The organism is Caballeronia sp. SBC1 (assembly GCF_011493005.1).
Classification (GTDB): Bacteria; Pseudomonadota; Gammaproteobacteria; order Burkholderiales; family Burkholderiaceae; genus Caballeronia.
In genome coordinates, this window is the sequence record NZ_CP049156.1 from 1 (window position 1) to 57,671 (window position 57,671).

Annotated in this window: 47 protein-coding genes and 1 tRNA gene (1 of these 48 running past the window's edge); 36 read left to right on the plus strand and 12 right to left on the minus strand. The window is 58.5% G+C overall.

Translation table 11 applies throughout. The annotated features are described in order from the left end of the window. The 4 genes from dnaA to gyrB all read left to right on the plus strand — a co-directional run bounded on the left by dnaA (position 1) and on the right by gyrB (position 5,844). Complete coding sequence (gene dnaA / locus SBC1_RS00005; protein WP_165986828.1) at positions 1 to 1,599, plus strand: chromosomal replication initiator protein DnaA; 1,599 nt, start codon at positions 1 to 3, stop codon at positions 1,597 to 1,599. A 94-nt stretch (positions 1,600 to 1,693) separates the two neighbouring features. Continuing rightward, positions 1,694 to 1,846, plus strand: a complete 153-nt coding sequence (locus SBC1_RS00010) for a hypothetical protein (RefSeq protein WP_165085183.1) — start codon at positions 1,694 to 1,696, stop codon at positions 1,844 to 1,846. A gap of 263 nt (positions 1,847 to 2,109) precedes the next feature. Beyond that, positions 2,110 to 3,213 carry a DNA polymerase III subunit beta gene (dnaN, locus tag SBC1_RS00015; protein ID WP_031360983.1) on the plus strand — a complete coding sequence of 368 codons (1,104 nt, stop codon included), beginning with the start codon at positions 2,110 to 2,112 and terminating at the stop codon, positions 3,211 to 3,213. 159 nt (positions 3,214 to 3,372) lie between these two features. Next, positions 3,373 to 5,844 (plus strand): DNA topoisomerase (ATP-hydrolyzing) subunit B, encoded by a 2,472-nt coding sequence (gyrB, locus tag SBC1_RS00020; protein WP_165085212.1) that lies wholly within the window; start codon positions 3,373 to 3,375, stop codon positions 5,842 to 5,844. Positions 5,845 to 6,267: 423 nt separating this feature from the next. Here gyrB and SBC1_RS00025 read toward each other — a convergent pair whose 3' ends face one another. Further along, on the minus strand, positions 6,268 to 8,040 hold the full coding sequence (locus SBC1_RS00025; protein ID WP_165986830.1) for an SWIM zinc finger domain-containing protein: 1,773 nt from the start codon (positions 8,038 to 8,040) through the stop codon (positions 6,268 to 6,270). Here SBC1_RS00025 and SBC1_RS00030 point away from each other — a divergent pair. After that, entirely contained in the window at positions 8,039 to 8,434 is a 396-nt protein-coding gene (locus SBC1_RS00030; protein WP_165085252.1) for a hypothetical protein, read from the plus strand. The two genes, SBC1_RS00025 and SBC1_RS00030, sit on opposite strands and share 2 nt — an antisense overlap. 535 nt (positions 8,435 to 8,969) lie before the next feature. After that, a complete protein-coding gene (locus SBC1_RS00035; RefSeq protein ID WP_165986832.1) occupies positions 8,970 to 10,214 on the plus strand; it encodes a tetratricopeptide repeat protein in 1,245 nt (414 codons plus the stop codon). A gap of 7 nt (positions 10,215 to 10,221) precedes the next feature. Here SBC1_RS00035 and SBC1_RS00040 read toward each other — a convergent pair whose 3' ends face one another. Both SBC1_RS00040 and sbcD read right to left on the minus strand, forming a co-directional pair. Next, positions 10,222 to 13,659 (minus strand): AAA family ATPase, encoded by a 3,438-nt coding sequence (locus tag SBC1_RS00040; protein ID WP_165986834.1) that lies wholly within the window; start codon positions 13,657 to 13,659, stop codon positions 10,222 to 10,224. Then, on the minus strand, positions 13,656 to 14,879 hold the full coding sequence (gene sbcD / locus SBC1_RS00045) for an exonuclease subunit SbcD (protein ID WP_165986836.1): 1,224 nt from the start codon (positions 14,877 to 14,879) through the stop codon (positions 13,656 to 13,658). The genes SBC1_RS00040 and sbcD overlap by 4 nt, the downstream gene beginning before the upstream one ends. A gap of 233 nt (positions 14,880 to 15,112) precedes the next feature. On the opposite strand from sbcD, the gene SBC1_RS00050 reads away from it, so the two are divergent. The 4 genes from SBC1_RS00050 (at position 15,113) to SBC1_RS00065 (ending at position 19,284) form a co-directional block, all read left to right on the plus strand. Further along, positions 15,113 to 15,310, plus strand: coding sequence for a hypothetical protein (locus SBC1_RS00050; RefSeq protein ID WP_047895277.1), 198 nt, complete (start codon positions 15,113 to 15,115; stop codon positions 15,308 to 15,310). Between the two features lie 13 nt (positions 15,311 to 15,323). Next, positions 15,324 to 16,706: an ATP-dependent RNA helicase DbpA gene (dbpA, locus tag SBC1_RS00055; RefSeq protein ID WP_031361009.1), complete on the plus strand. Its 1,383-nt coding sequence runs from the start codon at positions 15,324 to 15,326 to the stop codon at positions 16,704 to 16,706. Between the two features lie 166 nt (positions 16,707 to 16,872). After that, a complete protein-coding gene (locus SBC1_RS00060; protein WP_371826742.1) occupies positions 16,873 to 17,409 on the plus strand; it encodes a lipocalin family protein in 537 nt (178 codons plus the stop codon). A 123-nt stretch (positions 17,410 to 17,532) separates the two neighbouring features. Beyond that, a complete protein-coding gene (locus SBC1_RS00065) occupies positions 17,533 to 19,284 on the plus strand; it encodes a tetratricopeptide repeat protein (protein WP_165085274.1) in 1,752 nt (583 codons plus the stop codon). A gap of 276 nt (positions 19,285 to 19,560) precedes the next feature. Here the strand turns inward: SBC1_RS00065 and SBC1_RS00070 are convergent, their stop codons facing one another. Both SBC1_RS00070 and SBC1_RS00075 read right to left on the minus strand, forming a co-directional pair. Further along, a complete protein-coding gene (locus SBC1_RS00070; RefSeq protein ID WP_165085277.1) occupies positions 19,561 to 20,925 on the minus strand; it encodes an MFS transporter in 1,365 nt (454 codons plus the stop codon). Positions 20,926 to 21,047: 122 nt separating this feature from the next. After that, the gene (locus SBC1_RS00075; RefSeq protein ID WP_165986839.1) at positions 21,048 to 21,980 is read right to left on the minus strand and encodes a 2-hydroxyacid dehydrogenase; all 933 of its coding nucleotides are present in this window, start codon (positions 21,978 to 21,980) and stop codon (positions 21,048 to 21,050) included. 386 nt (positions 21,981 to 22,366) lie between these two features. Here SBC1_RS00075 and SBC1_RS00080 point away from each other — a divergent pair, with 386 nt between their 5' ends. From SBC1_RS00080 to SBC1_RS00165, 17 genes are all read left to right on the plus strand, one after another. Beyond that, positions 22,367 to 23,782: an undecaprenyl-phosphate glucose phosphotransferase gene (locus SBC1_RS00080; RefSeq protein ID WP_165085282.1), complete on the plus strand. Its 1,416-nt coding sequence runs from the start codon at positions 22,367 to 22,369 to the stop codon at positions 23,780 to 23,782. A 95-nt stretch (positions 23,783 to 23,877) separates the two neighbouring features. Continuing rightward, positions 23,878 to 25,233, plus strand: coding sequence for a polysaccharide biosynthesis/export family protein (locus SBC1_RS00085; protein ID WP_371826743.1), 1,356 nt, complete (start codon positions 23,878 to 23,880; stop codon positions 25,231 to 25,233). 65 nt (positions 25,234 to 25,298) lie between these two features. Next, the gene (locus tag SBC1_RS00090) at positions 25,299 to 25,670 is read left to right on the plus strand and encodes a low molecular weight phosphotyrosine protein phosphatase (protein WP_243830252.1); all 372 of its coding nucleotides are present in this window, start codon (positions 25,299 to 25,301) and stop codon (positions 25,668 to 25,670) included. 2 nt (positions 25,671 to 25,672) lie between these two features. After that, the gene (locus SBC1_RS00095; RefSeq protein ID WP_165986843.1) at positions 25,673 to 27,874 is read left to right on the plus strand and encodes a polysaccharide biosynthesis tyrosine autokinase; all 2,202 of its coding nucleotides are present in this window, start codon (positions 25,673 to 25,675) and stop codon (positions 27,872 to 27,874) included. A gap of 75 nt (positions 27,875 to 27,949) precedes the next feature. Next, positions 27,950 to 29,137, plus strand: coding sequence for a non-hydrolyzing UDP-N-acetylglucosamine 2-epimerase (gene wecB, locus SBC1_RS00100; RefSeq protein WP_165085308.1), 1,188 nt, complete (start codon positions 27,950 to 27,952; stop codon positions 29,135 to 29,137). 23 nt (positions 29,138 to 29,160) lie between these two features. Further along, positions 29,161 to 30,405: a UDP-N-acetyl-D-mannosamine dehydrogenase gene (gene wecC / locus SBC1_RS00105; protein WP_165986845.1), complete on the plus strand. Its 1,245-nt coding sequence runs from the start codon at positions 29,161 to 29,163 to the stop codon at positions 30,403 to 30,405. A 198-nt stretch (positions 30,406 to 30,603) separates the two neighbouring features. Continuing rightward, on the plus strand, positions 30,604 to 31,914 hold the full coding sequence (locus SBC1_RS00110) for a flippase (RefSeq protein WP_243830253.1): 1,311 nt from the start codon (positions 30,604 to 30,606) through the stop codon (positions 31,912 to 31,914). Positions 31,915 to 31,923: 9 nt separating this feature from the next. After that, a complete protein-coding gene (locus SBC1_RS00115; protein ID WP_165986847.1) occupies positions 31,924 to 32,751 on the plus strand; it encodes a glycosyltransferase family 25 protein in 828 nt (275 codons plus the stop codon). Further along, positions 32,744 to 33,637: an O-antigen ligase family protein gene (locus SBC1_RS00120; RefSeq protein WP_165986848.1), complete on the plus strand. Its 894-nt coding sequence runs from the start codon at positions 32,744 to 32,746 to the stop codon at positions 33,635 to 33,637. The genes SBC1_RS00115 and SBC1_RS00120 overlap by 8 nt, the downstream gene beginning before the upstream one ends. Continuing rightward, positions 33,638 to 35,190, plus strand: a protein-coding gene (locus tag SBC1_RS00125) for an IS3 family transposase (protein ID WP_243830254.1) whose coding sequence is annotated in 2 segments (ribosomal slippage) — positions 33,638 to 34,100 and positions 34,100 to 35,190 — 1,554 coding nt in all. Because the reading frame shifts where the segments join, the coding sequence is not laid out codon by codon here. It abuts the gene before it with no gap. Positions 35,191 to 35,248: 58 nt separating this feature from the next. Further along, positions 35,249 to 35,725 (plus strand): hypothetical protein, encoded by a 477-nt coding sequence (locus tag SBC1_RS00130; protein WP_165986850.1) that lies wholly within the window; start codon positions 35,249 to 35,251, stop codon positions 35,723 to 35,725. Further along, a complete protein-coding gene (locus SBC1_RS00135; RefSeq protein WP_165986852.1) occupies positions 35,718 to 36,872 on the plus strand; it encodes a glycosyltransferase family 4 protein in 1,155 nt (384 codons plus the stop codon). Before SBC1_RS00130 ends, SBC1_RS00135 begins: the two co-directional genes overlap by 8 nt. Beyond that, positions 36,869 to 37,975, plus strand: a complete 1,107-nt coding sequence (locus SBC1_RS00140) for a heparin lyase I family protein (RefSeq protein WP_243830255.1) — start codon at positions 36,869 to 36,871, stop codon at positions 37,973 to 37,975. The genes SBC1_RS00135 and SBC1_RS00140 overlap by 4 nt, the downstream gene beginning before the upstream one ends. 203 nt (positions 37,976 to 38,178) lie before the next feature. After that, positions 38,179 to 39,378, plus strand: a complete 1,200-nt coding sequence (locus tag SBC1_RS00145) for an aspartate-semialdehyde dehydrogenase (RefSeq protein WP_165986854.1) — start codon at positions 38,179 to 38,181, stop codon at positions 39,376 to 39,378. Further along, positions 39,365 to 40,123, plus strand: coding sequence for a WecB/TagA/CpsF family glycosyltransferase (locus SBC1_RS00150; RefSeq protein WP_165986856.1), 759 nt, complete (start codon positions 39,365 to 39,367; stop codon positions 40,121 to 40,123). The genes SBC1_RS00145 and SBC1_RS00150 overlap by 14 nt, the downstream gene beginning before the upstream one ends. A 584-nt stretch (positions 40,124 to 40,707) precedes the next feature. Further along, positions 40,708 to 41,028 (plus strand): DUF4148 domain-containing protein, encoded by a 321-nt coding sequence (locus tag SBC1_RS00160; protein ID WP_165986857.1) that lies wholly within the window; start codon positions 40,708 to 40,710, stop codon positions 41,026 to 41,028. 319 nt (positions 41,029 to 41,347) lie between these two features. Further along, positions 41,348 to 41,518 (plus strand): hypothetical protein, encoded by a 171-nt coding sequence (locus SBC1_RS00165; RefSeq protein ID WP_165986859.1) that lies wholly within the window; start codon positions 41,348 to 41,350, stop codon positions 41,516 to 41,518. 70 nt (positions 41,519 to 41,588) lie between these two features. Here SBC1_RS00165 and SBC1_RS00170 read toward each other — a convergent pair whose 3' ends face one another. Then, positions 41,589 to 41,879 (minus strand): hypothetical protein, encoded by a 291-nt coding sequence (locus SBC1_RS00170; RefSeq protein WP_206365982.1) that lies wholly within the window; start codon positions 41,877 to 41,879, stop codon positions 41,589 to 41,591. Between the two features lie 253 nt (positions 41,880 to 42,132). Beyond that, positions 42,133 to 42,384 carry a hypothetical protein gene (locus SBC1_RS00175; protein ID WP_165085317.1) on the minus strand — a complete coding sequence of 84 codons (252 nt, stop codon included), beginning with the start codon at positions 42,382 to 42,384 and terminating at the stop codon, positions 42,133 to 42,135. Positions 42,385 to 42,795: 411 nt separating this feature from the next. On the opposite strand from SBC1_RS00175, the gene SBC1_RS00180 reads away from it, so the two are divergent. From SBC1_RS00180 to SBC1_RS00190, 3 genes are all read left to right on the plus strand, one after another. Next, entirely contained in the window at positions 42,796 to 43,260 is a 465-nt protein-coding gene (locus SBC1_RS00180) for a MarR family winged helix-turn-helix transcriptional regulator (RefSeq protein ID WP_165986861.1), read from the plus strand. Positions 43,261 to 43,361: 101 nt separating this feature from the next. Continuing rightward, positions 43,362 to 43,925 (plus strand): isochorismatase family protein, encoded by a 564-nt coding sequence (locus SBC1_RS00185; protein WP_165986862.1) that lies wholly within the window; start codon positions 43,362 to 43,364, stop codon positions 43,923 to 43,925. A 40-nt stretch (positions 43,926 to 43,965) separates the two neighbouring features. Then, positions 43,966 to 45,231, plus strand: coding sequence for an MFS transporter (locus tag SBC1_RS00190; RefSeq protein WP_165986864.1), 1,266 nt, complete (start codon positions 43,966 to 43,968; stop codon positions 45,229 to 45,231). Positions 45,232 to 45,321: 90 nt separating this feature from the next. On the opposite strand, the gene SBC1_RS00195 is transcribed toward SBC1_RS00190, so the two are convergent. Then, positions 45,322 to 45,397: transfer RNA gene (locus SBC1_RS00195), tRNA-Lys, on the minus strand. Positions 45,398 to 45,667: 270 nt separating this feature from the next. Here SBC1_RS00195 and SBC1_RS00200 point away from each other — a divergent pair. From SBC1_RS00200 to SBC1_RS00210, 3 genes are read left to right on the plus strand one after another with little or no spacing between them, the layout of a single operon-like run. Next, the gene (locus tag SBC1_RS00200; RefSeq protein WP_165085332.1) at positions 45,668 to 46,072 is read left to right on the plus strand and encodes a PaaI family thioesterase; all 405 of its coding nucleotides are present in this window, start codon (positions 45,668 to 45,670) and stop codon (positions 46,070 to 46,072) included. Positions 46,073 to 46,092: 20 nt separating this feature from the next. Next, positions 46,093 to 46,968: a patatin-like phospholipase family protein gene (locus tag SBC1_RS00205; protein WP_165085335.1), complete on the plus strand. Its 876-nt coding sequence runs from the start codon at positions 46,093 to 46,095 to the stop codon at positions 46,966 to 46,968. Between the two features lie 16 nt (positions 46,969 to 46,984). Further along, positions 46,985 to 47,461, plus strand: coding sequence for an OsmC family protein (locus SBC1_RS00210; RefSeq protein WP_165986866.1), 477 nt, complete (start codon positions 46,985 to 46,987; stop codon positions 47,459 to 47,461). 7 nt (positions 47,462 to 47,468) lie between these two features. Here SBC1_RS00210 and SBC1_RS00215 read toward each other — a convergent pair whose 3' ends face one another. Next, entirely contained in the window at positions 47,469 to 48,482 is a 1,014-nt protein-coding gene (locus SBC1_RS00215) for a D-2-hydroxyacid dehydrogenase family protein (RefSeq protein ID WP_165092994.1), read from the minus strand. A 498-nt stretch (positions 48,483 to 48,980) separates the two neighbouring features. On the opposite strand from SBC1_RS00215, the gene SBC1_RS00220 reads away from it, so the two are divergent. Together SBC1_RS00220 and SBC1_RS00225 are read left to right on the plus strand one after the other, a co-directional pair. Next, positions 48,981 to 50,834 (plus strand): phosphoenolpyruvate carboxykinase (GTP), encoded by a 1,854-nt coding sequence (locus SBC1_RS00220; RefSeq protein WP_165085340.1) that lies wholly within the window; start codon positions 48,981 to 48,983, stop codon positions 50,832 to 50,834. A 335-nt stretch (positions 50,835 to 51,169) separates the two neighbouring features. Continuing rightward, complete coding sequence (locus SBC1_RS00225; protein WP_165085344.1) at positions 51,170 to 52,288, plus strand: LysR family transcriptional regulator; 1,119 nt, start codon at positions 51,170 to 51,172, stop codon at positions 52,286 to 52,288. Positions 52,289 to 52,418: 130 nt separating this feature from the next. Here the strand turns inward: SBC1_RS00225 and SBC1_RS00230 are convergent, their stop codons facing one another. The 3 genes from SBC1_RS00230 to dprA all read right to left on the minus strand — a co-directional run bounded on the left by SBC1_RS00230 (position 52,419) and on the right by dprA (position 57,092). After that, complete coding sequence (locus SBC1_RS00230) at positions 52,419 to 55,055, minus strand: DNA topoisomerase III (RefSeq protein ID WP_165986868.1); 2,637 nt, start codon at positions 55,053 to 55,055, stop codon at positions 52,419 to 52,421. Between the two features lie 260 nt (positions 55,056 to 55,315). Further along, positions 55,316 to 55,693, minus strand: coding sequence for a thioredoxin family protein (locus tag SBC1_RS00235; protein ID WP_165085349.1), 378 nt, complete (start codon positions 55,691 to 55,693; stop codon positions 55,316 to 55,318). Between the two features lie 85 nt (positions 55,694 to 55,778). Further along, positions 55,779 to 57,092 (minus strand): DNA-processing protein DprA, encoded by a 1,314-nt coding sequence (gene dprA, locus SBC1_RS00240; RefSeq protein WP_165085352.1) that lies wholly within the window; start codon positions 57,090 to 57,092, stop codon positions 55,779 to 55,781. A gap of 212 nt (positions 57,093 to 57,304) precedes the next feature. Between dprA and def the strand changes: the two genes are divergently transcribed. Next, positions 57,305 to 57,671 carry the 5' portion of a peptide deformylase gene (def, locus tag SBC1_RS00245; RefSeq protein ID WP_165085356.1) on the plus strand. The gene runs 137 nt beyond the window's last position, so the window shows 367 of its 504 coding nt (coding positions 1-367); its start codon is at positions 57,305 to 57,307; the stop codon falls past the right edge of the window.

Here is a 57,671-nt window from a genome sequence, read left to right on the forward strand (position 1 = left end):
ATGAACGATTTTTGGCAACACTGTTCCGCATTGCTGGAGCGCGAACTTACGCCACAGCAATACGTCACATGGATCAAACCGCTGGCCCCCGTCGACTTCGATGCCGACGCGAACACGCTGCGCATCGCTGCGCCCAATCGGTTCAAGCTCGACTGGGTGAAAAGTCAGTTTTCCGGCCGTATCGCGGATCTGGCCCGGGATTTCTGGCACGCACCCGTCGATATCCAGTTTGTTCTGGACCCAAAAGCCACCGCCCGCAAGGCGATGGGCGGCGCACCCGCGCCGTCCGCGCCGTCGGGTTCGCCCGCTGCCGCGGGCGCACCGGCGTCCCCGCCCATGCAGCGCCCGGCGCCCCACTCGGCTGAACGAAGCAACGGCGGACACGCGAACGCGAGCGCCCACATCAACGCGCTTGCGGCGGAAGCCGCGCAGCACGCGCAATCGCTGCAACATAACGACCAGGCCGACAACGGCGATCTCGACCTGCCAAGCCTCGACGCCAACGAAGCCGCTGTGGCACGCCGGACATGGCGGCCGGGCGGTACGGCGTCGAATGGGGAAAACGATTCGGCTTACGAGCGTTCGAAGCTCAATCCCGTCCTCACCTTCGACAACTTCGTGACCGGTAAAGCGAATCAGCTCGCTCGCGCAGCCGCGATCCAGGTTGCCGATAACCCCGGCATTTCGTACAACCCGCTGTTCCTGTACGGCGGCGTGGGCCTGGGCAAGACCCATCTGATTCACGCAATTGGCAACCAGCTGTTGCAGGACAAGGCTGGCGCGCGCATCCGCTATATCCATGCGGAGCAATACGTGTCGGACGTGGTGAAGGCCTACCAGCGCAAGGCTTTCGACGATTTCAAGCGTTATTACCATTCGCTCGACCTGCTGCTGATCGACGATATTCAGTTCTTCTCGGGCAAATCGCGGACGCAGGAAGAGTTTTTCTACGCGTTCGAGGCGCTGGTGGCGAACAAGGCGCAAGTGATCATCACGAGCGATACGTATCCGAAGGAGATTTCGGGTATTGATGACCGGCTGATTTCACGCTTCGACTCCGGTCTGACGGTCGCGATCGAACCGCCTGAGCTTGAAATGCGCGTGGCCATCCTGATGCGCAAGGCGCAATCGGAAGGCGTGAGTTTGTCGGAAGATGTGGCATTTTTTGTCGCGAAGCATTTGCGCTCGAACGTGCGTGAACTCGAAGGCGCGTTGCGCAAGATCCTGGCGTTCTCGCGGTTCCACGGGCGCGAGATCTCGATCGAGTTGACGAAGGAGGCGCTGAAAGACCTGCTGACGGTGCAGAACCGGCAGATTTCAGTGGAAAACATCCAGAAGACGGCGGCGGACTTCTACAACATCAAGGTCGCCGACATGTATTCCAAGAAGCGGCCCGCGAACATCGCCCGGCCGCGTCAGATCGCCATGTATCTGGCGAAGGAACTCACGCAGAAGAGTCTGCCGGAAATCGGTGAACTGTTCGGCGGCCGCGACCACACCACGGTGCTGCACGCCGTGCGGAAAATCTCGGCGGAACGCGGCACGGACGCCCAGTTGAACCACGAACTGCACGTGCTCGAGCAAACGCTGAAAGGTTGAGCGTTCTGCGCTACAACCCAGCGCGGCGCACATTCCGCACGATGCAAAAGACGCTGCAGGTGTAGGAAACGGCGGCTGTACCGGGCCGCCGCCAATGAACGGCCTCAAAACCAACGCCGAATCAGCAGGTAGTCATGCTAGCGGCGAAAAACGCGTCGAACCGCCGCCGATGATCGTGCGCACGGCCGTTTGTCGCCTGCGCCCAAAAGCGCCACAAAAAGCGTCAAAAAATGGACCTGTTTATTGACGAAATCGCCCCCATTTTTAGGGAGCGGTCAGGTTTTGAGGCACAATACGGGTTTGACCGTCCAGCGGCCCTGGGCGGCGTTTTGGCGCAAGCCTGGCACGTGTGGGCGGCAATCGCCGCAAGCGCGTGACACGAGACCGTCCGAAGGTCATCTAAGCGGTGGCAAACGCTTCTCAAAAAGCGGTGGAGAAAGCGATGACTGCAGCGGTGACAAATGTGGTGACACTCGCGGCGGACGGCCGTCACATCAACGAAGGAACTCTATGCAACTGGTCAAGACCGAACGAGATAATCTCCTAAGGCCGCTGCAAACCGTGAGCGGAATCGTCGAACGCCGTCATACGTTGCCGATCCTCGCCAATTTGCTGATCACGAAGACTGGCGCCGACGTGTCGTTCCTCTCGACCGATCTCGAACTTCAGATCACCACGCGTGCTGACTTCGGCACGGGCAGCGATCAGGTCGCCACCACGGTCGCCGCACGCAAACTGCTCGACATCCTGCGCGCCATGCCTCCGGGTGAAGTGTCGCTCGATCTCACCGACAAGAAGCTGACGGTACGCTCCGGCAAAAGCCGCTTCGCGCTTCAGACGCTTGCTGCCGATGAGTTCCCGACCGTCAACCAGGCTACAGAGTTCGGCGCGAGCCTGTCGGTTCCGCAAAAGACCTTCCGGCAATTGCTCGGCATGGTCCACTTCGCCATGGCGCAGCAGGACATCCGCTATTACCTGAACGGCATGCTGCTGGTTGTCGACGGCGACCAGTTGATGGCAGTTGCAACGGACGGCCACCGGCTCGCGTTTTCATCGATGAAAATTGAAGGATCGTTCGCGCGCCAGGAAGTGATCATCCCGCGCAAGACCATCCTCGAATTGCAGCGCCTGCTGGAAGACATTGACGATCTGCTGGTGATCGACATTGCGGCAAGCCAGGTCAAATTCACGTTCGGCCAGGTCGAACTCGTGTCGAAGCTGGTGGAAGGCAAGTTCCCCGACTTTCAGCGCGTGATCCCGAAGTCGCACAAGAACACGTTCCTGATCGGCCGCGAAGAGTTGCAGCGTTCGCTGCAACGCGCTGCCATCTTGACGTCGGACAAGTTCAAGGGCGTGCGTTGCCTGATCGAGCCGGGTCAGTTGAAGATCATGTCGACCAACGCCGACCAGGAAGAAGCACAGGAAGAGCTGGAAATCGCGTATCAAGGCGACAGCGTGGACATCGGTTTCAACGTCACGTATCTGCTCGACGTGCTCGCGAACCTGAAGATCGACATGCTGCAAGTGAGTCTTGGCGACGCGAGTTCGAGCGCCCTGATCACGATTCCCGAGAACGACGAATTCAAATATGTGGTGATGCCAATGCGCATCTGACGCGGCCAAAACTAAAAACTTTCCAAGGGGCGCATTGCCCCTTTGGCATTTTTAAGGCGTTTCGAAAAGTCTCATGCAGCGACCGCGCAGCAACCCCGCAGTGACCGCGTAGTGAACCCAGTAGCGACCCAGTAGTGACGCAGAACCGGAAAAAAACCCATGACTGAAAACCCAATTTCGCAACCCGACAACGCTTATGGCGCATCCTCCATTCAGATCCTCGAGGGTCTGGAGGCGGTCCGCAAGAGGCCGGGGATGTATATCGGCGATACGTCGGATGGCACGGGTCTGCACCACCTCGTTTTCGAAGTGCTGGACAACTCGATCGACGAAGCGCTCGCCGGACATTGCAACGACATTCACGTCACCATTCACGCTGACAACTCCATCTCCGTGACCGATAACGGCCGCGGCGTGCCGACGGGCCTGAAGCTCGACGACAAGCACGATCCGAAGCGCAGCGCCGCCGAAATCGTGATGACCGAGCTGCACGCGGGCGGCAAGTTCGACCAGAACAGCTACAAGGTGTCGGGCGGTCTGCATGGCGTGGGCGTGTCGTGCGTGAACGGCCTGTCCGAATGGCTGCGCCTCACCGTACGCCGCGACGGCAAGAAGCACTTCATGGAATTCCGCCAGGGCGTGGTGCAGAACCGCGAACTCGTGACCGAAGACGGCATTACGTATTCGCCCATGCCTGTTGTTGGCGACACCGAAAATCGCGGCACTGAAGTGCATTTCATGCCCGATATCACCATCTTCGGCAACGTGGAATTCCACTACGACATCCTCGCCAAGCGTATGCGCGAACTGTCGTTCCTGAATAACGGCGTGCGGATTCGCCTGACCGACCAGCGTGACGGCAAGGAAGACGATTTCGCGTTCATCGGCGGCGTGAAGGGCTTTGTTGAATACATCAACAAAGCGAAGCAAGTGTTGCATCCGAACGTGTTTCACGCGATTGGCGAGAAGGACAACGTCACGGTCGAAGTGGCCATGCAGTGGAACGACAGCTACAACGAAAGTGTGCTGTGCTTCACGAACAACATTCCGCAGCGGGACGGCGGCACGCACTTGACCGGCCTGCGCGCGGCCATGACGCGGGTGCTGAACAAGTACATCACGGATCACGATATCGCGAAGAAAGCGAAGATCGAGACGAGTGGCGACGACATGCGCGAAGGGTTGTCGTGCGTGTTGTCCGTGAAGGTGCCGGAGCCTAAATTCAGCTCGCAGACGAAAGACAAGCTGGTGTCGTCGGAAGTGCGTGCGCCGGTGGAAGACGTGGTCGCCAAGGCGCTCGAGGAGTTCCTGCAAGAAACGCCGAACGACGCGAAGATCATCACGAACAAGATTATCGATGCAGCGCGCGCTCGCGACGCCGCACGTAAAGCGCGTGAAATGACGCGGCGTAAAGGTGTGCTTGACGGCGTTGGTTTGCCGGGCAAGCTGGCTGATTGCCAGGAGAAGGATCCGGCGAAGTCCGAGATTTATATTGTCGAGGGTGACTCGGCTGGCGGATCGGCGAAGCAAGGGCGTGACCGGAAATTCCAGGCCATCCTGCCGCTGCGCGGCAAGGTGCTGAATGTGGAGCGCGCGCGTTTCGACAAGCTGATTTCATCGGAGCAGATTGTGACGCTCGTTACCGCGCTCGGAACGGGGCTTGGCAAGGACGATTACAACCTCGAGAAGCTGCGCTACCACCGCATCATCATCATGACCGACGCGGACGTGGACGGCGCGCACATCCGTACACTGCTGCTGACGTTCTTTTATCGGCAGATGCCGGAGATTGTGGAGCGCGGGTTTATCTATATCGCGCAACCGCCGCTGTATAAGATCAAGGCGGGTAAGGACGAGCGGTATTTGAAGGACACGCACGAGCTTAATCAGCATATGTTGAAGCTCGCATTGCAGGGTTCGGAGCTGACTGCAGCGGAAGGCGCTACGCCGATTACCGGGGATGCGCTCGGTGAATTGGCGCGCGCTTATTTGCTCGCACAGGCGGTCGTGGATCGACTCAGCCGGTTTTACGACGTCAATGCGCTTGGCGCGGTGATGGATGGCATCGAGCTGGATTTGTCGACGCAAGAATCCACCGTGGCTTCGGCTGCGGCTCTGCAGGCCGCTTTGCGCGCCGATCCGTTGAAGCCGGAAGTGACAGTCGAGCCGGCTTATGACTCGGTGCGCGAGATCCGGTCGTTGCATATCAATCGCCGGCATCACGGGAACGTGAAGGTTTCGGTTATCGATGAAGACTTCCAACTGACCGCTGATTACAAGCAACTGCAAACGACCGCGAATACCTTCAAGGGTTTGATTGGTCCGGGTGCGGTGATTAAACGCGGCGAGCGGTCGATGGCGGTTACTGACTTCAAGAGCGCGATGAAGTGGTTGATCGCGGATGCGGAGCGTAACGTGACCAAGCAGCGGTATAAGGGCTTGGGCGAAATGAACCCGTCGCAGTTGTGGGAAACAACGATGGATCCGACCGTGCGCCGTTTGTTGCGCGTTCAGATCGAAGATGCGATTGCAGCCGATGGGATCTTTACGACGCTGATGGGTGATGACGTTGAACCGCGTCGCGCGTTTATTGAATCGAACGCGTTGAGGGCGGGGAATATTGACGTTTAAGGTGTCGGCCCTCATTCGAATGGTGAAGTCCAACAATGGAAAGCTCTCGGCAAATAAGCGCAGGCAATACTATTACCTGCCCGAGAGCGTCATCGCTCGCATTGAGGAAGTGGTCAGGGAGTCTTTTCCCGAGGCTACCGGCGGTTCAGTCGACGCTGCGGACGCCGATTCCCCTTGATTCGCAGGCCAACCCGCGGCGCTTGTTGAGCGCATCCGAAAACCTGCATGTTTTTCGAGGAACAAGTGAAAATTCCCAGTATCGTGAAAATTTCACGACCCAAGAACGGATTTTTCGATGTCGGGAGAAAGAACCCGCGGCTCGGGAGGGATTTCGCGAATCACTTCGGGGGCACCACGCGGCATTGCACCGATACCGGCGGCCGCGTTGCTGGGCCATCGGCTCGACACGGCCTGAGGGCAACGTCAGGATAGCGTGGCGAGCAGCTTGATGAAGTTGCGCTTCGCGCGATATGTCGCCCGAATCCCCTCCAGTTCACTGGTGAATTCTGCACGTTCACCCAGCCTCGCCCGCAGCATGCCGATGGCCCGCACGATTTCAAGCGCCTCGTCATACCGGGCGTTGCGCGTACCGCCCTCGGCAGCGACCGGCAGCAGCCTGTGATAGAGGGCGATGGCGTCGTGCGGATGGCTCTTGCCACGGACAGCCGCCATTTTCGGCCATAGCTGTGTTGCGACCGGGCCGCCGCTAAACGTTTCCCATGCAGTGTCGTTCTCTTTTCCGGCAAGAAAAATTCTCACCAGTTCGCTCCGTGTCGAGCGCTGCCAGACGGTGCGCTTCGATTTTGAAACTGCCTCCTCTTCCCTGACCAACGCCCAGAGGTGCGTGAGCGCGTGCTCCCGTGTCTCGTCATGCCTGCCGGTAGCCGTAGCAACCTTCATCAAGGCGGGAAACGCCTCGGCCGTCGGGTGCATTTCGAACCGGCGCCAAGCGAATGCATCGGCCTTGTCGAATTCGCTGCGACGCAGATATGCGTCAATGCAGAAGTCGAGGAGGCGCTGGTCAAAGCTCTTGCCGGATTCCTTGATGCCGCGCTCAGCCCACGCAAGCCCCTCGTCCGGGCGACCGTGCTTCACACAAAGCTCCGCCACCAGCAGAAAGCGGTACGGACTCGATAGGTCCTTCGAGCGAATGCGGATGAGTGTGTCGACATCTCCGTCGAGTTCAGCCAGCGCCTCCATCGCGTGTTCGAGCTGCATGCGCGGCGAGTCGTATGACCGTCGATATTCCTTGCCAGGGGCGAGCGTGGGCAGCGCGTTCCAAGCCTTGTTGACGAGTTCGCGATAACGGCGCAAGCCGTTCTTGCCCAGCGGCTCCGCGTACGCCGGCAGGACGTGATAGAAGGTGTCCCACCTGCCTTCTGTCTGGAAGCGGAAGAGCCGCTCCGCGAGCTTCACCGGGTCGGGTCCGGTCAACGTGCAGGCATCGAGGTGAACCGCCGCCAGCTCGAGAATGGCCGGCATCACGTCTCCACTGGAGTCGTCAATCTGTTCGAGGCTCTTTTCCGCGCCGGCAATTGCCAGCTCGGACAGCTCGACCACCTGTGCGGCATGAGGTCCGGAAAGCCTCTGGCGCAGCATGTCCGCCAGCGACGTCAGGCCGTCGCCGTATGCGCCAGACTCCCGCCAGTCCATTGGGCGGGAAATACGTGTCCCCTGCCTGACGGCGGCCTTCATACCGGGCAAGTCGGAGGCCCCCGCCGCACGTGCGGCGAACAGCAGCTTGTCGCGCAGCGTCATGTCGCGCTCGACGGCATCGATCAGCAATTCCTGAAGCGCGCCCTTGTCGAGCGTCGCGACGTATTCGCGAATCAATTCCTCATCGGTCTTCCTCTTTTGGCGCCGCTTCCCAGGCGCCGCCTCTTCGGCAAGGAACACCTCTTCACCGGAATTCTCGAGCCAGGAAAGCGCAACGGCGACAGAGTGCTTGCAGAAAACCCCTTCTTCGCCCACCGGGCAGTTGCAGTCGTAAGCGAGTCCGCCATCCTCGACGGCAAGTTCGACCCGGTAACGGTGGGTGCCGTGTACGGTGGCGCGAACAGCACCGTCGCGCTCCTCCAGGCGGGAGACGACGCCATCGTGGAAATAGGCCTTGCCGCGCGCGAATGTCTTCGTGTCGGCGAGCGACTGGACTTCGGCAAGGGTAAGAGCTTCAGCGAGCTTTGCAGATTCAGACATGGAACAGGGAGTGCCATTGAGGCAATGCCGCCACGTGCGGCGAATAGTGACGATGATATTCCCTCCCTCCGAGATGGAGTTGGAAGCGTTTCAGATCATAAGAGCGATCCTTCGTCCGGTCGCGAAGCCCGGACGCGTTTTCATACGCGTCTCGGCGAGCTATTGCGCAATCTTGTTCGACGACAACAATCGCAAGCCTATCTGTCGACTACGGTTCAACAACGAAAATCGTCTCGTCGTGGGATTTTTCAACGAAAACAAAGAGGAAGAGAGAGTTCCTATTGCCAATCTGGACCAACTCTTCGACTTTGGCGATCGTCTCCAAGCGTGCGTTGGAGCTTACTTGAAGTCAGCACCGGTCAAGGAAAATGTTGGTGACGTAGCAGCCGTCTGAACGCATGTTACCTCTCTCGAACGGCTTAACGAATGACAGACAGCCAAGCTGTCAAGCCGGTTGAATGGCATTGACAGGGTATCCCGTAGAGTTGTCTGCGCCCTAGGGGAATAATCAACCGCCATCATCTTGGCGCCACAGAAAAAAATCTGCAAAACGCGGGGACGCCTGCAGATTTTCTTATCCGCCTACAGATTTTCTTACGATCCGGCCTTTTCGCTCCGATTTTCTTATGACGCGCGGAGGCTCGCGTGTCGACTGTTTCAGCATGCCCCCACTTTCGGCTGGGCCGCCAAAGCATGGTCACGTGTGCGTTCCGCTCCCAGGGACCCACGCGCGATGATTTCACGCCGTGAAATTGTGAAAAACGATCTCAAGCGTCGGCAACAGGCATCGGCCCGTTTAAAGTCCTTGGTTACCTCGGAGCAGTTCGGCGCTGCAGCACCAGCGCGCGTACGAACAATGCCCATTCGCTAATAACCGATTAGACCCCATGTCTCGACCTAATTTTCAACAAACGAAACAATCCGGCGGCATGCGCCAACCGAACGCGGCCGCCCAGGTGCGGCTCGCCAGCATCGCAGAGAATTTTCGCGCAGCTTATGCAATTGGCGACTTTCAAAGCGGTGCGAAATTCGCCGAAGAGGCGCTTCAGATCACGCCTGGCAACATGTCAATCCTGCCGGACTATGCGTTATGCCTGATGCGCACCAACGCCTTTGATCAAGCGTATCGGGTCTATATGAGCATCCATAATGCGCCGGCGAGCCAGCGCAAGCTGGCGTCGTCCACATGGCTCGATGGCTTGGTGGAAGTGTGCGGCTGGCTAGGTAAAACAGAGGAAATGCGCGAATACGGACTTCGTTCACTACGCGCTTCCGATGCGAAATGCGGTGCGAATTCGAGCGAGCCGATCCCCGACCATGCACCGCAGCCATTCAACGCCGCGAACCCGGCTGAAAACGTGATCGCTTATTCGCTGTTCGGGTCCAATCCGCGATATTGCGAGCCCGCGGTCATGAACGCACAAATGACGCGCGATGTGTTCAAAGGCTGGACCTGCCGCGTTTATCTGGACGCCAGCGTTCCCGAGCACGTTCAACGGCGACTTAAAGAGGCGGGGGCCGAAGTCGTTTTCATGGAGCCCGACGCGAGCGTTCACCCGTTGATGTGGCGCTTCCTGGTAATCGACGATTCAAGCGTCAAGCGCTTCCTCCTTCGCGACGCCGACGCGTTGTTGTCTGAGCGTGAATATGCGGCAGTACAGGAATGGGTGGAAAGTCCGTATTACTTCCACGTTATCCGCGATTACTTCACGCACACCGAATTGATTCTCGCGGGCTTATGGGGCGGATGCGCCGGCGTGCTGCATAACGCAGTTGCATCGATGCAGCAGTTTGCCGCGAAAAACGCGGATAGCGGCCGTTTTGTCGATCAGCATTATTTGCGCGAACACGTATGGTCGACGTTACGCAAAAGCGTGCTCTCTCACGACGATATCTTCGGTTTCCACGATGCCAAACCGTTCCCGCCTCACGCGCCAAACAGGTGGAATACCGACAAATTCCACGTTGGCAGCAATACGAGCGTGCAAGCTATAGGCGGTGAAAGCGAATTGCCCGATGGCGATTCACAACGCCTCATTTTCAGCTCGGCGGAGGGCAAGGTTTTGTTCGACTACGAGGTGATCGTAAAGAACGGCCAATGGCGCCTGGATATGCCGTTCTTTGTCATCGAGAAGCTAAAATCGGGCGAGATCGTGGTGCAGCGAGAGCAATAAGCGCTCGTCATGCGCCCACCACTTCCACCGTCGAAAAGCCGATTCCCACGCTTTTCGCCACTCGGATCTGCAACGGAATGCGCTCTTTGAGCGCTTCCACGTGACTGATCACACCGATCATCTTGCCGCTTGCGTTCAAAGAATCGAGCGCGTTGAGCGCAATCTCCAGCGTCTCGCCATCGAGGGTACCGAAACCTTCATCAAGGAACAGCGAGTCGATGGAAGTCTTGAAACTCACCAGATCCGATAAAGCCAGCGCCAGCGCAAGACTCACCAGGAAGCTTTCGCCGCCCGACAACGTGCGCGTGTCGCGCGCAATGTCGCCTTGCCACATATCGAGCACTTCCATTTCCAGATCGCCCGCAAGCTTGCGGTTCAACTGATAACGCCCATGCAGTTGCGTGAGTTGCCGGTTCGCGAGATAGATCAAATGATCGAGCGTCAGGCCTTGCGCAAACTTTCGATACTTCGCTCCATCGGCGGAACCGATCAGACTGCTCAAGCGTTGCCACAAGTCGTAGCGCGCGCGTTGAGCATCGATCTGTTCAAATAGCGCCTGCTTTTCCACGCGCAGCCGGTCGTCGTTCTTGAGCGTCGCGCGAAGCTCGCCTTGTTTCTCGCTCAATGTCTTCAACGCTGCAAGCAGTTCATCAACCGCGCGTTGCAACGCTTCCGCGTCTTGTTCGGTCTTCGGCTCTTTCAGCAATTCCGCACGATGATTTTCCGCGTTCGTACGCAGCGTGCGCACCGTCGTCGAAAGTTCATCGAGTTCGCGCTTCAGCGTCTGCAAGCGCTCGCGTTCTTCATGCGGCAGCAGCGCTTCGGTGAACGCTTGTTCATTCGCGAATATGCTTTTGGCTAACGCACTCGTCCATGCCGCCGATGTTTTCTCCGCGCGTTCAGTGTCTTCGGTCAGGCGTATTGTCAGCGTTCGCTGCGTGCCTTCGAGTGCGCTGGTTTTATCGCGTGCAGTTTCGTAGCGTTGTACGGCCGATGAAAGCGCTGCATCGGGATCGCTGGCCGCTGCAATAACCTCGGTCTGCAATTCGACAAAATCCGCTTCGCAAGCGGCCCATCGAATAGACCATTTTTCCGCTTCAACCGACGCCGCTTCAAGCGCCTGTCGCGTGCGATCGGCTTGCTGTGTCAGCGCGCGGTTTTTATCCGATGCCGTCTGCCACGCCTTCCATTCGGCGTCGCGGTCCGTGAGCCACGTTTGCCATGACGTCCACGAATCGTGACGCGCATAACCGACGGACGTGACCGATTCATCGAGCATCTGTTCTCGTTTAAGCAGTGCGTTTTGCAATGACTCTGCGTGATCTGCGGTTTCCTTAAGCGATTTTTCTGCAGAGCTTTGTTTCTCTTCGAGCAGTTTCAGATCGTGTTGATATTGGACTGACTTCCGCTCCGCCGCATTCGCGGCGTTCGCGTGCTGCTCGATCACCGTCTTCTGCTGATCCATCGCAGCAAGCGTTTCTTGCGCGTGCTTCAACTTGGTCGCGTGTTCGCGCGCATGAGTATCGAGCGCGTTGTGCTCGATGGCTTCCAGTTCAAGCTCGGCGCATAACTGCGTCCAACTTGCGGTGTGCGAAGCAGCGTCGCTGATCCATGTATCGATACGTTTTCCGAGTTGTTCAATCGCCACGCGCAACCCCGCGATTCCGACATCGATCGCCAAAGCGTCCTTGCGTTTGCTATCCAACGCGAGTTGTTTGTCTTTCAACGCTTGCTCGGTCGCGGAGACGTCGAGCGCTTCATACGCGCTGATCGACGGATGCTCCATCGAGCCGCACAAAGGACAGGCTTCTCCAGGCTGTAACGCCGCGCGATGACCGGCGAGATCGAGAATGCGCTGTTCCTGATGCAGTAATTTGCGTTTGTCCTCAATCTGCTCAACGAGCGTTTCAATCTCTTTGGAGAGACCATCACGTTGCTCTGGCAGAGGCTTGAACGACGCGTTTTTCTGCGTGAGTTCTTCGCGATCCAGTGCGAGTTGTTTGGTCCCGCGAGCAATCGTTTCGCCGATATGCGCAAGCTTGCCGAACAATTGATGTTGATCCTGAAGCCGCCGACAACGCGACTTTAGATCGCCTTCGTTGTCGCCGTTCAACAGCGTCAAAAGCTTTGCGCGCTGCTCGGCTTCGCCTTTGCGCGCGTAGTTGGCTGCGGTCGTTGCTTCGCGAACGGCAATACGCTGAGCATCGATCGCCTGGGCTTGCTTATCGATCGAGAGACTGACCTCGGTGTGCTTTTTGCGGCTCGCTTCAATGTCGCTCAACGTCTGCTGGCGCACCGCGAACTGCTGCTGCCACAACACAATCTGCTCGCCAAGTTTGCTTCGATGCGGATGTTCATCGAGCGCGGATTGGACGGCTTTCGTATCGGCCGAAATCTCGTTCAGCGTGCGTTGTCGAAGCTCTGCAATCCTTCCACTTGTCACCGATGCCAGACGTAGACCACGCGCGGCATCGAGCGATGCGGCCTCCCTGTCCGCCTTGGCGCTCGCTAGTTGACGAGAAGTTGCCACATGCGTGCCGCGTGCGGCGAGCATCGCAGCATGATCGGCACGCAGCTTTTCGGCAGGTTCGCTCGCGGCGAGGCGGTCGAGCAAAGGCTTCGCCTCGGCGATCTTCAAATCCGCCTGGCGCTGGTTAGCCAGTGCCGTCTCAAGCTGCACATCCGCCGCCGACAACGCGGCTCGCCAGGCCAACATCGCGCGCGTTGTATCGAGTTGCTTACCGAGCGCTGTTTCTTGTTCGCCAACCGCAATCTGTTCCTGCTGCAAGCCGCTCCGCTGTTCCTGCGTCAGCAACTGAACGCCGTCGGCGCGTGCCAGCAGCGTATCCAGCGCAAGCTTCTCGTTGCGCGTCCTCTCGAACACATTCTGCGAGATCGTGCCGTAGATATCGGTGCCGGTGAGCTCTTCCAGCAACTCGGCGCGCTCGTTCGCCTTCGCTTCAAGGAACGCGGCGAACCCGCCTTGCGCGAGCATCATGGACTTCGTGAAGCGACCGAAATCAAGCCCTGTAATCTCCTCGACTTTCTTCAGTTTATCCACGATCCGCTCGGTCATGATCGTGCCATCGAGACGCGCGAGCTCTACCTTGGGCGCTTGCAGATTGCCGTCAGTTTTGTCGCGTGCGCGACGCTGGCTCCAGAATGCCCGATACCCTTCGCCCTTCACTTCGAACTCCACTTCCGCGAGGCATTCGAACGTGTGCCGCGTCATCAGCTCGTTCGTCCCTTGCGAGATGGTGTCCATGCGCGGCGTGCGGTGATAGAGCGCAAGGCAGATTGCATCGAGCAATGTGGTCTTGCCCGCGCCGGTTGGCCCGGTGATCGCGAACAACCCGTTATCGCGAAACGGCGGTTGGCTGAAATCGATTTTCCACTCGCCCTTCAGCGAGTTCAAATTCCGCAAACGCAACGACAAGATCTTCATGCTGCATCCGCCTCGCCGATTTGCGCCACGACTTCGCGATACATCGATAAAAGCTGCAAGCGCGTTTCCTCATCGATGGTTTCGGATTGCAGGCGGCGCGCGAATACATCATCAGGCGTGAGTTCGTTCAAGGTTTCCTTGGCTTGCCGATGCAGCGTGTTCGACGCCGAAGAACGCTCGCGACGAATGCGCAGTACTTCAACCGGCAGGTTTTCAGTGATCTTCTGGATTCGCGACTGGAGATCGCTGAGGTAGTCATCGGCGGAGACCACGATTTCGAGCCACACGGTCTCGCCTTCAACGGCCTGCGACGCAGCCGCCGAAACCGCAGCCTCAAGCTCTTTCAACGATCCTTTCACCGACAACAACGGCTGGAAGCACGGCACGTCGAGCACCGTTACAGCCTTAAGGCCGTCTGCTGAAAGATCCACAAGCAGCATCTCTTTCTGCTGGCGCGCTTCGTCGAAGCTCAGCGGGATCGGCGAGCCGCTATAGCGAATGTGATCCAACCCGCCGACTTTCTGCGGCCGATGAATATGCCCTAGCGCGATGTAATCTGCCGCCGGAAACGCGCTAGTCGGAAAGGCTTCCAGCGCACCCACATAAATCTCCCGCACCGATTCACTCGCGCTCGCACCCACCGTCGTTAAATGCCCGGTCGCGATAATCGGCAAATGCGCGCCGAGTTCCACGCGCTTCTGCTCGGCCAGCGCAAAGAGTGCCTGATAATGCGCATGAATCGCGTCTTGCAGCGACTCCTGTTTGTCGCGTGCGCTCTGTCCCGCGATGCTCTGCAACACATCGCGCGGGCGGATAAACGGGATGGCACAGACGATCGCACCGGGCTTGCCGTCCCGCGTGGCGAGCACACGAACCTGTTCGTTCGGATCGTCCTGAACGGAGGGAATGACGACGGTGTTCAACGCGGTCAGCAAATTGCGCGACTCTTCCAGCACGGCGACAGAATCGTGATTGCCCGCCAGCAGCGTCAAGCCGACTCCCGCGTCGCGCAACGCCAGAATCAGCGTGTAATAGAGTTCCCGGGCGTAGCTGGGCGGAGCGCCGGTATCGAAGATATCGCCGGCTATCAGCACCGAATCCACCGCGTGCAGCCGCGTTTGCTCGACCAGCCATGCAATCAGCTTTTGATGTTCAGCCTGGCGTGAATGCCCAAGAAAGTACTGGCCAAGGTGCCAGTCCGAGGTGTGCAGGATTCGCATTGGGAGTAGGGTTGAAGGCGTTGCCGCGCATCGTTTTAGTGGCTGCCAGTTTAGCCGATGGACTCGCTCCAAGCGCCGGAACGGGCCGGCAAAGGACCGGAAAACGGCTTAAAACGAGGCAATCGCGCCGTGTACGCGTACACTTCGCCTTCTAATTGCGCGGAAACAGCGCGCGCCGGCCTCGCCGATGCCCTTTTCACGCCGCAACCCCATCAATTACGCTCAAATCAATCATGTTTATCTGCCGAAACCAGCCGTGCGGCGCCGAATGGCAACTCGCCGACGTGCTTATCAAGAATGAAGGCCAGGGCCTGATGTTCCGCTGCCCCATGTGCGGCGCGCGCAACAAGGTGCTGCGCCACGACGCGCCCGACGGCACGATCACCTATGAGCAGGACAATTCGGTCCCGCCGAAACCTGCCGCGAAATAAGTAGAACATCCTCATGACCACGCCCACCTCATTCAGCGCTCTGCCGCTTTCGCCGGCCATGCTGGCGAACCTCGAACAACTCGGTTATCTGACGATGACCCCGATCCAGGCCGCGAGTCTGCCTATCGCGCTCGCAGGCCACGATCTGATCGCGCAGGCCAAGACGGGCAGCGGTAAGACGGCCGCATTCGCGTTGCCGCTGCTGGCGAAGATCGATCCGCGGCTTTTCTCCGTTCAGGCGCTCGTGTTGTGTCCGACGCGCGAACTCGCCGACCAGGTCACGCAGGAAATCCGCCGGATCGCGCGCGCGGAAGACAACATCAAAATCCTGACGCTGTGCGGCGGCTCGCCGATGCGCCCACAGATCGCGAGCCTTGAGCATGGCTGTCACATTGCCGTGGGCACGCCGGGCCGGATCATGGATCACCTCGAGCGCGGCACTTTGCCGTTGACCGCGCTGAAAACGCTGGTCCTCGATGAAGCCGACCGCATGCTCGACATGGGTTTCTTCGACGACATCGTCGCGGTAGTCAAACAATGCCCCAAGGATCGCCAGACGCTGCTGTTTTCCGCGACGTATCCGGAAGGCATCGCGAAACTGAGCCAGCAATTTCTGCGCAAGCCGCAGGAAGTCAAGCTCACCGAGCAGCACACGAATTCGAAGATCAAGCAGCGCTTCTACGAAGTCCATGACAACGAGCGTCTCCACGCGGTCGGCCAGTTGCTGGATCACTATCAGCCGGTGAGCACGCTTGCGTTTTGCAACACGAAACAGCAATGCCGCGATTTACTCGATGTCTTGGTCGCGCAAGGTTTTAACGCCCTCGCGCTGCACGGCGAACTCGAACAACGCGAACGCGATCAGGTGCTCGTGCAGTTCGCCAATCGTAGTTGCTCCGTGCTCGTCGCGACCGACGTGGCCGCGCGCGGGCTCGATATCACGCAACTGGAAGCGGTGATCAACGTCGATGTCACGCAAGATCCCGAGATCCATGTGCATCGAATTGGCCGAACGGGCCGCGCGGATCAGGAAGGCTGGGCGCTGAGCCTCGCGAGCATGAACGAAATGGCGCGCGTGAGCTCAATCGAACAGGCGCAGAAAAAGGAAGTGGAGTGGCACAAGCTGAGCGAACTGACGCCAGCAACGCCGGGTCATCTTCAGCCGCCCATGGCCACGCTGCAGATTCTGGGCGGCCGCAAGGAAAAGATTCGTCCCGGCGACGTACTTGGCGCGCTGACCGGTGACGCCGGTTTCGAAGGCTCGCAGATCGGCAAGATCAACGTGACGGACATGGTCACGTACGTGGCGGTCGCGCGGGATATCGCGGATCAGGCGGTGAAGAAGCTGTCGGCTGGAAAGGTGAAGGGCAAGAAGGTGAAGGTACGGCGCATTTAGTTTTGAAGCGCCGGGCCTGCAATTTGCACCCATGATTCGATGAAACCAGTCAGGGCGGATATGCGTATGCATTCATATCCGCCCTTAATCGATTCCATGGTGCCCCATGTCCCGCTTTCTACGCGTTGTTGTCGCCGTTTTGTTCACGCTGCTCCTGGGCGCGTGCATGTCCTCCCCTCCAAACCCCAATCCGCGCGCGAATGTGGAGCCGAAGCTCGCATCCGTTGATTTGCCGCGTTATATGGGCCGCTGGTACATCATCGCGAACATTCCGTATTTCGCCGAAGACAAGTTCGTAGGCAGTTACGCGCAATGGAAACTTCGCGATGACGGCAAAATCGACGATTCGTATTACGCGCACAAGGGCTCATTCGACGCCCCGCTCAAGCATTATCAATTCACGGATTCCATCGTTCCCGGGACCAATAACGCCGAATGGAGCGTGCGCATTTTCTGGCCGATCTACGCGAGCCAGCAAACGCTTTATGTCGATGCGGATTATCAGTACACAATCCTCGGTTACCCAGGCAAAAAGCTAGGCTGGATTTTTGCGCGCTCGCCGGATATCAGCGACGCGAAATATCACGAACTGCTGGGCCGCCTGGACGAGATGGGTTACGACACCTCGCGATTCCGTCGCGTGCCGCAGACGCCGGCACAAATCGGCAAGCCTGGCTTTCATTCCCCCGGCGATAAAGACTGATGCCCCCGATCAGCGAAACTCATAACCTTAATCGGCGAAACAAGGGATAGGAGTAATCCGATAGCTGGACGGGAAGGCGGCGCATAGCATCGAGAGGTTATCCACTTTGATGAATACGCCGCCATGAATCAACTCGCCGAACCGCTCGCCGTCGCTTTAGATCTCCATCAGGCAGGCCATATGGCCGAAGCGGAAAGTGGTTATCGCGCGATTCTCAAAGAACATCCGGATCACGTCGACGCACTGCATTATCTCGGTGTGTTGTTGCATCAACGTGGCGACAACGAAGGCGCCGCGAAGTGGCTTGATCGTGCGCTTGGCCTTGCCCCCCATGGGTCCGCGTGCTGGAGCAATCGCGGGCTGGTGGCAGCGGCGCTAGGCGATCTTCCTCATGCCGTGGAGTGCTACGAGCGCGCCCTCGCCATCGATCCGGCATTCGCCAACGCACGCAACAACCTTGGCACAGCGCTGCAAAAGCAAGGCCGCTTCGACGAATCCATCGAACAATTGCAGACGTTACTTGCTCAAGATCCCGATTTTATCGACGCTCGTTTGAACCTCGGCTCGACACTCGCTTCCGCGAAGCGCTACGACGAAGCGTTGGCGGCATATCGCGAGACGCTTGCACGGGACCCGAGCAACTTCCACGCGCATTTCGGCGAAGGCAACGCGCTGCGCGAACTGAAGCGATTCGACGAATCGGTGGCGAGCCTGCGCCGGGCGCTTGCTTTGAAACCGGATCACTTCGAGGCGAATGTGAATCTCGGCACGACGCTCGGGCTTTGCGGGAAATTCGTGGAGGCGGAAGCGCAGTATCGGCGGGCGTTGACGTTACGCGACGATCCGCAGATTCACGTCTGCGTGGGTGCGACTATCGGCTCGCAAGGTCGTTTCGAGGAGGAGGAACCGTATTATCGGCACGCGCTGACACTCGCCCCCGATCACGCCGACGCGCTGCACAATCTCGCGTTGCTGCAGTTGCGACGTGGCAACTTCAAGGAAGGCTGGGCGCTCCACGAAGTGCGCTGGCGCTCGAGCAAGTACAAACCGATGAGCGTTCCCGGTGTGCCGGAATGGCGCGGGGAATCGCTGAAAGGCAAGACACTGCTGGTGGCGGGCGAGCAGGGTCACGGCGACATGATGCAGTTCGCACGTTATGTGACGATGCTCGAGAAAATGGGCGCCACGGTCGACATGTGGGTGCCCGAGAACATCGTGGAACTGATTCAGAGTGTGCCTGGCATGCATACGGCGCTTCACCTCGGCCCGACTCATGGATATGACTTCTGGGTGCCCTCGATGAGCGTGCCGCATCACTTGGCCGAGCGTGTCCCCGCTGTCCTCGCCGACATTCCTTATATGAGCGTAAGCGCCGAGCGGATTGGCTCGTGGCCGGAGCGTGTGAAAAAACTGGCGGGCACTCGCAGGAAGATTGGCATTGTGTGGGCGGGTAGTCCGACGTTCGGCAACGATCAGTTCCGTTCGATGCCATTCGCCGCGTGGTCACCGTTCGCGGAGGTCGCGAACACCGAGTGGTTTTCGCTGCAGAAGGGGGCCGCGCGCGACCAACTCTCGCAGCCCGGTTGCGCGTTGAGGCCTCACGATCTGACGGATGACATCCACGATTTCGCCGATACCGCCGCGCTGATCGAGCAACTCGATCTGGTGATAACCGTAGATACATCGGTTGCTCATCTGGCGGGTGCGCTTGGCAAACCCGTGTGGGTGTTCCTGCCCGCTAACTACGATTGGCGCTGGATGCTCGATCGTGACGACAGTCCGTGGTACCCACGCACGCGTTTGTTCAAGCAGACTACGCTCGGAGACTGGACTGAGCCGGTCGCGCGGGCGAAAGCGGCGCTGATGGCGGGCTGAATGGTTTGCGCTGGCCGATGGGCCTGGCGGTTAGCTGGTTCGCAATCGCTTCTGGCGGATCAAGCTTCACATGCGAGACCGCTTGATGTGGCAAAAAGAGTGGGCCTGTGCGGCTTGCATTTTGCCACGTTGCACCAGCGTCTTTGCCGGTTACCTCTCTGCAACTGTGCCGCATAGTAACGACCTCCTGCTGCTCGGCAGCCCCGCGTCGTTGCAGATTGCCGCTCCGAAAAAACACCAGCGCAGTTCTCACATCTTGCCGCATCTAATCGCGGCCTATTTCTCCGCTGTCTGCATCGTTTCGCTGGGTTTATCGCGGGTAATCAGCCGCAAGCCGCTTGCAATACTCGCCACGCCTGCGAATCCCGCACCAATCGCCAGCGCCAGCGCCGGTCCATGATGCCCCGCAATACCAAAGCTCAGCGCAACCAACGCCGCGCCGGTCGCCTGGCCGATCAGCCGGGCGGTTGCCACCACGCCGCTCGCACCGCCGCTACGCTCGCGCGGCGCGCTCGCCATGAGCGCCTTCAGATTGGGCGATTGAAAGAACCCGAAACCGGCGCCGCATATAGCCATGCGGATACAGATATCGAGTGCATGCGGATGAGCGGGCAGTAACGCCAGCGACGCCATGCCCGCGCACATGATCGCCAGGCCCACGCCGCCCAGCAGCCCCGGTTGATATCGATCCGACAAACGCCCAGCGACCGGCGCCAGCAACGCCACCATTACCGACCACGGCGTCATCAGGAAGCCGGTCTCCACCTGGCTGCGCCCGAGCACGCTTTCGAAGTAAAACGGCAGCGACACGAACGCCAGCCCTTGCGCGGCGAAGGAGCACACGGCCGTTGCTGTCGATAACGCGAACATCGGGCGCTTGAAGAGATCGACGGGGAGCATTGGCGCCGGATGACCGCGTTCACGATGCAGCATCAGCCCGCCTGCCACCACCGTCACCGCGAGCGCGATCAGCACGATATGCGTAGGCGCGCGCTGCGCCGCCTCGCCAAGCGCGAACACCAGCGCGGCGAAGGTGATCACGTTCAGCCCGGCCGCCACGCGGTCGAAGCCGTGCTGCGCGCGCGGTGTCTGCGGCAAAGCCGTCCAGCCAATAAACAACGCCAGCAGCCCCACCGGCAGGTTCACGGCAAACAGCCACGGCCAGGGCCCGAGCGAGAGCACGATCGAAGCGACCGTCGGTCCGACCGCGAACGATATCCCCACCACCAGCGCGTTCAGTCCAAACCCTCGCCCAAGCCTGTGATGCGGATAGATCGCCCCGATCAGCGCCGTGTTCACGCTCATCACCGCGCTCGCGCCAATGCCCTGCAACAGCCGAGCCGCTGTGAGCGAGGGCAGCGACCACGACAACGCGCAGGTCAGCGACGCTACGAGAAACAGGATCAGGCCACCCAGATAGATCTTCCTGTGCCCAACGATGCCACCCAGCGCCGCGAACGGCAGCAGCGTGGCGACCATCGCCAGTTGATAGGCGTTGATGATCCAGACCGATGCGGCGGGTGTTGCGTGGAGATCGGCGGCGATCGCGGGGAGCGCGGTATTCGCGATGGCAGTATCGAGCGTGGCGAGCGAAACGGCGAGCAGGATGGCCGCCATGCCGCGACGCTGGAGCGCGGTCATGGGACCGTCGGCAAGAAGAGGAGTCTGGGCTGACACAGTTTTTTAGGATTGGACGTGATCGGCAATAGTCCGACACGATACGGGATCGTGGCGAAGCTCGCCGGGCACCCCCGCGGGAGCTTTCAAACAGGTGTCAGTACGGCCTCGCCGGCGAAGTGCCGCGTAGCGTTATCGACGAACATCTGTACCGCCGCTGCTACCGCTTCGGGCGAACGCCCGCCCACGTGGGGCGTCAGCACGACACGCTCGGAGCCTGTCAGCAACGCCGGCGGCGCGGGTTCGCCTTCGTAGACATCGAGCCCCGCGCCGGCTATCACGCCGCGTTCGAGCGCGTCCGCCAGAGCGGCGGTATCCACAACACTGCCGCGCGACACGTTCACTACGTAGCCTTTTGAGCCGAGCGCGGCGAGCACGCTGGCGTCGATCAGATGTTTTGTCGATGCGCCGCCCGGCGTGGCGACCACGAGGTAATCGGCCCATTCGGCCAGCGCTATTACTGAGTCGAAGTAGGTATAAGGCGAGTCCTGTTGCGGACGGCGATTGTGATAGCCGATTTCGATATCGAAGCCTTGCGCTCTTCTAGCCACCTTCCTGCCGATATGGCCAAGCCCGATCACGCCTAGTTTCTTGCCCGAGAAGTTCGGCTGGAACGGCAGATCGTCGCGCCATACGCCCGCGCGGCATGCGCGGTCGAGCACAGGGATCTGGCGGACGACGCCCAGCAAAAGTGCGAAGGCGTGATCGGCGACGCAGTCGTCGTTGGTCCCTGCGCCGTTCACCACGATGATGCCGCGGGCCTGGGCGGCGTCGCGCGCAATGTTTTCGTAACCCGCGCCTAACGCGCCGATCAGTTCGAGGTTCGGCAGTTTTGCGATGCACGCTGCATTGATGCCGATGGTGCCGTTTGTCAGGACAGCGCGGATTTTGTCGGCGTGCCCGGTCAGGGCTTGATCAAGTGCTGGTTGATCCAACGCGGTGATGACGTTGAAGGCGCTGGCAACGGTAGTCTGGTTTTCAGGACGAAGCGGGACCACGACAAGGACGGTGGGGAGCATGGGTGCAAGGGTTGGCGGAGAGAAGGGCCAAGTTTCGCACTTTTTTTGAGATGACGTCGGGAGACCCCTTACGAGGTCCGACGGCGGCGGCCATTTTTAAATGAATGCATAAAAAAGACATACACGACCTGTTTTTAGGAAATGTCGTGTAGGCGGCAAGCGACGCGCAACCGACAATTGCGCCCGGCGATGTAATGGGGCGGATAGTTTCACTTTGACGCCGCCCCATCAAATACCGAAAGCCGCAAAGCGGCTTCGACGAAGTTAATAAAGCTTGAACTGGGGTGCTTGAAAATGCTCAATACCAATACGTCTCTACGTCCACGGACGATGCGCGTCAGCATCCCGACGCCAAAAGCGTTTGTCTGCTTTGAGTAGAGCAAGTCATGAGAGCACTTGCCGCGGCTCGCCGTAGAGCCAACTGGGCGGAGCTGCAAAGCCTGTTTTCGCGACTAATCGACGTCGTGCTGATCGCGGTGGGAGCCGCTGTCGCCATGCTGTTCCGGCCGGCCGGCGAAGCGCACCCCCTGGGTGACGGTTCATTCGTTGCAATTTCCATCGCGTCCGCTCTTCTGCTTTTTCCCTTGTTCCACGTGTATCAGTCCTGGCGCGGCCGGTCGAAACTGATGCTCGTGTGCCGTATCTTGCTGGCATGGCTCGTGGCACAAGTCTGTGCCGGGGTCGTGATGTTCGCGTTGCACCGGACGGGTTTCGTCTCGCGCCTGTGGGTTGGCTGGTGGACGCTCAACACGGGCGCGGCACTCGTGGTATCGCGGTTCATCGTTCACTTGATCCAATCGCGGATGCGCCACGCAGGATACGACTTGCGTGCGGTGGGCGTTGTCGGTGTAGGCGCGCATTGCGAAAACGTGGTGGCGAAGATCGCGGCGTCGCCCACCTCGGGCTTTCGCATGGCCGTCAGTTTTATTTCACAACCAACGATTCAACTCGACATGCCAGGTATGTCGGTATGCCGTGATCTGAAGGCCTTCGCCGCCGCCATCCGCGCGAAAAAGGTACCCGAAGTATGGGTGGCGCTGCCTATGTCCGAGGAGCAGGCATTACGGAACGTTCTTGAAGAGTTCAGCGGCGACCTGGTCAACATTCGATTCATTCCTGACGTACGGAGTCTTGCGATGTTCGACGGCGAGATGGTCGAGTTGATGGGCGCGCCGGCAATCAATCTGGTTGCGCCGCCGCTCTCGGGCCCGGCGCTTTTGCAAAAGGCGATTTTTGACAGGATGTTCGCCGCCTTCGCGCTGATCCTTATTTCCCCGCTGGTGATTGCGATCGCCATTGCGGTGAAGTTGTCGTCCCACGGGCCCGTCTTTTTCAGGCAAACCCGCAAAGGCGCGGACGGGAAGAGCTTCAGGATCTTCAAATTCCGCACCATGCGCTCGCACGTGCAAAAGGCTGGCGTGATTCAGCAAGCTACGCGAAACGACCCGCGAATCACGCCATTGGGCGGTTTCCTGCGTCGCACAAGTCTGGACGAGTTACCGCAGTTCCTGAATGTGCTGCGCGGCGAGATGTCTGTCGTTGGTCCGCGGCCACATGCAACGGAGCACGACGACTACTACCAGAAGATCGTCGATGGATATATCCACCGCTATCGCATCAAACCGGGGATTACCGGTTGGGCTCAGGTGAACGGCTTTCGGGGTGAGACCGATCGCATCGAAAAGATGCAAGGTCGCGTCGAATACGATATGTACTACATAAGAAATTGGTCACTCAAGCTGGACATTCGGATTGTGATCGCTACCTTTATAAAAGGCCTGGTGCACCGGAACGCATATTGATGCGCGGTTCACCCTTGCGCTGGCTTTTTCAAAAAATCAACGCAACGCAAGTGATGGTTTAACCAACGGGCAGTATGAAGACAAATAGAAGTTGGATGAATCGGCCGACTGCCGCCGGTTCCATAAGCAATGCACAGGGCGCGACGCGCTCGGAAAACAGGCTGAACAAAATGGCAATGCTGGTTCTAAAGCGAGTGGATGGCCGCCTCGCATCTCTTATGGCGGCAACGGCGGTGTTGTTATCCGCATGTACCTTGCCAGGCATGCATATGGACAGCGCACCGGTCATTCCGGTTACTAGTGCCGGCGATCAGCCAGCGTCTGATTGGCTTGCGTCATCTTCCGGTGATGCCGCGCGCGCTGAGTCAGACAGCGAAGTCCAGCTTGGCACGCCGATCGGGAACGGTCGTCCCGCTACGACCGTCGCGAATGTCGAGCCCGTTACGCCCGCCGGTAATACGGAGCTCGCAGTACCTATCAGCGACATCAACGTCGCATTGATTCAGCGATTGCGTCAGGAAGGCGTGCGGCGAAGCGCGATGGATCAGCCACGACTGTTCTCAGCGCCCGCCCCCTACACGCTTGGTGCGGGCGATGTGTTGCAGATCACCGTCTGGGACCATCCGGAGCTGACAGCAGCAATGGGCACGCAGACCCAGAACCAGGTGCGTCCTTCGGATGCGCCAGCGGGCTTCGTTGTCGATCAAGGCGGGAACATTACGTTCCCGTACGCGGGTGTCCTCAATGTAATGGGCCTAAGAACAGATCAGGTTCAGGCGCAGCTATATCGTCGGCTTACGAGGGTATATCGCGAGCCTCAGATCACCGTTCGGATCGGATCGTTCCGTGCGAAGAAAGTCTATATAGACGGCGAAGTTCATACGCCGGGCGTACAGCCGATCAACGACGTCCCAATGACACTCTACGAAGCGATTTCTCGTGCAGGCGGTTTTACATCGGCGGCGGACCAGAGCCGCATGGAACTGTTGCGGGATGACGTGTCGTATCCGGTCAACCTGACGCAGATGATCGACAACCGGTCGAACCCGTCGAATATCTTGCTAAAGGATGGCGATCTCCTGCGCGTGGCGTCGCGCGATGCAAACGGCGTGTTCGTGATGGGCGAGATCAATAAGCCGATGACGGCGCTGCCTTTGCGTACCGGCAAGCTGACGCTAAGCGACGCTTTGTCTCAAGCCGGCAGCGTCAACATGATGACGGCCGATGCGACGCAGATGTACGTAATACGCGGTGGCGACGGCAAGCAGCCGCACGTGTATCACCTGGACGGGCAGTCGCCAGTGTCAATGGTCCTGGCGAACCAGTTCGAATTGCAGCCGAAGGACGTGGTGTACGTGGACAGCACTGGGCTCGCGCGCTTTAGCCGCGTTCTCAGCCAGTTGCTGCCGGCTATCAACGCTGGTTTGACCGCGGCGATTGTAACAAGGTGACCTGCCACGTTCTCATGGTTTGCGAGGGCAACATCTGTCGCAGTCCGATAGCAGCGGTGCTGCTTATGAAGAATATGCCGCACATTGGTGTGACGTCTGCCGGGACGCGTGCGTTGGTAGGACGTGGAGCCGATCCAGTCGCCGTGCAACTCATGGGCGACAGGGGGTTGGACATTAGTAACCACGTTTCGACTCTGCTGACGCCCTCGCACGTGCGTAACGCGAATCTTGTACTGACCATGACGCGTGCGCAGCGCGAACTGATCGAAACGAACTACCCCTACGCCAGGGGGAAGACCTATCGCCTTGGCGATCATGACGATCTTGACGTAGTCGACCCGTACCAGCGCGGCCCCTTTATTTTTGAATTGGCGGTGACACAGATCGAGCAAGGCGTTTCACGCTGGCTTGACACCATCGCACGACTATCGCACTGACAATGAGTCTTCACACTACTAACCATCGCACCGCGTCGAATGCGGATGACGAGATCGATTTGTCTGCGATTGCGGCGACCCTCTGCGAGAACAAGCTTCTCATTTCGGTGGTTGCGGCCACCACGCTCGCGTTGGGTATCGGTTACGCGGTTTTCTCCACCCCGGTGTTCCGCGCAGACGCGATGGTCCAGGTTGACGACAACGCGGGTGCGGTAAACGACAAACTAAGCGATCTGGCCCAGTTGTTTGGCGGCAAGGCTACGGCAGACGCCGAAATCGAGTTGATCCGTTCGCGTGAATTGATCGACGCGACCGTCCGCAGCCTTCACCTTGATATCGACGCAAAACCGCGGTACTTCCCGTTGATTGGCTCATGGATCGCACGTAGCGCTGCTACGGATCAACTCGCGGCGCCGTTGTGGGGACTGAGTGGCTATGCGTGGGGCGGAGAGCAACTCGAAGTTACCCAATTCGATGTGCCACCCATTCTCTACGACGCTAAATTCAAGCTGATTGCCGGCTCGAACCAGACATTCGAGCTTAAAGGCCCGGACGGCGATGTTGTGCTCAAAGGACGTCTCGGCGAGGCCGTCGCTGGCAAGACCCAATACGGGCCGGTGAGTTTGACCGTCAACGGGCTCGTGGCGCGGGCTGGCACAGTGTTCCAACTGAAACGTTCGTCGACACAGCTTGTGACCGAGAAGTTGCAGAAAAATCTTGATATCAGCGAGAAGGTCAAGCAGTCGGGCATTGTCGGGGTTCGGCTGGATGGGACCGATAGCGCACGAACCGCGGACACGGTCAACGCCATCGTGCGCGGTTATGTGCAGCGCAATGTTGGTTTGAAGTCCGGCCAGGCTGCGCAGATGCTGGGCTTTCTTGGCAATCAACTTCCGGAGTTGAAATCAGGTCTCGACAACTCGGAGCAGCGCTACAACACGTTCCGAAACAAGACCGGCACGGTCGACCTCGTTGAGGAAAGCCGGCTGCTGCTGCAGTCGATTGTCGACGGCAAGGCGCGCATAACCACGCTGCAGCAACAGCGGGCGGATCTGTTGCAGCGCTTTACGCCGAGCCATCCTTCGGTTGCGGCCATCGACGCCCAACTGGCGGATTTGCAACGCGAACAGAATCAACTTACTGCGAAGGTCTCGTTGCTCCCGGACACGCAGCAAGCCGCAGTGCGATTGATGCGTGACGTGAATGTCAATACCGGGCTCTACATGAACCTGATGACCAGCGCGCAGCAGTTGCAGATCCTCAAGGCGGGACAACAGGGTAATGTCCGCGTGGTCGACTATGCGGTTGTTGCGGAACAAGCGGTCAAGCCCAAGAAACTCATTGTCATCGGCGCCGCTGGTGTTCTCGGTTTGCTACTTGGCGTCGGCGCGGCGTTGCTTCGGCGTTCTTTGAATCGCGGCATGGAAGACACGCTGGAGATCGAGGAAGCGGCGGGCGTCCCGGTCTACGCAGTCATCCTGCATAGTGAACGTCAGATCAGGCTGCAGCGATCGGCACGGCGCGGGGACCGCGGTCAGCATGTGCTGGCGGCATCGTGCTCGGGCGATATCGCGGTGGAGGGTATCCGGAGTCTGCGCACCGCGTTGCTGTTTCGCCTGGCGACTGCAACCAACAACGTCGTGATGGTTGCGGGTCCGCACCCTGATATTGGCAAGTCCTTTCTATCAGTGAATCTTGCCGCTGTGCTGGCGTCCGCCGGCAAGCGTGTGTTGCTCATAGACGCCGATCTGCGCCGCGGCAACATTCACGCTTACTTCGGCAAGTTCCGTGATCCTGGGCTTCAAGATGTCATTGCCGGAGCAGCAATCGACGCGGTCGTGCGCAGGCACGTGCTCCCGGGTCTTGACGTGCTTACTCGCGGCGCGCTTTCGCCTAGTCCGTCGGAAGTATTGATGAGCGATCGTCTCGGGAAAGTTATTGAACACTTGTCTAGCGCGTATGACCTGGTGATCGTCGATACACCGCCAATCCTTGCGGCAACCGATTCGTCGGTTATCGGCAAGCATGCGGGAACGACCTTGCTTGTGATGCGTCACGGACAGCATTCGGAAACCGAGCTTCGGGAGTCGATGAGATTGCTCGGCAGCGCGGGCGTCGAAGTCAACGGCATCGTGCTGACCGACGTACCCAAGCGAACCACTGCATATGGAACTTACTCGTCGTACGCTAGTGCCACGGAATAGATATTCAAAGACTGCAACGCATCACCGCTGATAGGCATGTTGCGTTTCTGGAATACGTGTCGATCCAGGACTTATATGAATAAAAAAGTACTACTTACATTTGGAACGCGTCCCGAAGCCATCAAGATGGCTCCGCTTGTCCAGCAGCTTAAGGATGCCGAGGGGATTGACTGCTACGTCTGCGTGACCGGGCAACATCGTCAAATGCTCGACCAGGTGCTGGAGCTATTCCAGATCCGGCCGCATTTTGACCTTAACGTCATGAAGCGCAGCCAGGATCTGTATGACATGACGACTGCGATCGTGCTCGGCATGCGCGACGTCATAAAAGACTGCCGGCCCGATATCGTGCTGGTGCACGGCGACACCACGACCACGATGGCGGCGAGTCTGGCGGCGTTTTATCAGCGCGTTCCAGTAGGACATGTGGAAGCGGGACTAAGGACCGGAAACTTGCTTTCGCCGTGGCCCGAAGAGGGAAATCGCAAGTTGACCGGCTCTCTCGCCGCAGTGCATTTCGCACCGACTGAACGTGCGCGCCACAACCTGCTCGCGGAGAACGTTCCGGACGAACGGATCGTGGTCACTGGCAACACCGTGATAGATGCGCTGCTTCACGTTCGGCAGTTGCTCGAGGTTGATCCGCAATTACGCGCGGACGCCGAGCGGCATCTGCCTCGACTCGTTCCGGGGCGACGCATGCTTCTCGTCACGGGACATCGGCGCGAAAGTTTCGGTTCTGGTTTCGAACGTATTTGCGCGGCGCTCGCCGAGATTGCGTATGCACGTCCCGATATTGACGTGGTCTACCCGGTGCATCTGAACCCATTGGTCCAGGAGCCTGTGACGCGGCTGCTCACGGGCATCCCGAATATCCATCTGATCGAGCCGCTTGATTACGTTCCATTCGTGCTCCTGATGGATCGAGCACACTTGATACTCACCGATTCAGGCGGCGTTCAGGAGGAAGCGCCATCGCTCGGCAAGCCGGTGTTGGTGATGCGCGATACGACCGAGCGTCAGGAAGCAGTCGATGCTGGCGTCGTCAGGCTGGTGGGTACGGAAGTGCGGTCGATCGTGGATAACGTGTCGGAGCTGCTGGACGATTCCGCGGCATATCAGGCAATGAGCAGTGGCGAGAATCCTTACGGCGACGGACGAGCGTGTGAGCGGATTGTCAATGTGCTGAGGCCGGCTTGGGTGACGAATAAGCCCAGGGACATCGTCTATGCGACGACCGAACAATTTGAACCGTCTACATAACACGTAAAAAGGCAATAAAGATCATGGAATTCAACGTGATTTCGGTCATCGGGCTAGGCTATATCGGTTTGCCTACTGCCGCGGCGTTTGCTGCACGGCGCAAGCAAGTGATTGGCGTCGATGTCAATCAGCACGCAGTCGACACCATTAATAAGGGCGAAATCCATATTGTCGAACCCGAACTCGACATGCTGGTTCACGCGGCTGTTACGCAGGGATATCTGCGCGCGACCGTGACGCCGGAGCCGGCCGGTGCGTTTTTGATCGCCGTACCCACGCCCTTTCTGGATGGATTCAAGCCTGACCTCAGTTACATCGAGGCGGCTAGTCGTGCGATCGCGCCGGTGCTGAAAGCGGGCAACCTTGTCGTGCTCGAATCGACTTCTCCGGTGGGCGCCACTGAGAAGATGGCTGACTGGATGGCCGAGCTTCGTCCAGACCTGACTTTCCCGCAGCAGGCAGGTGAAAGTTCGGATATTCGCGTTGCACATTGTCCGGAGCGCGTGTTGCCGGGTCATGTGATTCGCGAGCTCGTTGAGAACGACCGCGTGATTGGCGGCGCGACACCTAAATGCAGCGAAGTAGCGCGCGAGCTGTATCAGATTTTTGTGCAGGGCGAATGCATTCTTACCGATGCTCGCACTGCCGAGATGTGCAAGCTCACCGAGAACTCTTTCCGCGACGTGAACATTGCGTTTGCTAACGAGTTGTCAGTGATCTGCGATGAACTCGATATCAACGTGTGGGAACTGATCAGGCTTGCGAACCGGCATCCGCGCGTGAGCATTCTTCAGCCCGGGCCTGGTGTTGGGGGGCATTGCATTGCGGTGGACCCGTGGTTCATTGTCGATTCCGCGCCTGAACTGGCTCGTTTGATTCGGATGGCGCGAATTGTCAATGACGATAAACCGCGTTATGTGATTGATCGCATTGAGCGTGCGGCGAAGAGGTTCAAGGAACCTGTGATCGCGTGTCTCGGGCTGGCGTTCAAGGCGAATATCGATGATTTGCGGGAGAGTCCTGCGCTGGATATTGCGCGTGAGATCGGTTTGCGGTTTGCGGGACAGGTGATGGTTGTCGAGCCGAATATCAGGACGCTGCCGGAATCGCTTGAAGGAGTTGTGCGGTTTTGTGAATTGAACGACGCGCTCAATGAAGCGGATGTAATCGTGATTCTTGTCGATCACGTTCAGTTCAAGCGAGTTGATCCGGTAAGGCTGCAGGCGAAGGTCGTGATTGATACGCGAGGGTTGTTGTCTCGTGGGTAGTATTGCGACCTGTTGCAAATTAGGTTTAGCAACGTCCAAATTGCATCTTGATGGGCGGCTGAGGTACCCCGGCATTGTTCAGGATATGCCGGGGCTTGTCGCTTCCACGGAGGTTCGCACCGAGCGCGCGCTTCGCTATCGTACGGTGCAGTTAAACACCGCGTTCTCAGGCCTTTTTGGTGGATCGAGGGAGCGCTCGTGAGCGACCAGTCCAGTGTCGGAACTTCAACGCGGCGAGCGCCAAAAGCGGCCACTGGTCTTGGCCGGAACTTTGTCGCGATGCTCGTTTGGCAGATCGGCAATTACCTTGTGCCGCTCGCTACTTTTCCGTACCTCACACGGATCCTCGGACCGACCGGGTTCGGCGTTTTGGGCTACGTCATGGCGATAGCGATCTATGGGACTGTGCTTACCGAATGGGGGTTCAATCTGAGTGGCCCTAAGGCGGTGGTTGCGTTGAGGGGGCGCCCGGTTGAGCTTAACGAACTCATTTGGTCGACGATTGGCGCGAAGGCGTGTCTTTGCGTGGTCTCGTTCGGCGCGCTGCTCGTAGTGCTTCACTTCGATCATCAAGCCGCGGCCGCGCGCACCGCGATCCTGTTGTCCTGGCTGGTCGTGGTCAGCAACATCTTTACCCTGAACTGGCTGTTGCAGGGGCTTGAACGATTCTCGCTATTTGCGACAGTTTCGCTTGCTGGTCGTTTTTTGACGTTGCCGCTGACATTTCTATTGGTTCATCAATCCGGCGATATAGCCATCGCCGTCGGAATTCAGGCGGCAGCGCCGGTCCTTACCGCGATTTTCTCGATGGTCGCCGCTCAGCGGCTCGGGGTTTTACGCAGCCCTATGCTTTCTTGGTCATCGGTCCGATCGCGTCTGGAAAAAAGCACCGACATGTTCGTATCGTCGGCGTCGGTAACGCTCTTCGGCGCGACTAATACCGTCATTCTGGCCTCGCTGGCCGGACCGTATCAGGTTGGGTTGTATGTTGCCGCCGATAAGTTAAAGACGGTCGGAAACATGGTCCCCGCACAGATAAATACGATCCTTTATCCCCGTATATCCGCTCTAATGGTTGACGCTCCGCGCGCAGCGGCTAAGCTGACGCTGATCGGTTTGATAGCAACAGCAGCGACCACGATGCTTGGTGTACTGGTTGTTACATTTTTGTCCGGACACCTGACCAGCCTGATATTGGGAAGTGCATTTCACGATTCGGCGACAGTACTTCAGCTGCTTTGCCTAGCTACTTTATTCGGAAACCTCGCGTACTTCCTGGGGCTGCAAGTGCTGGTCCCTTTCGCTGATAGCCGTAGACGCTCAATCGTTATGCTAGTGGGCGGCGCCCTGAGCATCAGCCTATCGATTGTTCTGGTTCCGCGTTACGGCGCGAATGGTGCGGCGGGTTCATTCCTGATCGCCGAGATAGCGATCCTCTGTACGTATCTCCTCATCATCTTGCGGTCGACTCCAATGCGTGCGCATTTCAAGCAGGTAATGAATTGGTAACTGTCCATCATGTTTAACGTGCACGTTATATCTTTAAAGCGCTCGGTTAGACGCGAATCTATCGCGAAGGTGCTGTCTGATCAAAATGTTTCCTTCACTTTTGAAGATGCGTTTGACGCGCGTGTGATGTCCGATTCTGAATTTGGCATGCTTTACGACGACGATTCCGCGCGCAAGCGCCATGGCCGTTCATTGAGCCGTGCGGAGGTCGCGTGTTTTATAAGTCACAGGGAAGTCTGGAAGAAAATCGCCGAGTCCGGGCACGGTGCGGTTGTGCTTGAGGATGACGCACTATTGGAGCCCGCATTCTTCGAACGATTGCTGCTCGCCTCGGACAAGCAGCTCGCATCGATAGCAGACGTCGTATTGCTCGGACGCTCAAAGTTGCGCCGTGCATCGGCTGGGCGAACCTATTTATACGAGCCACTGAAGCGGGTCGACCTGATCGACGGTATGCGCATTGGTATTCCGTTCAAGCAGTGGACGTCTGGATCGGTTGGGTACTGGATATCTGCTTATGGCGCACGTTTAGCACTGGGTCATACGAACGGGCCGGTCAAAGCGCTACTCGACGACTGGCCGTGGCATCGTGACCACGGCGGTATGTGTGTCAAGCAGCTTCGACCATACGCCGTGTGGGAGGCCTTCGAGACCATGGAAAGCAGCATTGAGGCTCATCGACGAGCGCTCACGCCGTCGCTTCGGGCCGGCTGGCATGAGGTCGTGCTGAAACCGTTGCGCGTATGCAGAACCGGCGCTCGGTGGATGGTTATATTCGTGCTCAACGTAACAGCACGTCGATCTACGTCGCATGTACGCGCAGCCAAGCATGAGTGATTTCGGAACATATAGGACGTTGACCGGCTGTCCAGGTGTCGGCGGCGGTACTGTGTATCTCACAAGGCCATTGGTTTGGACGTTACTGGTGGCTGGATTTGCGTTGTCACCGGTAGGCGATTTCCTATCTGTGTTCGCGCTGAAAGGCGGTGTTGGCGGCGACTTTGGAGCACGTTACTCGCTCTTCCTGCGCGGAATTGTCCTCGCTGGCCTGGTGGTCGCGATGTCGATTCGCGGGAAGGTGCAGCTCTCAAGTTTGCGGATCATGCTCCTTGTCGCCGTTGCCATTAGCGCGTCATCTATCTCGTATGCGCTCGCGGGAATGACCAACGGCGAATATGTCGAGGAGGTCATCGCCATCCTTAAGGTGTTTTCGTTCTTTGTCTACGTCGCAGCATTGTCAGGCCTGAGTGACCGGCAGTTGGCTAAGCTCGAACCGGTTGTTCGGGCGGCCTTGCTTATCTATGCGCTCTCGATTTTTGCAGGAGCAATTTTTTCGATCGACATGTTCCGCAGTTATCGGGGAGATACACAGATCCGAGCGGGTTATAAGGGAATAGTTTACGCGCAGAACGAGACCTCGGCTCTGATGATGGTCGGACTAGCCTATGGATGCCTGAGGGTTTTACGCCGTGGGTGGACTTTGCTCGATGCGGTGTTTGTCGGAGTTCTTCTTATCGCGTCGCTGCTCGTCGGCACAAAAGGCGGGGTGGTGGGCGCACTAGGCGTCTTATGTGGCTACTTATACGCTCGGCATGGGGTCTTCCATGCCACAGTACGGGCAGCTGTGGCCGTGTCGCTGCTCGCAAGCACCCCCGGCGTCAGAATAGTTGTCGTGCTATCTGATTCTTATAGACATGGTCCGGGGGCGGTAAAATCAGGGTGAATGAAAACCTACTCAGCAGAAAGAAAAGAATCGCTGGTGCGGCGCATGATGCCACCGGAAAACGCGCTGGTTTCGGCGCTGGCCAGAGAAACGGGGATTACCGAACAGACGTTGTACACGTGGCGCCGACAGGCGAAAGGACAAGGGTTGGCCGTGCCGGGCGATGGGAAGAATCCCGAAGCATGGTCTTCGGAGGACAAGTTTGCAGTAGTGCTGGAAACCGCGCCGCTCAATGCAGCGGAGCTGGCCGAGTATTGTCGTCGAAAGGGTCTTTATCCAGAACAGATATCCGCCTGGCGAGCCGCTTGCCGTTCGGCCAATGCGAATGCCACGGAGCAGGCACGCGAGCAGCGCCATCAGTCGAAGGACGACAAGAAGCGGATCCAGCAGCTCGAGAAGGAATTGCAGCGCAAGGAGAAGGCGCTGGCGGAAGCGGCTGCGCTGCTGATTCTGAGAAAAAAAGCCCAGGCGATCTGGGGAGACAAAGAGGACGATTAATCAACGTCCCGGATCGCCTGTTATGTGTATCGTTGATACGCGAGGCGGCGCAGTCAGGCTGCCGGCTGGAGAAGGCTTGCGACGAGCTGGGCCTGAGCCTGCGCACGTTCCAGCGCTGGGTGGGTGACGGTGACGCGGTGCACGCCGATGGCCGTACCACGACCGAACGGCCGCCGCCGGGTAACCAGCTGAGTGAGGCCGAACGGCAACAGATTCTTGAGGTAGCCAATAGTGCGGAGTTTGCCAGCTTGCCGCCCAGCCAGATCGTGCCAAGCCTGGCGGATCGCGGCGTGTATGTCGCGTCGGAATCGAGCTTTTACCGCGTGCTGCGCAGCGCCTCGCAGCAGCATCACCGGGGTCGTGCGCGCAAGCCTTCGACCCGGGTGGTGACCAGTCATTGTGCGACAGCGCCGAATCAGGTCTGGTCGTGGGACATCACGTGGCTGCAGGCGGCGGTCAAAGGACAGTACTACTACTGGTACATGATGCTGGACGTGTTCAGCCGCAAGATTGTTGCTCACGAAGTGCATGAAGCCGAATCGGCGGAACTGGCCGCGTTGCTGATGCGGCGTGCCAGTCTGGCCGAGGGCCTGGCAGGACGTCCTCTGGTGCTGCACTCGGATAACGGCAGCCCGATGAAGGGTGCGACGATGCTTGCCACTCTGGAGAACTTGGGGGTTGCGGCCTCGTTTAGCCGCCCGCGTGTGAGTAATGACAACCCGTACGCAGAGTCGCTGTTCCGCACCTGCAAGTACCGGCCCGACTATCCACGCAGGCCGTTCGGCAGCGTGGATGAGGCCCGTGCCTGGACGCAGAAGTTCGTGCGTTGGTACAACCAGGAGCACAAACACAGCGGCCTGAAATTCGTCACGCCGGCGCAGCGCCACAACGGCGTAGCCGCCGCAGTGCTCGCGCAACGTGAAGCCGTTTATGCAGAGGCCAGGCAGCGCAATCCACAGCGTTGGTCCCGATCGACGCGCAATTGGGAATTGAAGGATGAAGTCTGGCTCAATCCGGAGCGTATGCAGCCGGAAGAACTAAAGCAGTTTGCTTGAAGTGACGCGACAACTACGTTGACAACCGCCGAGCATTGCAATCATCGCCTATGTTTCAGTGCCAGCAATACAGCAGGCAGCCGATCTTAGCCTTCAATACTTCGCGGACCAGCAGGGCCGTGTCGCCGATGACCAGATGCTCACCACGGTGATGTCCGGGCGCAACATAAAGTTTGCGAATGTGTGGAGTGACCTCGCGCAACAAAACTACGTTGCGCTTTTGACGGGCGGCTATCCAACGGTTCGTTATGCGATCGAGATTGATGGCCCAGACCTATTGCTGGCGCTGGGTCTGCCGGTGTTCTCATTCTATCTTTACGATTTGAGTCGAACGTTCATATCTCGTCGGCGCGGGCCGCTGGCCCGATTCGAAAAACTGTTCTTTGTTGTGGTGATGATAATTGCCTGCACCGCCGGGCATGTGCTCGTATCGGCGATCGCTGCTCCATACCTAGCCGTCATAGCGGTACTTGTGAGACGCACCGCTGTGTTGAGTAACTCACCATTCTCTAACCGTGGACACGATCATGATTGAAACTAAAATTAGTCCCACGGTCGGTCTCGCGTCACGAACGCCGCTAAACGTTCTTCATGTCGGAGCAGGTTTTGGACAACGTGGCGGAGTTGCGTCTGTCTTAAGCGAGATTGCCGCGAGCAAGAAGTTTTTTGAAATCGAAGACATTGCATTGTCTTTCTTTGAAACACGCGGGTTCAAAAAACCGATCAACGTGCTGTTATTCGGTCTCGTCGATATTCCTCGCTTTGCCATTGCAATGAACAGAAACGTGGAAATTGTTCATTTTCATGTGTCGGCGAAAGGATCGTTTTATAGAAAATTTGCCCTCTATGTTCTTGCGAGGCTATGGGGGAAAAAGACATTATTTCATTGGCATTCGAACGACCTTGCAGGGTTTCAGTCCAGCGCAGGGTCAGCAACGGCCCGTGCGATATCACATTTCATTCGAAACGCGGATGCGGTAATCGGTGTGTCCGAAGAGATGAGTCAGGATTTGTTACGCGAAAGGGGCAGTCGAGACGGCGTATATACGATCGGGAACAGCGCATACGCGGCAGAGAAGGCGGCGGGGAATGGAGAGCAAGAAACATTAGGCGATAGAGGTGTTTTGCCCTACCTCGCCTTTGCGGGCCGATTTGTGCCGGAGAAAGGAATCGCCGATTTATTTGCCGCTGTTGCTTTGCTAAAAAATGAAGGATGTTTCCTCCGTCTTAAGCTCGCTGGAACCGGAGATATTCCCGCTTGGGAGCTAAGGGCCAAGGATCTCGGAATCGACGATTGCGTCACGTTTGTCGGATGGCTCCGCGGCGAGGAGAAGTTGCAGTTCTATCGCAATGCGAGTGCGTTTTGCTTGCCTAGCTATCGGGAGTCGTTTGGCATTGTGACGCTTGAGGCTATGTTTTGCGGTATCGCCGTAATCGGTACAAAAACGGCCGGCTTTCTTGCTCTCGTGGAGGAGGGCGTGACAGGTTATCTGGTTGCGCCGCGTGATCCCGAAGCGTTGGCGGCACGCATCCGCACGTTGATCGACAACCCAGAGCGTAGCCGAAAGATGGGATTTGCTGGCCTTGCTAGAGCACGACGCCTTTTTTCGATCGAAGCCGTCACCAGTCAATATGTCCAATGCTATCGCGACATCGTTGTGAAAAGGAAAGGAATACGATGAATAAAAAATGGATGGATGCGGCTCGGCAATGCATCGCGTTCGCTGCGTTGCGTCAGCAGTGGAGTGTCTCGGGAAACGAGCCAAACGGCGCAAATGCCAACCTGATTGAGGGGCGATTTCCGACGATCTCCTTGCTAGATCGGGAACATGGGATTGATCCAGCAATGGCGCATGCGGGGAACCTGCCCGGACGGCATCGAGTTACATACGATCCCCTGGTTTGTGGGTGCGATGCTGCACATGCCAGATTAATGATTGCGGTGCCATTAGTACATGAATCGAGAATAGTTAGACATGACAAGACCATGGGATGGTTCCGGCGGCTCGTTGGGTTGGCGGCGCTATCTAGCTGCGGCCTTGCCGTCGCGCAGGCACCGGTCGTGACTTGGACCGACCCGGATACTCAAGGCTGGGCGGCCACCTACGATCCACTCTACGTCGCGGATTGGCGGGGTGGCATTGACCCGGAAATCGACGTCCAGTCCAATCCCGGTGACATCAGTGTAGTGGCTGACCCGGTTGTTCCTGGTCGCAATGCCCTACGCGCAAGCATCAGCATCACTGAAAATTTTTCTGGCGTTGCAAACGGGACGCCGCGCGCGGAAGTACTTTTTCCAGCTCCTGTCACGTTTGCACAGGGTAAGGACTATTTGATCAGGTGGAGCACATTTCTTCCGATCGGCTTTGTGTTTGACTCGAAGCAACTAGTAATCGTCACGCAGATTCACCAGTCCCTGACGACGGGCTCACCAACGATCGCACTAGGCTTACTCGGGACACAGTATGGGATATCCGAACGTGGCGGATCGAATCCAACGGTCGCATCGGGCGGGAAATGGCTCTGTTGTGCGGACGCGGATAGGGGGAAATGGGTGAATTGGGCCTTACGTTACGTTCCCGACGAAACGGGACAGCATTCCTCGCTCGAGCTCTATAAAGACGGAACGTCGGTGTATGCCGTGCAAGGAGCGCCAAATGCATATATGACAGATCAAAGTGCCTATCTCAAGATGGGGCTGTATAAAGCAGGCTGGAAAACGCAGCCGTCGGATGTTACTCAGATCACCATGTTTTTCGGGCCGGTGTACGTTTCTCAGCGGTGATTGTGGCCTACGAGGCATCCAGGGTAGATAGAGTATTTCAACGGCTGGACTGATTTTCGCTCTCGTGGCTCCCTAATCGTTCAGCGCTGGGCCAACGCTTCGTTGGTCAGTAATGCGACGCTCTCGCTGTGCCATTTCACGATGCAACCGACTCGCCGTGTTGCATTGATCCTCTACGATTTCAAGTGATGCAAATGCCAACAATGACTGAAGGAGTTTTCGACGCGAAGCCTATTGCTGACGCGCTGCTCGAGCAATGCCGTGAGGGCAGATTTGGTGGACATGATCCCTTCGATGGATTGAATAGCTCCTTGTTCGATAGACTCGGCGGGAACCGTTTTCCCCTTGCGCGTATTGCGTGGTTACAACTGCACAAGCGAAGTCCGGTGAACCTAAGGAGTCTTGTCGGCGTTCCGCAAAAACGCAATCCGAAAGGTATCGCGTTGTTTATTCTCGGACTGATTGAGCGCTGTCGCGACGCTACTGGCGGCGAGGATCTTGATGAGGCTGTCGCGCTCGGTGATTGGCTACTCACGCAGTGCGTTGACCGCGGCATTTGGAAGCATCACGCTTGGGGATATCATTTCGATTGGGCGGCCAGAGCGTTCTATGTGCCTCGTGGCAAACCCAACGCCATCACGACTTGTTACGTGGCAAGGGCGCTTTACGAGCTTGGGCGTGTGAGCGGATGTCCTCGCTTCCTTGAGGCGGCGACCGATGCCGGATTTTTTATCGACAGCCTGTACATCCGAACATCGGATCTCGAATACTACGCATACATCCCAGGTGAGACGGCGTTTGTGCATAACGCGAGTCTTTGGTCCGCTGCCATTGTGGCGCGGACAGCAGCGCGAATAGGCAACGAGCCAATGCGCGAGCGTGCATTGCGGGTGGCTCGGCAGTCCGCGTCAATGCAGCGGCAGGGTGGCGAATGGCCTTATGGAGCACGGACGCATCACGCTTTCATCGACGGATTTCACACCGGTTACAACCTTGAAGCGCTCTACCTCATCCAGAAGGCGGCCGGGACGACAGAATTCTCGACGGTGATTGAAAAAGGTATGGAGTACTATCGGAATAATTTCTTTTTACCCGACGGGACTGTCAAGTATTACCACAATCGAATCTGGCCGCTCGACACGCATTCAGTTGCACAAGCTGTCGTAACCCTGATAAGAGTTGGTGGCACGGAAACGGACTTTGCGCTGGCTCGTGCTGTCCTCGTGAGGGCACATGCATCGCTGTATATGGTCGATAAAAAGCGGTTCGTTTATCAAAAGGGGCGGTGTATCACGAACCGCATTAACTACTTGCGCTGGACGCAAGCGTGGGCGTTCTACGCATTGAGCCTTTATGCGGCACAGCCATCAGGCCTTTCGGATATTCACGATGAATCGCATTGAATTGTTTTCTTGCCCGGTAGATGTCGCGACAATGGATGAGACCGTGGAATGTATTGGCTCGCGGGTTGAGAAAAAGCAGTTCACTCAGCACGTCGTCGTCAATGTCGCGAAGCTTGTCCATATGCAGAGTGACCCTGAGTTGGCGGCATCGATTCGCGCGTGCGACATCGTCAATATAGACGGGATGGGCGTTGTATGGGGTGCACGACTTTTAGGTTTTGACGTGCCCGAGCGAGTTGCTGGCGTTGATTTGTTCGAGCGTCTCCTGCAGATGGCAGCGGAGCGCGGCCTACCTGTATTCCTGCTAGGAGCGACGGATGCCGTGGTCAGCCGCGCAGCGGAGGTCGTGTCTGCACGCTATCCGGCGCTACAGGTCGCCGGCCACCATCATGGGTACTTCTGGGACGATGAAGAGCATGTGGTTGAGATGATTCGTAGCTCGGGCGCAAGACTACTTTTTGTAGCGATTACGTCTCCGAAGAAGGAAAACTTTATCAATCGCTGGAAAGACCGTCTTGGCGTCGATTTCGTCATGGGGGTGGGTGGTACCTTCGACGTTGTTGCTGGCAAGGTGCGTCGGGCACCTGGATGGATGCAACGCGGCGGACTGGAGTGGGCATTTCGCGTTGCGCAAGAACCCAGACGGATGTGGAAGCGCTATTTCGTAACTAATAATAAGTTCGCGCTGATGCTGCTTAAATCGCGGGTCGCTTCGGTCATTGGTAGCGGCGAGCGTAGCAAATAGAGAGAGGCCGCATCGCGTCGACAAGATGTGGCTATGAGACTGCATCTGTGCGCTCACGCGCCCGCGACCCAGGGGCAGGTGCTCAAACGATAACGCGGTCGCGGAGAACCCATCCTCACCCCCTTCACCCCCTTCACCTCCCGCGCCAGCAACACCCCAACCCCCAACCCCGATCCCAACACCAACTGTCGGCGCCGCGTAATACGCAGGCGCATAGGCATACCCATACCCGGGCGCCGGGGCATAACCATAAGGCGGCGCGACGATGCACCCCGAGAGCCCAACCGCTAGTCCGACAACAAGAAAGAGCCTTCCCATGATTTTTCTCCCTGTTGAGCATTAGAGAGATTGAACCTGGCCTTCGTTCGGCCGGAATTGTGTCGCTCGTCGCCCGTTGGTTTCGGAAAATTACAGCCCGCCCCAAGTCGGAAATCTGGCCCCAGATGATCCTAGGGTTTTTACCTAAAACAACAATAATCTCTTGCGCGCATCGCGGTTAATTTTCAGAAACGCCTTACCTACACTTGAATCACAGAACGCGAACAAGGTTGTTCGCGGCAAAACAAGATTCGGAGGTAAGTATCATGAAGTCGCTTATTCAAGCCGTTGTAGTTGCCGCAGTGCTCGCCGTCCCGGCCGTTTCGTTTGCTCAGTCGAACCAACAGCCATTGACCCGTGCTGAAGTGAAGGCGCAATTGATCCAGATTGAGAAGGCCGGCTACAACCCGGCAACAGCGAACGATTACGACTACCCAGCCAACATTCAAGCTGCAGAAGCACGCGTCGCGGCGCAAAACGGTGGTGCCAGCAGCTACGGTGGGGTGGCTAATGGGTCTTCAGATTCCGGAACCCCTGTCCAATCTTCATTCGGCGACAACGTGCACTCGCCGTACATGGGCCATTGATCACATTGAATCACGCGGTATGGGACTGGGCCGGCGACTAACCGAATGTGAGTCGCCCGGCGGCGTAGCCTGAGCGAGCAGAATGCTTGCGCGCCGCACACCTATAAAAGACTGAATCCGTACCTCCTCCAACGGGTTTAATCCCGGTGGACTTGCCCAGCTCGGCTGTCTGGGCTTTTTTGCGTATTTCGACGGCGCATAGACGGTACGTAACGAGGCAAGCTCGAAACGTCACATAGCGCTTACACGCCGCAAGATTCGCATTTCAAAATGCGTGACCTAAAATGTAAGCAGGTTGTGACGTATTAAGGAGGCGGCCATGACTGAGTCCATGATCGGTTTTGTGGTGGTCCTTGCGGTCCTGATCGTCATTGCTGCCATAGTGGGCCGCCGGTATCGGCGTGAGCACCCAGAAGACGGCAGCGGATGGGTTCGTATGCGTGAATGGCTCGATACACACCACATGAGCTGGATGCACCACAAGCATTAACGCATCGTTTAAAAAACAAAAAACCCACTCGCAACGTGCGGTGGGCAAAGAAGAAGTGGGTGACGAAACTTCATGGCGCAGAGGTGGAAGTGCACCGGGGAGCAGTGCGGTTCGGCCCCGGTTCAGTTTCGGCAGGCGACTTCACCGCTCGCGGACGCCTCCGTCCGTCGACCTCTGCTTTTCCATATTCGACAGCAAACCGGCAGGCGTCGTCCGCTTCAGCGAAGTGGCCGAGCACGCCCGATGCCCAGCGCGCGCCGTTCGGTTTGGTGACAATGACCATCGACGCGAAACTGCCACGCTCACCGGCTGCAAGAGGCACCAAAACATGATCGTTATAGTTGAGTGGAATGGCGTGCATTCGGCCTCCTCGTTAAACGAGATTTTCGATTGGTGATTTTCCCGTGCTGGGGTAAACGTGGTTGTTAGTAATTGAAAAAAACGGAAACAAGACGTGCAAAAAAGGCGGCGCGTGCCGGGTAAGGCGGTGAACGCAGGTTTTTGGTCGGGACGGGTTTTTGCAAGCCGCAAAATACGCTGCTTAAGGGGAACAATTCTGCTTCAGCAATCCTCCATTACCGACCGTAAAACCGGTAATGCCTTCGGGAAGATTTTTATCGTGAAAGATAAGGATTGCGTAGAGTTATTGTGCCAACTTTGACTGGCGCATTGTTATTGGTCGTTCGGTTTAGCGCCGCCGAGTCTTCCGCTGTCATTTCATAGACAGGATGCATATTGGCGCCATCGGACCATTCCCGCTGGTAACGCCATTTTCCATCGCCGAGCATGTAGCGCCACGCTACCGGCATCCGGACGGCTTGTTCCGCTGGCGACAGCCACTCGCTCATATCTTCACGTTGGCCCATGTTTCGCTCCCGGTTGTTGTTTTCAACATCCTAGGTCGGGACACCGTGTCGATATGCTCGCTTGCGCTCACATCGCGATTATTGGCCAGTTGAATGGTGTGCGGCTAGTCGCTACTGCTGAGAACTAAATCTTGAGAGTTCGCGCTCCCGCTCCTTGCGTACTCGCATACAGGTTGTTGTTCGTGTAGATCGCGGCAGAAGTGAAAAAACCCGAAGGATCGGCGGCCGGATATGCGGTAACTGACAACGGCGCTTCTTAAGTGAGATGACTTCATCGACGACGGGTGTTACGAAAAACTACCTTCATTCAGCCCCTCCATGCTCAGCGGATGTCCCTGTGCCGGCATATTTCGTTACCCATATGCGAAGTTTAACTTTGTAGTTTGCCTTTGCATCTGCTAAAATGCGGGAATGAACACGAACGAGAAAACGCAACTCACCCCTCCCGAAGTCGCGCATGCGCACGCTGTCGCGGGGGAATTGCGCGTGGTGCTGGGCAAGCTGAAGCGGCGGTTGCGCGAAGAGGCCAATCTGGGAGAGTTCACTTTGTCCCAGATGTCAGCCCTTAGCCGTCTGGAGCGAGAGGGTCCTGCGACTGTAACCACGCTCGCGCGCGCTGAAGGTGTGCGTCCGCAATCCATGGGCGCCACCGTGTCTGCCCTGGAGGCGGCCGGGTTTGTGACCGGCACGCCGGACCCGGCCGATGGGCGTCAGACCATTTTGTCCCTCACTGACGCATGCCGGGAATGGATCAAGGCGAGCCGCGCAGCCCGGGAAGACTGGTTGTTCCGTGCCATCCGAACCAAGCTCACGCCCGCCGAGCAAGAGGAGCTCGCGACCACCGTCGCGCTGCTCAATCGGCTCGTCGATTCCTGATTCAACCCCGCGTGGCAGAAGCGCTGCCATCGGCTCGCGTATCCCCTTGCCGCGCCTCATCCCAGGTGCGTCGCAGTCCAACTTGCAGGAAGGAAAACACCATGACGATCACCACGCTTGACCCTAAGACGGCGCTTGTCGTCATCGATCTGCAGAAGGGAATTGTTGCGCTTCCGACCGCGCACCCCGTCAATGAAGTCGTCAAGCACGCCAGCGAGTTGCTTGACGCGTTCCGTAGCCACGGATTGCCCGTCGTGCTCGTCAACGTTGCCGGCGGTGCGCCGGGCCGCTCAGAGCAGTCGCGCAGTCTTTCCGATCTCCCCGCCGATTGGGCCGACCTTGTCCCCGAGTTGAAGCAACAGCCTGAAGATCACGTCGTTACGAAGCGGACGTGGGGCGCGTTCACGAATACCGGTCTCGATGAACATCTGAAGAAGCTGGGTGTCACGCAAGTCGTTATCGCCGGGGTGGCGACCAGCATTGGTGTTGAGTCGACCGCGCGTTACGCGCACGAGCACGGGTTCAACGTGACGCTGGCCGTCGATGCAATGACCGACATGAATGCCGATGCCCACACCAACAGCATCATGCGGATCTTCCCAAGGCTGGGCGAGACCGGCACGAGTCGCGAGATCATCGCTTTGCTCGGCAGCATCCGCGCGTGAGCTCTTTCAGCGCGCAGATAGTGGCTTCGGGAGCTGTCCGATGAGCGGCACGTTCCGCTCGCTGAACAGCTTCAACTACCGGGTCTGGGCCGGCGGCGCGATCGTCTCGAATATCGGAACGTGGATGCAGCGCACGGCTCAGGACTGGCTCGTGCTCACGCAACTGACTCACCACAATGCAACCGCGGTTGGCGTGGTCATGGCGCTCCAGTTCGGCCCGCATCTTCTTTTGCTGCCCTTCACCGGTTTTGCGGCCGATCATCTCGATCGCCGCAAACTCCTGATGGGCACTCAGGCGGCTTTGGGAACGCTCGCGCTTGGGCTGGGTGTCCTCACTGTCGCAGGGTGGGTCCACTTGTGGCACGTGTACGCGTTTGCGTTTTTACTCGGCAGCGTCAGTGCGTTCGATGCCCCCGCGCGTCAGACGTTCGTCGCCGATCTGGTCGGTGAAACCGATCTGTCAAATGCCGTGGCGCTGAACTCCACATCGTTCAACGCCGCTCGAATGATTGGTCCCGCCATTGCCGGGTTGCTGATTGCATCGGTGGGGACGGGGTGGGTGTTCCTGATCAACGCAGCGTCGTTTGTCGCGGTGCTCTGCTCGCTGGGGTTTCTTCGCGTTGGTGAATTTCACCTGAGCAAGCGGGCCGTCCGCGCGCGGGGGAGCCTGGCTGAAGGGTTTCGTTATGTCTGGAAACGGCCCGATCTGAAAGCGGTGCTGCTCATGCTGTTTCTGATCGGCACGTTTGGGCTCAATTTCCCGATTTTCATCTCCACGATGTCCGTCACCGTCTTTCATGCCGGAGCGAGTCAATACGGACTCCTGACGTCGATCATGGCGATTGGGACAATCGCAGGCGCGCTGCTTGCGGCGAGGCGGGCGAAGCCGCGGATTGGTGTGTTGTTGACGGGCACCGCGGTCTTCGGTGCCGGCTGTGCGCTGGCGGCGATCGCGCCAAGCTATGGTTTCTTTGGTCTTGCGCTTGTGGTCATCGGCCTGTCCGCGCAAACCATCACCACGACGACAAACAGCACGATGCAGCTATCTACAGAACCCGCCATGCGCGGACGCGTGATGGCGATCTTTTTGGCGATTGCGTTGGGTGGCACGCCTTTAGGTGCGCCGGTTATAGGTTGGGTCGCCGATACGTTCGGCCCGCGTTGGGCGCTTGGCGTTGCCGCGGCGGCAGGGTTCGCGGCGGCGATCGTCGGCATTCGCTATCTGGCGAAGTACCGGCAGTTGCGAGTGTTCATCGATGCAGGGAGACTGCGGTTTAGTATCGATGAGGGGGATGCGGTGGTTTGAAGGGTGTTTTTGAATGGTCCCAGGCGGGAAACTGAAGCCAAAATGAAAAAGGGTTTGCAAGCCAAAAGCTTGCAAACCCTTTTAAATACTTGGTGGGGCGTGACAGATTCGAACTGTCGACCTACGGATTAAGAGTCCGCTGCTCTACCAGCTGAGCTAACGCCCCGAAAAACTGAATCCGAATTATAGCGACGTTTTCGCAGATTGCGCAACTGTCCGCAACGTAAAACCTGAAAATAACGTCTCGCAGACGCCTGAAAGCCTCATGGCACATGGCGTGGGCGCTCGTCGGCCATCCCAAAAAGCCTCGCTTCGGGCAATTGTCACGAGCCGTTATCATGACGGACGCATGAAACAAGCGCTCGTTGCGGCACCGGCAAACGCACGGAAGTAGTCACAAGAACAGCCGCGAGATCAACATCACTAAACCAAACCCATGGACGAATCCGCCATCCGCGCTTTGCTCGATACCACCTTCGCGCCATGGATCCGCGACCTGGGCCTGACGCCGGAAAGTTCCACCGATACCAGCGTGACCCTGCGCCTGCCGCACGCGGACAAGCTCCGCCACGCGGGCGGCGTGATCTGCGGCCAGGTTTTCATGGCCGCTGCTGATACCGCCATGATCGTCGCCATCGCACACACACTGGGCGGTTTCCAGCCGATGACCACCGTCTCGCTGACGACAAGCTTTCTACGCCCGGTCAAAGCCGGCGATGTTCTCGTCACGGCCAAAATCCTGCGTCGCGGCCGCAACCTGATCTTCGGCGAAATCGAACTCCACGACGAAACTGGCGCACTCGCTGCTCATGCGACCACCACGGTTATGCTCCTCACATAAAACAAGCAAAACAAGCCAACATGTTCGATCAAGTCGTATTCGCCGGCGGCGGCAACCGCTGCTGGTGGCAAGCCGGTTTCTGGGACATTGTCCAGCCGGAACTCAAGCTGCGCCCACGCGTGATCACCAGCATCTCGGCCGGCGCGGCCACGGCCTGCATGCTGTACATGAACCGCTCCGAATGGGTGATGGACTACTACGCGCACGTCCTGCGCGACAATTCGAAAAACGCGTATTGGGGTAATTTGCTGCGTGGCGAATCGGTGTTTCCACATTATCGGATCTACAGGCAGGCACTACTCGACATCTACGGCGCCGAGTTTCCATCGCTGCAAAACGCGCCGGAGATTCGCATCGGCGTATCGCATTTGCCGCGTTGGCTGGGTGCTCGCAGCGCGGTTGCTGCCGGGCTGATCGCCTATAACATCGAAAAGTACGTGCGCAAGAAGCTGCATCCCACGCTCGGTCAGTCGCTCGGTTTCCATCCGGAATTCGTGAAGGCGCAAGAGTGCGCGACGGTCGAAGACCTCGCCGACCTGATCCTGCAATCGTCCTGCACGCCGCCGTTCACGCCCGTCATGCGCAGGCACGGAAGGCCGGTACTCGATGGCGGCATGGTCGACAATGTGCCGGTCGGTGCGCTGGATGCGTCGCCGGGACTGGTTCTCGTGATGGTGACGCGCGTGTATCCGCGACCGCAGATGTTTGTCGTGGAGCACGGCGCGAACCGCGATCAGCGTCGCGTTTATGTGCAGCCGTCTCGCAAAGTGCCGATTTCGGCATGGGATTACACGAGTCCGTCCCTGATGCGGCCCGCGTACGATCTGGGCCGTGCCGATGGTGAGCAATTCCTGACACGCTTGCCCGATCTACTTGGCGCCGCGGCGCATCTTTAAAAGGAGTGTTGAATCGATGACCAAACACCACAAATACACGCTGCAAGTCGTCTGGACGGGCGATCAGGGCTCCGGCACCTCACGCTACGACGCGTACTCCCGCGATCATCTGATACGTGCAGCGAACAAACCGGCCATTGAGGCATCGAGCGATCCGGCGTTTCGCGGCGACGCCACGCGCCACAACCCGGAAGAGTTGTTCGTCGCGTCGCTTTCGTCGTGCCACATGCTCTGGTACCTGCACCTTTGCGCGATGAATGGCATCGTGGTGACGGGTTACGTGGATGACCCCGTCGGCACGATGGAGGAAACGCCTCAAGGAAGCGGCCGCTTCACCGACATCGTCCTGCGCCCGCAAGTAACTATTGGCGCAGGCGGTGACGTGAGGCTGGCCGGCCGTTTGCACGAGGAAGCGCATAAGTTCTGTTTTATCGCGAACTCGGTCAACTTCCCCGTCCGATGCGAACCGTCCACGGACATTTCCACGCTTTAACTATTGACTATCGCCGGCGTCCACCCACCAGCGCTTCCGGATTGGCGACACTCGATGTGTCGCCGGCATCGAAGGCGAGGATGTTCTTGAACGCTGCTGTGAAGTAGAGCTCGTAACTCTCCCTCTCCACGTACCCGATGTGCGGCGTGCAAATGACGTTTTCCATGCGCAGCAGGCTATAACCCTGCAGGATCGGCTCGCTTTCGAACACATCGATAGCGACCATTCCCGGCCGGTTGTGATGCAGCGCATTGAGCAGCGCGTTTTCTTCGAGCAATTCGGCGCGACTGGTATTCACGAATAGCGCAGTCGGCTTCATGCGCATCAGATCGGCGGCTGTGACAATGCCGCGCGTATCGTCGTTCAGCCGCAGATGCAACGAGAGCACATCGCTCTGTTCGAACAGCGCTTCGCGGCTCTCGGCGACATCCACGCCGTCCGCACGCGCGGCAGCCTGCGAGTGCTCCCGGCCCCAGATGATCACTTTCATGCCAAACGCCTTGCCGTAACCGGCGAGCAACTGGCCAATTTTTCCGTATCCCCAGATCCCAAGCGTCTGGCCGCGAAGCACTTGGCCCAGGCCGAAATTCGGCGGCAACGCGGAGGTCTTCAGACCGGACTGCTGCCACGCACCCTGCTTCAGGTTCGCGACGTACTGCGGAATGCGGCGTTGCGCGGCCATGATCAGCGCCCAGGTCAGCTCGGCTGGCGCGATCGGTGAACCGGTGCCTTCCAGCACGGCAATTCCTCGCTCGGTACAGGCGTCGAGTTCTATATGGCCGCCCGCCTTGCCGGTCTGGCTGATCATGCGCAGCCGTGGCAGTTTGTCGAGCAATTGCGAGCTGATCCGGGTGCGCTCGCGGATCAAAACGAGCGCTTCTACTTCCGAAAGTCTGCTAGCCAACTGTCCGAGGCCGCGCACCGTGTTATTGAATACTTTCACCTCGTGATCGGCGAGCAGACTGAAGCAATCGAGCTTGCGAACGGCGTCTTGGTAGTCGTCCAGGATGGCAATTTTGATTGGCATGGATTGGCTTTTGATAGGCATCAAACGTGCTGCAGAAATTCGAGGATGGACAGGAATCGACGTGCTAAGTTCGGGTAATTACGGATAAATCGGGTAATCACGTATAAATTTCGCCGAAATCTGGGCATTGCGTCGCGTTAAGCTGCTGGTATAACCCGGCGAATTTACCGGTCGCCGGGATGGGTGTCTGAAAGAATTCGAATGCGGAATAGGGCAGTGTAGCCATTCACGCGTCGCCAGCGCCGGAAAACCGGCAACGATGGAGACAATACCTATCCCTTTTTAACAGTTTGTTCCGTGCCGACGCAAGCCGCGATTCAGACGGCAGTCGCCACCAGACTAGACAACTCCCCGACGCATGCCTTGTTTTTGTGTCGCCGTCTGCCACGTGAGTTCCTCCGTGCAGGTCATCCGGCGACCCGAAATGCGCCTCTCGCGAGCAGCGCCGGCGGGTTGCAAACCGTTTTCTCTTCCAAGAACGGAGTGTGATCGATGAACCAGCCTGCAGTAGTAGATCAGAACGTGGACGCCGACAATGATGTACCGGCGTACGTGAAGAACCAGAAACTCATCGACTGGGTGCGGCAGGTCGCCGCGCTGACAAAGCCGGAGCGGATCGAATGGTGTGACGGGTCGGAGGAGGAGTACAACCGCCTTTCACAACAAATGGTCGACGCCGGTACGCTCAAACGCCTCAATCCCGCCAAACGGCCTAATTCCTACCTGGCATGCTCGGACCCATCCGACGTCGCGCGGGTGGAAGACCGGACGTTCATCTGCTCGGCGCGCCCTGAACAGGCCGGTCCGACGAACAACTGGATCGATCCTGCCGAAATGCGTCTTACGCTGGACGGTCTCTTCGACGGCTGCATGAGCGGCCGCACGATGTTCGTCGTCCCATTTTCGATGGGACCGCTCGGCTCGCCGATCGCACATATTGGCGTGGAACTGACCGATAGCCCGTACGTGGTCACCAACATGCGCATCATGACGCGCATGGGCCGCGCGGTGTACGACGTGCTCGGCGCTGGCGGTGAATTCGTGCCGTGCGTGCATTCGGTTGGTGCGCCTTTGCAGCAGGGGCAGAAAGACGTTCCTTGGCCGTGCAACGACACAAAATACATCGTTCATTTTCCGGAGAGCCGCGAGATCTGGAGTTTCGGTTCGGGCTACGGCGGCAACGCGCTGCTCGGCAAGAAATGTTTCGCGCTGCGGATTGCATCCACAATGGGACGCGCCGAAGGCTGGCTCGCCGAACACATGCTGATTCTCGGCGTGACGTCGCCGCAAGGGCGCAAGTATCACGTCGCGGCGGCGTTTCCGTCGGCGTGCGGCAAAACCAATTTCGCGATGCTGATTCCGCCGCAGGACATGGCGGGCTGGAAGGTCTCCACCATCGGCGATGACATCGCCTGGATCAAGCCAGGCCGCGACGGCCGGTTGTACGCGATCAACCCCGAAGCAGGATATTTTGGCGTGGCGCCGGGCACGAGCGAAAAGACCAACTTCAACGCCATGGCGACGCTCAAGGAGAACGTGATCTTCACGAACGTGGCGCTCACCGACGACGGCGACGTCTGGTGGGAAGGCATGACGGACACGCCGCCGGCGCACCTGATCGACTGGCAGGGCAATGACTGGACGCCCGAGTCGGGCAAGAAGGCAGCGCATCCGAACGCCCGATTCACGGCACCGGCTGCGCAATGTCCGTCTATCGACGCAGATTGGGAAAATCCCGCCGGGGTCGCAATCGATGCGTTTATCTTCGGCGGCCGCCGTTCGGACACCGTGCCGCTCGTCACCGAGGCGCGCAGCTGGAACGAGGGCGTCTACATGGCCGCGACCATGGGCTCGGAAACCACTGCCGCCGCAGCCGGCCAGCAGGGCGTGGTCAGACGTGACCCGTTCGCCATGCTGCCGTTCTGCGGCTACAACATGAGCGACTATTTCGGCCACTGGCTAAAAGTGGGCGAGCGGCTAGAGCAACTCGACGCCAAACTGCCGAAGTTCTTCTGCGTAAACTGGTTCCGCAAGGGCGCGGACGGCAAGTTCGTGTGGCCAGGTTTCGGCGACAACATGCGCGTGCTGAGCTGGATGATTGGCCGCATTGAAGGCACCGCTCAGGGCGATGAACACGCGTTCGGCCTCTCGCCGCGCTTCGAGGACATAGACTGGGGCGCACTCGACTTCACCCGCGAGCAGTTCGAACGCGTTATTTCGGTGCAGGACTCGGCATGGCGGGCTGAACTGGAACTACACGACGAGTTATTCACGAAACTCGCCCAAGGACTGCCTTCCGAGCTTGCCGAGACGAAAGCCGCGTTCGAAAAGAGAGTTTCGGTCTGATTTTTGTTGAAACTCGATTAACGTGATTAGTGACGAAAGTCGACATAATCGATGAAATAAGGGCCGCATTAGTGGCCCTTATGCATTTCTCGCTGTACTGCGTCAAAATTGCTTCTGCCAGCTTTTCAGAATGATGTCGGATCGCGCTCGATAGCGACATCGTTCCGAATTTAGCAATAATGCGCCGTGTTTCTCCTTGCCGAATGGTAAAGCCGAAATCTTTTGTCAGAAAAAGTCACATTTAAGGCAACTTCTGCACGAAAACGGGAGTCCTAGGATAATTCCGAATTGCTTCTGGAATTTAAAAGAGGCCGTCTAGCAGCAGGAGTTGTCTTATGGATCATTTGCAGTCGATGAAAGTATTCGTCCGAGTGGCGGATCTCGGCAGTTTTGCCCGCGCAGCCGGCGCGATGGATATCTCGAATGCAGTGGCAACGCGTCATATTGCTGACCTGGAAGGACGTCTGGGCACCCGCCTGCTTAACCGCACGACGCGCAGTCTGTCGCTGACCGAGTCGGGCCAGGTGTACCTGGAACGCGCTCGCCAGATCCTCGACGAGCTCGAGGACGTCGAACAAATGGTGGTTGCACGTAATCATGAGCCCGTTGGATCGCTACGAATTGTCGCACCCGTCGTGTTTGGCCTGCACAACCTCGCGCCCGTGCTGCAGACCTATACGGAGCGCTATCCGAAAGTCGTGCCGGACGTCACGCTGGTCGACCGGCAAGTTGATCTGGTCGAAGAGGGCTTCGACGTGGGCATTGTGATCGCGCGCCAGATGCGCAGCGCGAGCATTGTCACGCGGCGCCTCACGACCGGTTGCCTCACCGTATGCGCTACGCCCGGGTATCTCGAAAAGCATGGCGTGCCGACGCGGCCTGAAGACCTTGCTGAACATCCGTCGCTGAGTTTGCCGTCCGAATATTTCGGCGATGAGCGTGTGTTCACCGGCCCGGAAGGCGAAGTGCGCGTGCGGCCGACGAACGTGATCGTCGCGAACAATACCGAGATGCTGCGCCAGTTCGCGCTGCTCGGCATGGGCATCGCGATCCTGCCGAGCTACCTGATCGGCAACGACACTACGCGCGGCAAGCTGGTGAGGCTGTTGAGCGACTACGCGCTGCCGCAGGTCGAGATCAACGTTGCGTATCCGAGCCGGCGCCATTTGCCGGCGAAGGTGCGCACGTTCATTGATCACCTTGTCGAGCATTTCAGCCAGACGCCGAATCATCAGCTTGGCGAGCAGTGGGTGAAGGACGGATTCATCAAGCCGGGATCGCCGGCAATTGATGAGCGTGATTCCGAGCCGCTGGTTGCGCACGCGGCCTACGCGGAAGCGGAAGGCGGTGCCCGATTTGAAGCCGAAGCGCCCCTCACCGATGACAACAAGCTCGGTGGCAAGCCTGCGAAGTCGCGCTCGCGTGCGACGCCGGCCATGCCATCGCCGTTCTGACGGGGCAGCTGTGTTGAGGCTTCTTGAGCACTTAAGCGTTGTCCAGCACGATGAACGAAAAAAGCCCGCGAATGACTCGCGGGCTTTTTTTTATGCTGCGGGGCGGGGCCTAACCTACCGGCCCTGAAAACTATCCCGCTTTGCGAGCCGGCGCCTTCTTGGCCGCCACCTTCTTCGCAGGCGCTTTCTTCGCCGCAGGCTTCACGGTCGTCTTCTTGGCCGCAACGGCGACGTCGCCGTCACCTTCATCTTCCGCTTCAGTAGCCGCTGCCGCACCGCGCTTGACGGCCGGTTTCGCACCTGGTTTCGGCTCTTTCTTCTCGAATTCGAAGCCGATCTTGCCATCCGGCTGCTTGACGAGAAACGCCTTGAAGTTCCGGCCCGTGCGCGATGACTTGAAGCCCGTCAGCAAGTCCGTCCTTCCTTCCTCGAGCAACTTCGTCATCTGCTCGCGCGACATTTCCTGCTGCAGGATCACCTTGCCCGAACGGAAATCGCAAGTTTTCGGATTCGCCACTGAGTTCTCGCACACATAACTCATGCCGTGCTCGTACACGCGCGACTGACATTTCGGACACGCGCCAACCGGCGTCTGCTCCGAGAAGTCCACCGGTTCGCCGTCTTCGCCGCCTGAATCCTGACCGAAGTCGAACTCGAGCTTCCAGTTCTTGATTTCGTCGTCGAAGGAAAGCTTCAGGATCGCGGAAAACGGCCGGCCCATCTTGCTGCGGAATCCCGACAGCGGTCCGATGGTCTTGTCCTTGATCAACTGCTCGACTTCAGGAATCTCGAACTGCCGTCCGCCAGGAATCTTCGACATCGAGAATTCGCACTTCGTGCAAGCGAATCGCCGATAGTTCTCTTTGATCTGGCTGCCGCAATTCGGACACGGCGTTTCGAGCGTCGAATAATCGCCGGGGATGGTGTCGGAGTCGTATTCCTTCGCGCGCTTCACGATGGTCTGCGTCATGCGCGCGATTTCCTGCATGAACTCGTCGCGCGGGAGCTTGCCGCGTTCCATCTGCGACAGCTTGTGCTCCCACTCGCCGGTCAGTTCGGGCGCCGTCAGCTCCTCTACGCCGAGGCCGCGCAGCAAGGTCATCAACTGGAACGCCTTCGCCGTGGGAATCAGCTCACGGCCTTCGCGCACCATGTACTTTTCGCCCAACAGCCCTTCGATGACCGCCGCACGCGTAGCCGGTGTGCCCAGACCCTTCGCGGCCATCGCCTCGCGCAATTCCTCGTCTTCAATGAGCTTGCCCGCGCCTTCCATGGCCGAGAGCAATGACGCTTCGTTGTAGCGTGCCGGCGGTTTCGTTACCAGACCGACCGCCGCGACCTTCTCGACATCGACCTTCTCGTCCTTCTGAACCTGCACGAGATTGGCGTCTTCGCCGCCCACTTCCTTGCCGTACACCTGCAGCCAGCCCGGTTCTACGAGTACCTTGCCTTCCGTCTTGAAGTGATGGCCGGCGGCTTCGGTGATCCGCGTGGTGACGAGGTATTCGGCTGCCGGGAAAAACACCGCGAGAAAACGCTTTACGACCAGGTCGTACAGCTTCTGCTCCGGCTCGGACAACGATTTCGGCGCCTGCAGAGTGGGGATGATCGCGAAGTGATCGCTGATCTTTGAGTTGTCGAAAATGCGCTTGTTCGGCTTTACCCAGCCCTTGTCCAACACCTGCTTCGCGTGCGGCAGATAGTTGTTGCTCTCCTTGAGCATGGCGAGCGTGTCTTTCACCGTCGGGATGTAATCCTCAGGCAGCGCGCGGGCGTCGGTACGCGGGTACGTGAGCACCTTGTGCTTTTCATACAACGCCTGAGCCAAGCCGAGCGTGTTCTTGGCCGAAAAGCCGAAACGGCCGTTGGCTTCGCGCTGCAAGCTAGTCAGGTCGAACAGCAGCGGCGACATTTGCGTGGACGGCTTGGCTTCTTCCGTGACCGTGCCGGTTTTGCCACGGCAAGCCGCGACAATGGTTTCAGCAGCCGGCAAGCTCCAGAGCCGCGAGTCGCGCTGCTCCGGATCGCCCTCGACGCGCTTGAATTTCGGGTCGAACCAGCGACCTTCGTACATACCCTTCGCAGCGATAAATTCAGCACGCACTTCCCAATAATCGCGCGGTACGAAGCGACGGATCTTTTCCTCGCGTTCCACGACGATAGACAACGTTGGCGTCTGAACGCGACCCACAGTTGTCAGGAAAAAACCACCGCCCTTGCTGTTGAACGCGGTCATGGCGCGCGTGCCGTTGATGCCTACAAGCCAGTCGGCTTCGGAGCGGCAACGGGCGGCATCGGCTAGCGGCTGCATGTCCGCGTCGCTGCGCAGGTTCGCGAAACCGTCACGGATGGAGCCGGCGGTCATCGACTGGAGCCAGAGGCGTTGCACTGGCTGCTTGGCTTTCGCGTGCTGCGCGATCAGGCGAAAAATCAGCTCGCCTTCGCGCCCCGCGTCACAGGCGTTGATCAGGCGATCGACGTCCTTGCGCTTGAGCAGCTTGGTCAGCACTTTCAGCCGGGATTCGCTTTTGGCGATCGGATTCAGGTCGAAATGCGGCGGAATGACGGGCAAATTGGCGAAGCTCCACTTGCCGCGCTTGACCTCGTACTCCTCCGGCGCGGCAATTTCGAGCAAGTGGCCGACAGCCGACGACAGCACGTAGTCTTCGCTTTCGTAATATTCGTCATGCTTGGTGAAGCCGCCCAAAGCGCGCGCGATGTCGTTCGCGACAGAAGGCTTTTCAGCAATGATCAGGGCTTTGGACATGACTCGATTCTAGTTAGGGACTGGCATGAGGCCGGGTTTGGGTGGCTTGCGCCGCCTCGGTTCGGACCCGTTAACGTCCGCTTTATAGCATATGGCGTGCGGCGCGCGGTCTGGCATTTGGTGAAACGCGGGATGCCGAACGGTGAATGTGGGTGCTTTGTGATGCAAGCACGGCAGCCGTTTCAGCTTACGGATGCGCTCGGTTGCGCATAGTGGTCTTGCCGGTTGAATCGATACACGCGTCGACTCACTCGGTCGATTCACGCGGCGACCAGCGCGGGGCGGATCTTCGGTGCACCCACCACGCCCGGCAACGCGCTCAAGTCCGTCAACATGCGCGCAACAATAGACGTTTGCGGCAACACCGTTCCAAAAAATCGGGTTGTCACGGCGTCTTCGATCAAGACGGTCGGAAAATTTTCCACATCGAGATCATCGAAGCGATCTGCCTGGTTTTCGATGTCGATCCATGCAAAGCAGATGTCCGGATGGGCGTCGGCGAGCAAGTTGAAACTCTCGCGATAGTCGCGGCACGTCCCGCACCATTCGGCGCACAGGCAGGCGACGAGCAGCGTGCCGGCGCTGGCCAGGCGCTCGGCAATCTGATCGGCGTCGGTGTCGAGATTCAGCGCGGGCATGGTTCCTTGCAGTCCTTTTCGTAAGTAATTTGTCTGATGATGCAAGCAGTGGATTTTGTCGCGAATGTAGCATGGTGTCGAAAAATCAGCGTTCAAGCCGGGTAAAGCGTCCCCCCGGCAACGCGCCAATCCGCCCCGACAGTTCGAGTTGCAGCAGCAGGCTTTGTAGCATCGCTCCGTCCATTTCGGTTCGCTCGGCAAGAATTTCAAGCGTCGCGGGCGAGTGCCCGAGTGCGTCGAGCAGGCGTTCGGCTTCCGGGTTGGCGGGTTTTAGCGATGCGGACGCCCAGGACGCACTCGTCGGTTTGCCGCGAGCGGCGGAACCTGAACCCGACGCGTCCTGAAGCTCCAGCGCGAATTCGCTGGTAGCCGGTTCAGTGCCGCCATCCTCCGCTGGACGTGTTTTCCCACGCCTTCGCGGCTTCGAAACAGGAGCCGCCGTCGCTTCACTCGGAACCGTAAAACCAAACTCTTCGAGAATGTCTTCGGGCGTTTCCACAAGCTTCGCCCCCTGCTTGATCATCCGATGACACCCGCGCGACAGCGGCGCGTGAATCGATCCGGGAATCGCGAATACATCGCGCCCCATTTCGTTGGCGAGGCGGGCGGTAATCAGCGAACCCGAGCGCGTGGCCGCTTCAACGATCAGCACGCCACTCGCCAGCCCCGCGATCAACCGGTTACGCTGGGGAAAATTTGCCGACCGGGCCGGCGTGCCGAGTGGCCATTCCGACACAATCGTGCCGTTCGACGCAATTTCGTGCGCCAGCGCGTGGTGCAGCGGCGGATAGACGAGATCCGCACCCGTTCCGATGACCGCAATCGTGCTGCCGGCACCGCTAAGCCCTCCGCGATGCGCCGCGCCATCTATACCCAGCGCGAGCCCCGAGACTATGGCGAGCCCCGCGTCCGAAAGGGCGTGCGCGAAGCGGCGGGCGTCGTCAATGCCTTGCGGCGTTGCGCTTCGGCTGCCAACGATCGCAACCGCCCGGGCCTGTAGCAGGTCCAGCCGTCCCTTTACATATAGCAGCGGCGGCGGATCGGGCATGGTCAGCAGCGCAGGCGGGTACGCCGAATCCGCAAGCGTGACGATCCGGTTGCCTGGAACCGACGCCCACTCAAGCGTGCGGGCGAGGCATTCGTCGAATGAGCCGAGTTCCGAGCGTGGCGGAGAGCCCAGCACGGCACGCGCGGCTTTCTCTCCGGCGATGACCGCGAGTGCGTTGAATGGCTGGTTCAACACCGCCTGCGGGCTGCCAAATTCCGCAAGCAACGCACGCAGCGCAATGGGCGGCAAACCGCTCGCATTTGCCAGCCGCAGCCAGGCTGAAACGTCCTGCAAATCGGTTTCTCCCAGACAGGGCTTGGCGTCGGCCGTCGGCAACAGGAAAGGCGTCATGTTAAAATTTTCATATCCCGAAATACGAAAGGATTGTCGAACGGCCGTGTTCCTGGCTATTCGGACAACGCGTTGCCGCCCCGCGAGCGGCACTGAAACGACGTTGAAGCGCCGCGTTTCGGCCCAATCATCTTCTCGATACCGGCACTCTTTTACAACCTGGCCGAATGGCCGACTATCGCGCGCCGCGGCGTGCGTCGATAATCTGAATCATGGCTCTGCTCAACATACTCAAGTACCCGGACAAGCGGCTGCATAAGGTCGCGAAGCCCGTCGAGGTCGTCAATGACCGGATTCGCAAGCTCGTCGCCGACATGGCTGAAACCATGTACGCGGCGCCTGGCGTCGGCCTTGCCGCAACCCAAGTGGACGTGCATGAACGCGTGATCGTCATCGACACATCGGACACGCACGATCAGCTTCAAGTCTTCATCAATCCGGAGATTGTCTGGTCGAGCGAAGAGAAGAAGGATCACGAGGAAGGCTGCCTGTCGGTGCCGGGCATTTACGATTTCGTCGAGCGGCCGGAAAAGGTGCGCGTGCGTGCGCTGAACGAGAAGGGTGAGACGTTCGAAATCG

Excerpts from the sequence above, each read along its gene's own strand:
- SBC1_RS00220 (WP_165085340.1), top strand. The coding sequence starts at position 48,981 with ATGAACCAGCCTGCAGTAGTAGATCAGAACGTGGACGCCGACAATGAT.
- SBC1_RS00210 (WP_165986866.1), top strand. The coding sequence starts at position 46,985 with ATGACCAAACACCACAAATACACGCTGCAAGTCGTCTGGACGGGCGAT.
- SBC1_RS00085 (WP_371826743.1), top strand. The coding sequence starts at position 23,878 with ATGAATCGGCCGACTGCCGCCGGTTCCATAAGCAATGCACAGGGCGCG.
- SBC1_RS00080 (WP_165085282.1), top strand. The coding sequence starts at position 22,367 with ATGAGAGCACTTGCCGCGGCTCGCCGTAGAGCCAACTGGGCGGAGCTG.
- SBC1_RS00205 (WP_165085335.1), top strand. The coding sequence starts at position 46,093 with ATGTTCGATCAAGTCGTATTCGCCGGCGGCGGCAACCGCTGCTGGTGG.
- SBC1_RS00190 (WP_165986864.1), top strand. The coding sequence starts at position 43,966 with ATGAGCGGCACGTTCCGCTCGCTGAACAGCTTCAACTACCGGGTCTGG.
- SBC1_RS00070 (WP_165085277.1), bottom strand. The coding sequence starts at position 20,925 with ATGACCGCGCTCCAGCGTCGCGGCATGGCGGCCATCCTGCTCGCCGTT.
- SBC1_RS00035 (WP_165986832.1), top strand. The coding sequence starts at position 8,970 with ATGCGCCAACCGAACGCGGCCGCCCAGGTGCGGCTCGCCAGCATCGCA.
- SBC1_RS00200 (WP_165085332.1), top strand. The coding sequence starts at position 45,668 with ATGGACGAATCCGCCATCCGCGCTTTGCTCGATACCACCTTCGCGCCA.
- SBC1_RS00225 (WP_165085344.1), top strand. The coding sequence starts at position 51,170 with ATGGATCATTTGCAGTCGATGAAAGTATTCGTCCGAGTGGCGGATCTC.
- dnaA (WP_165986828.1), top strand. The coding sequence starts at position 1 with ATGAACGATTTTTGGCAACACTGTTCCGCATTGCTGGAGCGCGAACTT.
- dnaN (WP_031360983.1), top strand. The coding sequence starts at position 2,110 with ATGCAACTGGTCAAGACCGAACGAGATAATCTCCTAAGGCCGCTGCAA.
- SBC1_RS00025 (WP_165986830.1), bottom strand. The coding sequence starts at position 8,040 with ATGTCTGAATCTGCAAAGCTCGCTGAAGCTCTTACCCTTGCCGAAGTC.
- SBC1_RS00175 (WP_165085317.1), bottom strand. The coding sequence starts at position 42,384 with ATGGGCCAACGTGAAGATATGAGCGAGTGGCTGTCGCCAGCGGAACAA.
- SBC1_RS00120 (WP_165986848.1), top strand. The coding sequence starts at position 32,744 with ATGAGTGATTTCGGAACATATAGGACGTTGACCGGCTGTCCAGGTGTC.
- SBC1_RS00065 (WP_165085274.1), top strand. The coding sequence starts at position 17,533 with ATGAATCAACTCGCCGAACCGCTCGCCGTCGCTTTAGATCTCCATCAG.
- SBC1_RS00145 (WP_165986854.1), top strand. The coding sequence starts at position 38,179 with ATGACTGAAGGAGTTTTCGACGCGAAGCCTATTGCTGACGCGCTGCTC.
- SBC1_RS00230 (WP_165986868.1), bottom strand. The coding sequence starts at position 55,055 with ATGTCCAAAGCCCTGATCATTGCTGAAAAGCCTTCTGTCGCGAACGAC.
- SBC1_RS00030 (WP_165085252.1), top strand. The coding sequence starts at position 8,039 with ATGGAACAGGGAGTGCCATTGAGGCAATGCCGCCACGTGCGGCGAATA.
- SBC1_RS00185 (WP_165986862.1), top strand. The coding sequence starts at position 43,362 with ATGACGATCACCACGCTTGACCCTAAGACGGCGCTTGTCGTCATCGAT.
- gyrB (WP_165085212.1), top strand. The coding sequence starts at position 3,373 with ATGACTGAAAACCCAATTTCGCAACCCGACAACGCTTATGGCGCATCC.
- dbpA (WP_031361009.1), top strand. The coding sequence starts at position 15,324 with ATGACCACGCCCACCTCATTCAGCGCTCTGCCGCTTTCGCCGGCCATG.
- wecC (WP_165986845.1), top strand. The coding sequence starts at position 29,161 with ATGGAATTCAACGTGATTTCGGTCATCGGGCTAGGCTATATCGGTTTG.
- dprA (WP_165085352.1), bottom strand. The coding sequence starts at position 57,092 with ATGACGCCTTTCCTGTTGCCGACGGCCGACGCCAAGCCCTGTCTGGGA.
- SBC1_RS00090 (WP_243830252.1), top strand. The coding sequence starts at position 25,299 with ATGAAGAATATGCCGCACATTGGTGTGACGTCTGCCGGGACGCGTGCG.
- SBC1_RS00150 (WP_165986856.1), top strand. The coding sequence starts at position 39,365 with ATGAATCGCATTGAATTGTTTTCTTGCCCGGTAGATGTCGCGACAATG.
- SBC1_RS00165 (WP_165986859.1), top strand. The coding sequence starts at position 41,348 with ATGACTGAGTCCATGATCGGTTTTGTGGTGGTCCTTGCGGTCCTGATC.
- SBC1_RS00075 (WP_165986839.1), bottom strand. The coding sequence starts at position 21,980 with ATGCTCCCCACCGTCCTTGTCGTGGTCCCGCTTCGTCCTGAAAACCAG.
- SBC1_RS00160 (WP_165986857.1), top strand. The coding sequence starts at position 40,708 with ATGAAGTCGCTTATTCAAGCCGTTGTAGTTGCCGCAGTGCTCGCCGTC.
- SBC1_RS00180 (WP_165986861.1), top strand. The coding sequence starts at position 42,796 with ATGAACACGAACGAGAAAACGCAACTCACCCCTCCCGAAGTCGCGCAT.
- SBC1_RS00115 (WP_165986847.1), top strand. The coding sequence starts at position 31,924 with ATGTTTAACGTGCACGTTATATCTTTAAAGCGCTCGGTTAGACGCGAA.
- wecB (WP_165085308.1), top strand. The coding sequence starts at position 27,950 with ATGAATAAAAAAGTACTACTTACATTTGGAACGCGTCCCGAAGCCATC.
- SBC1_RS00095 (WP_165986843.1), top strand. The coding sequence starts at position 25,673 with ATGAGTCTTCACACTACTAACCATCGCACCGCGTCGAATGCGGATGAC.
- SBC1_RS00010 (WP_165085183.1), top strand. The coding sequence starts at position 1,694 with ATGAACGGCCTCAAAACCAACGCCGAATCAGCAGGTAGTCATGCTAGC.
- SBC1_RS00135 (WP_165986852.1), top strand. The coding sequence starts at position 35,718 with ATGATTGAAACTAAAATTAGTCCCACGGTCGGTCTCGCGTCACGAACG.
- SBC1_RS00040 (WP_165986834.1), bottom strand. The coding sequence starts at position 13,659 with ATGAAGATCTTGTCGTTGCGTTTGCGGAATTTGAACTCGCTGAAGGGC.
- SBC1_RS00060 (WP_371826742.1), top strand. The coding sequence starts at position 16,873 with ATGTCCTCCCCTCCAAACCCCAATCCGCGCGCGAATGTGGAGCCGAAG.
- sbcD (WP_165986836.1), bottom strand. The coding sequence starts at position 14,879 with ATGCGAATCCTGCACACCTCGGACTGGCACCTTGGCCAGTACTTTCTT.
- SBC1_RS00170 (WP_206365982.1), bottom strand. The coding sequence starts at position 41,879 with ATGCACGCCATTCCACTCAACTATAACGATCATGTTTTGGTGCCTCTT.
- SBC1_RS00235 (WP_165085349.1), bottom strand. The coding sequence starts at position 55,693 with ATGCCCGCGCTGAATCTCGACACCGACGCCGATCAGATTGCCGAGCGC.
- SBC1_RS00140 (WP_243830255.1), top strand. The coding sequence starts at position 36,869 with ATGAATAAAAAATGGATGGATGCGGCTCGGCAATGCATCGCGTTCGCT.
- SBC1_RS00050 (WP_047895277.1), top strand. The coding sequence starts at position 15,113 with ATGTTTATCTGCCGAAACCAGCCGTGCGGCGCCGAATGGCAACTCGCC.